Below are 56,564 nucleotides of genomic sequence, written 5' to 3'. Positions count from 1 at the left end.
GAAACGGCGGACACCGATCGGTTCGCGCGGGGTGGCGCGGGCACCGATCGGGTGCGTTCGGCTGAGGGGGGACCGCTTGTGACGGAAGCCCGATCATACGACAGATGTCGTCTGCCTGCGAATCAGCCCAGAGTCAGCTGGCCGAAGCGTCTGCCTCCTGCGCGCGCTCAGGCGCCCGCGCCAGCTCCCGCTTCGAGGTGCTCGGGCAGTTGGTGGCCCATCCGGTCGCGCTTCGTGTCGAGGTACCCGGCGTTCTGCGCCGAGATGCCGACGACGAGCGGCACGAGGGAGTCGACGGTGATGCCGTGCTCCTCGAGCTGGCGGCGCTTCTCCGGGTTGTTCGACAGCAGCCGGACCCGGGTGATGCCGAGGTCGGCGAGGATGCCCGCGGCGCCGCCGTAAGCACGGGAGTCGGCGGGCAGGCCGAGCGCGAGGTTGGCGTCGAGGGTGTCGAGACCGTCCTCTTGCAGGCGGTAGGCCTTGAGCTTGTTGATGAGGCCGATGCCACGGCCCTCCTGCCCGCGCAGGTAGATGACCACGCCGCCCTCGGCCGCGATCGTGTCGAGCGCGGCGTCGAGCTGGGGGCCGCACTCGCACTTCAGCGAGCCGAAGGCCTCACCGGTCAGGCACTCGGAGTGCACCCGGACGAGTGCGCCGTCGGTGGGCATCGAGCCGTCCGGCAGGGTGCCGATGATCGCGACGTGCTCCGCGCTCGTCACGAGGTCGCGGTAGGCGCGCATCTGGAAGGTGCCGTGGGTGGTCGGCACGTTCGTCGACACCTCGAACTTGACCGGGCTCCCCGGCGTGGGGGAGGTCAGCGCATCGGTCATGGGGTGCTCCGGTCGTTCGTGGGCCCGTCGTTCCCGAGCCCGGGTGTCGCGTGCTGCTGCTGCTGGCGGTCGTGCTGGTGCTGGTTCTGGTGCTGCGGACGGTGCGGTCGGGCTCGGACCAGCAGGTCGGGGCCGAGGCTGGTGGTCGATAGTACGTCCAACCGCCGACGGTCGGAGATGCTTCCCACGCCCAGGTCGTCGAGGGCGACCCGGGGTCCGCCGAGCAGCACCGGGGCGATGTACACCAGGTACTCGTCGACGAGTCCGGCGGCGATGAGCGCCGAGGCGACCGTGGGACCACCTTCGACGAACACCGAGTGCACGCCGTGCCCGCGCAGGGCGCCGAGTGAGGTGGCCAGGTCGTGTCCGGGCAGGGTGACGAACCCGCGCGGGTGCCGACGGACGGCGGCGTCGGCAGGCACCGGGCGGTCACCGAGCACCACGGCGAGGGGCTGGTCGGCGAGCAGTTCGCCGGCGTCCCCGCGCGCGGTCAGGCTCGGGTCGTCGGCCAGGACGGTGCCGGTGCCGACGAGGATCGCGTCGTGGGCGGCGCGCTGTTCGTGGACGTGCTGGCGTGCGGCGGCGCCGGTGATCCACTTGCTCGTGCCGTCGGCAGCGGCGGCGCGCCCGTCGAGGCTGGACGCCCACTTGACGGTGACCCACGGTCGGCCGAGCCGGACCGAGAGCAGCCAGCGTTCGAGGAACGCCTCGGCCTGGTCGGCCAGGACGCCGGAGACGACCTGGACCCCGGCGGCACGGAGACGGTCGGCGCCGCCGTGCACGTCGGCTCCGGGATCGTCGATCGCGTACACGACCCGGGCGATCCCGGCGTTGAGCAGAGCCACGGCGCACGGGCCGGTGCGGCCGACGTGGTTGCAGGGTTCGAGGGTGACGACCGCCGTCGCGCCGCGCAGCAGTGCCGGGTCGACCTTGGCCATCGCGTCGACCTCGGCGTGCGGTGTGCCGGCGCCCTTGTGCCACCCCTCGGCGAGGACCTCACCGGTGGGGGAGAGGATCACGGCGCCGACGCGGGCGTGGTCGCCGACGACGGGCCCGAGGGCCGCGAGTTCGAGCCCGCGGCGCATCGCCCGGACCTCGGTGGGTCGTGCCGTGTCGCTCACGGGCCGAGCCTACCGGCGGTGGTTGGGTGACACGTCACCACGGTTGTGAGCGCGTTCAGGCGACGGGCCAGGGGAGCTCGGAGGCTGGGGTGCCGTCGGCGCGTCGCAGTGCGGTCCACGCCGCGGTCGGGCCGCCGTCCCGGTCCGGCACCCGTGCTGCGCCGAGGCCCGTGAACGAGAACCCGGCCGCACGGGCGACCGCTGCCGACGCTGCGTTGCCCTCGTAACACTCCCAGTAGACGTCCGGCGCGCCCTGCTCGAACGCCCAGTCGACGACGAGCCGGACGGCGTCGTGCATGAGTCCGGCACCGCGCGCGGACGGTGCGAGCCAGAACCCGAGGTCACGGCCGGCGGTGCGGTAGCTGATGATGCCCGCGAGCCACGTCGAACCGGCCGGTCGGATCGCCCAGGTGTACTCGCGGTCCGATGCCCACCCCGGTCCGACCAGGGCGTCGACGAAGGTCCGGGCGTCCTGCTCGCGGTACGGCGTCGGCACCGTCGTCCACCGGACGATCTCCGGGTCCTGGCAGGCCTCGGTGATCGCCGCGGTGTCGGCGCGGGTGGGCAGGTCGAGCCGGACCCGCGCCGACTCGAGGGTGACGGGCTGCACGGTCAGCCGCGCGACCGCGGGACGAACCCGATGCGGTCGTAGACGCGGGCCAGGGTCTCCTGGGCGATCGACTCGGCGCGGTCGGCGCCGACGGCGAGCAGCCGGTCGAGCTCCGCCGGGTCGTCGAGCAGTTCGAGCGTGCGGGCGCGGACCGGTTCGAGCTCGGCCACGACGGCGTCGGCGACCTCGCCCTTCAGGTCGCCGTAGCCCTTTCCGGCGAACGACTCCTCGAGCGCAGTGATCGAGGTGCCGGTGAACGCCGACAGGATCGTCAGCAGGTTCGTCACACCGGGCTTCGTCTGGCGGTCGGCCCGGATCTCACGCTCGGCGTCGGTGACGGCCGACTTGATCTTCTTCGCGGTGCGCTTCGGGTCGTCGAGCAGACGGATGAGGCCGTTGTCCGACGCTGCGGACTTGCTCATCTTGCTGGTCGGGTCCTGCAGGTCGTAGATGCGCGCGGTCTCGGTCAGGATGCGTGCCTCGGGCGTGACGAAGGTGTCGCCGAACCGCGAGTTGAAGCGTCCGGCCAGGTCGCGCGTGAGTTCGACGTGCTGGCGCTGGTCGTCCCCGACCGGCACGACCTTGGTGTCGTAGAGCAGGATGTCCGCGGCCATCAGGATCGGGTAGGTGAAGAGCCCGACCGACGCGGCCTCGGCGCCCTGGCGTGCCGACTTGTCCTTGAACTGGGTCATCCGGCTCGCCTCGCCGAAGCCGGTCAGGGTGTTCAGCACCCAGGCGAGTTCGGCGTGCGCGGGCACGTGCGACTGCACGAACAGCGTCGCCTTGGACGGGTCGATGCCCGACGCGATGTACTGCGCAGCGGTGGCCCGGGTGTTCGCGCGGAGCTCGGCCGGGTCCTGCGGCGAGGTGATGGCGTGCATGTCGACGACGCAGTAGATGGCGTCGTAGTCGTCGAGCAGGGTCCTCCACTGCATGAGCGCCCCGACGTAGTTGCCGAGGTGCAGCGATCCGGCGGACGGCTGGATGCCCGAGAAGATGCGGGTCTTGGTCATGGTGGTGCTCCGGTGCGTCAGGTGAAGCGAGAGAAGAGGGGTCAGAGTTCGTAGTCGACGACCACGGGGGCGTGGTCGGACCATCGCTGGTCGTACGCCGCGGCGCGGTCGACCGTGTACTCCGTGACCTTGGCGGCCAGGTCGGGCGTCGCCATCTGGTAGTCGATGCGCCAGCCGGTGTCGTTGTCGAAGGCCTGACCGCGCCACGACCACCACGTGTACGGGCCGTCGACGTCGCCGGCCTGGGCACGACCCACGTCGACCCATCCGAGGCCGGGACCCGTGGAACCGTCGGCACCCTCGACCGGTTCGCCGTCGGCGCCGAAGAACCGCGAGAAGTAGGCGCGCTCGCGCGGCAGGAAGCCGGCTCGCTTGACGTTGCCCTTCCAGTTCTTGATGTCGCGCTCGTCGTGCCCGACGTTCAGGTCACCGACGACGACGGCGAGCGGGTTGTGCGCCCGGAGTGCGGGCAGCCGCTCGGTCATGGCGTCGAGGAACTTCCACTTCTCGTCCTGCTTCGGGGTGTCGACCTCGCCCGAGTGCACGTAGGTGGAGACGACGGTGACGGTCGTCCCGCCGATCTCGTAGTCGGCCTCGAGCCAGCGGCCGGCCGAGTCGAAGTCGTCCGGGCCGAGCGCGACGCGGTGGATCTGGGCGGAGTGTCGGGATGCGATCGCGACGCCGGCCCGACCCTTCGCGGTCGCCGGGTCGTGCACGATGTCCCACTCGTCGCCGAGCAGCGCCGCCAGGTCGTCGCTCGACGCGCGCACCTCCTGCAGGGCCAGCACGTCGACGTCGCGGGTGGCGAGCCAGTCGCCCATGCCCTTGCGGAAGGCGGCGCGGACGCCGTTCACGTTGACGGATGCGAGGCGCAGGCGTGTCATGCAGAACACCTTATCGGCGGGTGCCGACAGCCCTGGACGCCCCCACGGACGCACGGGAGGCACGGTGCCAGCTGGCACCGTGCCTCCCGTCCGTCTGGTGGTCGCGTGCAGGACGCGACCTGCGCGATCAGGCCGCGTCGTGGTCCGTCTTGAGGAACTCGACCAGGCTGTCCGCGGTGGTCTCGGCGTCGTCGCCCGAGACGGTGAGGGTGACCTCGTCGCCGTTCTCGATACCGAGCCCGAGCAGGGCGAGGATGCTGCCGGCGTTCCCGGACTTGTCGCCCTTGGCGATCGTGACCTGGTGCCCCGACGCCGTCACGGTCTGGACGAAGAGGGATGCGGGGCGAGCGTGCAGGCCGGATGCGCTGGCGACGGTCACGGTGCGGGTGGCTTCGGACATCGATGTACTCCTGTCGATGGGTGGTTGGCTCATGCTAGCGAGCACTGGGTGGGCGGGGACGGGGCGCGGTCAGGGTCGGCCGGGCCAGAAGACCTCGGTGCCGGCGGCCTCGACCTCGCGGACCAGGTCGAGGTTGACGGCGGGGTCGGTGATGATCGTGTCGATCGCTGCGAGCGGGGCGACGCGACCGAACTCCTCGCGGCCGAACTTGGTGTGGTCGGCGAGCAGGATGCTCCGTCGGGCGGACTTGATCATCGCGCTCTTCACGGCGGCCTCGGCCATGTTGTGGGTCGTCAGGCCGCGCTCCGGCGTGATGCCGTTGATGCTGATGAAGGCGACGTCGACGCTGACCATGCCGATGAGCTGGTGCGTCCAGGTACCGACGCCGGCCAGGGAGTCGCTGCGGATGTTGCCGCCGAGCAGGTGCAGGTCGATGCCCGGGCGGTTCGCGACGGCGGTGGCGACGGGGAGCGAGTGCGTGACGACGGTCAGCCCGCGGTCGGTCGGCAGCAGCTCGGCCAGGCAGATGGTCGAGGTGCCGGCGTCGATCATGATCGAGCCGTTCTCGGGCAGTTCGGCCAGGGCGGCCTCGGCGATGACCATCTTCTCGGTCTGGTTGATGCCGCCACGGTCGCCGACGCCGGGGTGCAGGGTGATCCGCTCGACGGGGATCGCACCGCCGTGCGCACGACGGACGAGGCCGCGGCGTTCCAGGCTCGTCAGGTCGCGGCGGATGGTCTCGGGCGTGACGGCGAGCGACTCGGCCAGGTCCTTGACGTCCACCCGGCCCTGCGCGCGCGCCTGCTCGACGATGCGCTGGTGGCGTTCTGGTGCGTACATCGGACCTCGTCGTCTCGGGTCGGAACGGAACGGACATGCTCGGGCACGACATCCGCGATGTCGTCCCCTGCGTTCGATCCGCCAGACGCAAACGGGCATCTGTTTCTGCATTTTTATCCCCGGATGTGTTTGTTTGTCAACGCGAAGCGGGGTAGTGTGCTGATCAGCCGCACGGGCGTGGTCTGTTCCCGTGTCGTGTGCACCGAACGATCCACCCCACCGCAAGCGCGTGTGAGATGAAGGAGTCTCGAATGTCCGAACTGCTCGGCACCGGCGTCGGCCGTGGCGTTGCCCACGGCCCCGTGCTCCGGATGGCTGACCCGCTCGGCGAACCGTCGAAGGACGCCCTGGTGGGCTCGGCGGACGACGCGAAGCAGGCCGTGCACGACGCACTGGCCGCCGTGGCGGACGACCTCAACAAGCGCGGACAGCTCGCCGGTGGCGACGCCCAGGCCGTGCTCGAGGCCCAGGCGCTCATGGCGCAGGACCCGACGCTCCTCGACGACGTGCACACCCGCATCGACGGTGGCACCAACGCCGAGCGCGCCGTGTACGAGGCGTTCGCCCAGTTCCGCGACCTGCTCGTCGGCATGGGCGGCTACATGGGGGAGCGCGCGGCCGACCTCGACGACGTCGCCCAGCGCATCATCGCCAAGCTCCGCGGCGTGCACGCCCCCGGCGTCCCCGAGTCGGACACCCCCTTCGTCCTCGTCGCCCGCGACCTCGCCCCGGCGGACACCGCGCTGCTCGACCTCGAGAAGGTCCTGGCGCTCGTCACCCGTGACGGTGGCCCGACCTCGCACACCGCGATCCTCGCCCGTGCCAAGGGCATCACCGCCATCGTCGGCGTGACCGGTGCCGACGACCTGGCCGACGGCCAGTCCGTCGTCGTGGACGCCATCGCCGGCACGGTCGTCACCGACCCCGACGCCGCACTGGTCGCGGACGTCGAGCGTCGCATCGCCGACCGCCTCGCCGCCGCAGCGGCACCGCTCACCGCCGGTGCCCTCGCCGACGGCCACGTCGTGCCCCTGCTCGCGAACCTCGGCAGCCCCGCCGACGCCGCCGGCGCCGTTGCTCTCGGTGCGGAGGGCGTGGGGCTCTTCCGCACCGAGTTCCTCTTCCTCGACTCGCCGAAGGCCCCCACGGTCGACGAGCAGACGGAGTCGTACCGCCAGCTCCTCGCGGCGTTCCCCGGCAAGAAGGTCGTCGTGCGCGCGCTCGACGCCGGCGCCGACAAGCCCCTGCCGTTCCTCACCGACAAGGACGAGGAGAACCCGGCCCTCGGGCGCCGCGGTCTCCGTGCACTGCGGAACCACCCCGAGGTCCTGCGCGACCAGCTCACCGCGCTCGCCCAGGCCGACGCCGCGACCGAGGCCGACCTGTGGGTCATGGCCCCGATGGTCGCCGACGCCGAGGAGACCGAGTACTTCGTCACCCTGGCCCGCGAACTCGGCATCCGCACCGCGGGTGTCATGGCCGAGGTGCCGTCGCTCGCGCTGATGGCCGAGCAGGTGTTCCAGAACGCCGACTTCGTGTCGATCGGCACGAACGACCTGACCCAGTACACGATGGCCGCCGACCGCATGCTCGGCACTGTCGCGTCGTACCAGGACCCGTGGCACCCCGCCGTCCTGCGCCTCGTCGCGCAGCTCGGTTCCGCGGGCGCCACCGCCGGCAAGGCCGTCGGGATCTGCGGTGAGGCAGCAGCCGACCCGCTGCTCGCCGTCGTCCTGGTCGGTCTCGGCGCCACGACCCTCTCCATGACCCCCGCGGCCCTGGCCGACGTGCGCGCCGAACTCGGTCGCTACACGCTCGAACAGGCCCGCGAGATGGCGACGGCGGCACTCGCCGCGAGCACGGCGGCGGCCGCGAAGTCCGCTGCCGCGTCCGCGGTGCACGCCGCCTGACCCATCACCCCCAGCACCACCCCTCCCAGCACCACGCAGCAGCTCCACCACACAGAAAGTCACCGCACATGACAACGTCGTCCGTTGCAGCGCCCGACGCACCCGCGAAGTCGCGGGGCGGCGCACGCGTCGCCGTTCAGAAGTTCGGCACGTTCCTCTCCGGCATGGTCATGCCCAACATCGCGATCTTCATCGCGTGGGGCATCATCACGGCCTTCTTCATCGAGACCGGTTGGACGCCGGTCGGCATCCTCGGCGGGTTCGGTGAGACCGACGGTGTCGCCAACATCGGCCTCGTCAGCCCGATCCTGACCTACCTCATCCCGCTCGCGATCGCCTTCCAGGGTGGCCGCATGGTCTACGAGACCCGCGGGGCCGTCGTCGGCTCGATCATGGCAATGGGGGTCATCCTCGGCGCCAACGGCACGATCATGATCCTCGGTGCGATGATCTGCGGCCCTCTGGGAGCTTGGCTCATCAAGCAGGTGGACAAGATCTGGGACGGCAAGATCAAGCCCGGCTTCGAGATGCTCGTCAACAACTACGCTGCGGGCATCCTCGGGTTCATCCTGGCGATGGTCGGCTTCTTCGTGCTCGCCCCGATCTTCAAGGCGATCGCGAACGGCCTGGGTGCTGCGGTGGACTTCCTCGTCCAGCACTCGCTCCTGCCGCTCGCCAGCGTCATCATCGAGCCGGCGAAGGTCTTCTTCCTGAACAACGCCATCAACCACGGCGTGCTCGACCAGCTCGGTGCGGCGCAGGTCGACGACTCCGGCAAGTCGATCCTGTTCCTGCTCGAGGCGAACCCCGGCCCGGGTCTCGGCATCCTGCTCGCCTTCACCTTCTTCGGTGTCGGCATCGCCCGCTCGACCGCTCCCGGCGCGATCATCATCCAGTTCCTCGGTGGCATCCACGAGATCTACTTCCCGTACGTGCTGCAGAAGCCGGTCCTGTTCATCGCGGTCATCCTCGGTGGTGCCACGGGTGTCGCCACCAACGTCGCGTTCAAGTCCGGCCTGGTCGCCCCGGCGTCGCCCGGCTCGATCTTCGCGGTGCTCGGTGCGACGTCGAAGGACAGCTTCGTCGGCGTCATCCTGTCGGTCATCCTGTCCGCCGCGGTCACCTTCGCGGTCGCGTCGTTCTTCCTCCTCGCCAGCCGCAAGCGCGACCTCGCGTCCGGCAACGGTGGCGACATGAGTGCCGCGATGGCGAAGCTCCAGGCAAACAAGGGCCGCGACGTCAACGCGGCAACCGCCGGCCTGCTCGGCAACAACTCCCCGGCCAACGAGGAAGAGGCCGAGGCCTCCCTCGGCGGCGTCGGCTCGGCCAGCACGGCGACGGCGACGAAGGTCCAGAACCTGGTCTTCGCCTGCGACGCCGGCATGGGCTCGAGTGCGATGGGCGCCAGCGTCCTGCGCAACAAGATCAAGAAGGCGGGCATCGAAGGGGTCACGGTCTCCAACAAGGCGATCGCGAACCTGTCCGGTGACGAGGACCTGATCATCACGCAGGAAGAACTGACGGACCGCGCGAAGCAGAAGAACCCGAACGCGCAGCACGTGTCGGTCGGCAACTTCATGAACGCTCCGCAGTACGACCAGGTCGTCGAGCAGCTGAAGAACCAGTAACGCCACAACCAGTAACGAAGTGCAGTATCGGAGGGGACGGGGCTGACCCGTCCCCTCCATCTCGTCCTCAACACAAGGAGAACCCCCGATGCCCGTCCTGCAGGAGAGCCAGATCCGCATCCACACCGAGGACACCGCGCCGACCAAGTCGGAAGCGATGAAGGAGGCGGCCGAGATCCTCGAGGCTGCGGGCGCGGTCACGGCCGACTACTACCCGGCCATGCTCGAGCGTGAGAAGAGCGTGTCCACCTACATGGGCAACTTCCTCGCCATCCCGCACGGCACCAACGACGCGAAGGACGCCATCAAGTCGTCCGCCCTGTCGTTCATCCGCTACGCCAGCCCGATCGACTGGGACGGCAACCCCGTGCGCTTCGTCGTCGGCATCGCCGGTGTGAACAACGAGCACCTCGACATCCTGTCGAAGATCGCGATCGTGTTCTCCGACGAGGACGAGGTCCAGAAGCTCACCGACGCGGCCGACACCGCCGCGATCCTCGCGATCCTCGGCGAGGTCAACGAGTGAGCACCAGCACCGCCGTCCACTTCGGCGCCGGCAACATCGGCCGCGGCTTCGTCGGGCTCCTGCTCCACGAGGCCGGGTACGAGGTCGTCTTCGCCGACGTAGCCGCCCCGCTCATCGACGCCCTGGCCGCAGCCGACTCGTACACCGTGCACGAGGTCGGGGCCGGCACCCAGGACCACGAGGTCACGAACTTCCGCGCGCTGAACAGCGCCCAGGACGAGGACGGCGTGGTCGCCGAGATCGCGAAGGCCGCGATCGTCACGTGCGCCGTCGGCCCGAACGTCCTGAAGTTCATCGCCCCGGTCATCGCCCGCGCGCTCGTCGCCCGTGACGCGGACGCCGCACCGATCGCCGTCATGGCGTGCGAGAACGCACTGAACGCCACGGACCGCCTGCGCGAGTTCATCGTCGCCGCCCTGCCCGAGGACGGCCGCGATGCCGCCCTGGCCAAGGCCGTCTTCGCGAACACCGCCGTCGACCGCATCGTGCCTGCGCAGCCCGAGGGCGGCGGACTCGACGTCACCGTGGAGACCTACTTCGAGTGGGCCATCGACCGCACGCCGTTCGGTGGGAACGAGCCGGAGATCCCCGGCGCGCACTACGTCGACGGCCTCGCGGCGTCGATCGAGCGCAAGCTCTTCACCGTCAACACCGGGCACGCCACCGTCGCGTACCACGGCTTCGTCGCCGGGGCCGACAAGATCTCGGACGCCATCGCGATCCCCGCCGTGCGCTCCGAGCTCGAGTCCGTGCTCGCCGAGACGAGCGACCTGCTCATCCGCCGGCACGAGCTCGACCCCGAGGTGCACCGCGCGTACGTGCAGGCGATCATCGGCCGGTTCGAGAACCCGCACCTGCCCGACACGGTGACCCGCGTCGGCCGTCAGCCGCTCCGCAAGCTGTCGCGCGACGAGCGGTTCGTCTCGCCCGCCGCCGCGCTGGCCGAGGACGGCACGGAGCCGACGGCGCTCCTCGACGCGATGGCCGCGGCGCTCCGCTTCGACGTCGCCGACGACGAGCAGAGCGTCGAACTGCAGGCGCTGCTGGCGTCGGACGCATCCGACGCGGACGTCGCCACGCAGATCGCCGGTCTCGCTGCGGAGCACCCGCTGCACGCCGCGTTCACCGAGCGGATCCGGTCCGCGCGCGCCTGACGACGTCAGCACGGACGAACGGGAGGCCCGTCACCAGCTGGTGACGGGCCTCCCGTTCGTCCACCGGTCGCGGCTACCAGCCCAGGGCCGTGAGCAGACCGGACACCGTCGTGATCGTGGTGTCGCTGATCGCTCCCACCTGGACCCGACCGGGACGGCCGAGAGCGCGGTCGGCGCGCAGCACGAGGACCGCCGAGACCCCGGTGTCGCTCAGCCGACGGGTGTCCACCGGATCGTGCGCCGCGCCGCGGCCCACGAGCACCACGACCGATCGCCCGATGAGGGTCGGGTCCGGAGCATCGGCGATGGACGCGAGCGCTGCCCGGACGTCCGCCGCGCCGTCGGCGGTGGCCCGCCCGACCACGACGAGGGAGTTCTCCGGCGTCGCCGCGAGCACGGCGGCAGGGCCGACGTGCGCCCCCATGTCGTGCACCGTCACGCGTGAGGTGGCCGGTTGCAGGGTGGGGAGTCGTGCGGCGAGCTCGCCACCGGAGTGGTCCGTCGCCTGGACCACCACGCCGAGACGTCCGCCGACCGCGTCGGCGAGGAGTGCCGCGACGGTCGTCGTCCCGGTGCCGCCGGCGACCCCGGCGACGAGCACGGTCCGGGCGCGCTGCGCGGCTGCCCGCCGCGAGCCGGGCATGGGCGGCAGCGGTGCCGAGGTCGGGGGTGTGGTGCTCACGCGCCGTCCTCCACGAGGAGCTGGGCGTCGATCGACGCTGCGAAGGCCTGGACGATCGCCACACCGACCTCGCCCGTCGGCCCCCACGGAATCCAGGCCTCGGTCCACCAGACGGGCGCGGCGCGTGTCGCCCACGGGGCGAGTCGTGCGATCTCGGCAGCGTTCTCGACACGCTCGGGCATCTGGACACTCAGGACGGCCCGCCCGCGGTCGTCGACGATCTCGGTGACCACGCGGTCGAGCGTTCGCACCCGCAGATCCGGCGCGATCTGCGCTCCGGCCTCGACCAGTGCGAGCGACGAGGGAGCAGCAGCGGACAGGATGTTCACCTCACGGGGCATCGACGGCTCCCTTCGGGTCGAGCACGGTCGTCTGACCGGCGGGGTCGGCCTGCGCCGGGGCGACGGTCGTCGCCGTGGGGAAGTGGGCGACCTGCACGATGCGCGGGGGCGTCCCGCGTCGGACGAGACGCCCGCGGCCGGGCGGGAACTGCTCCGCGTAGACCTTCGGGAACACCTGCCCCTCCGACCGTTCGCCGCTCAGCACGAGCCCGGCCGCACCCGAGTCGCGGATCGACTGGATCACGGTGTCGTACATCGCGCGTGCGGCACCGGCGACGGGCCGCGTGAGCACGACGTGGAGTCCGAGGTCACGTGCCGACGGCAGGTACGGCATGAGGGGCGCGAGCGGGTCGGTGCCCGCCGAGGCGACGATGTCGTAGTCGTCGACGAGCACCACGATGCGGGGCCGCGGTCCGGTGGACGTGCCGGCGGCGCGCTGCTCGAGCTCCGCGGCGATGGCCGCGGCGAGCCCCCGGGCGTCCCGGCCGTTCGCCGCGTGCCCGCCGAGGAAGTCGTCCGGCGTGCCGGCCGCAGCGCTGCCGCGGACGTCCATGAAGGCGAGGACGAGTTCGTCCGGCGTCGAACGGTCCATGAACCCGGCCGCCAGGCCCCGGAGGAGCGCGGTCTTGCCGCTGGCCGTGTCGCCGAACACCAGCAGGTGCTGGTCGACGGCGGGGTCGAAGGCCACGAAGTCCATCGTGTCCTGGCGGAGCGCGAACGGGACCGTCGTCGGGGTGTCGAGCGGGTCCGGGAGCTCGGCCGGGTCGAACGACTCCGGCAGCAGGCGGATCGGCGCGGCAGCCGGACCGCCCCAGCTGTCGGCGACCCGCTGGGCGAGGGCGCCGAGCTCGTCGCCGACCACACCGTCCTCCACGTCGTCGAGCACCGGCAGGGCCACCTGGCCGAACAACTCGCCGTCGGTGAGGACACGACCGGGCTCGCCGGACTTCAGGGTCGCCGCGGCGGCGCGGGCGATCGTGGAGTCTGCCGGGTCGTTGAGGCGCAGTTCGAACCGCTGCCCGATCAGTGGCTGGCTCGCGAGCCGGAGTTCGTTCCACCGGGTGAGCCCGAGGACGACGTGGATGCCGAAGCTGCCGCCGCGCTGGAGCAGGTCGGCGAAGGCGTCCTCGAGCTCCTCGAACTCGGTGCGCATCACGCCGAACCCGTCGACGAGGAGCACCACGTCCGCCGATCCCAGTTCGGGGACACGGCCGGCGGCGTGCCGGGTGCGGAGCATCGCGAGAGAGTCGATGCCGTGATCGCGGAACACCCGTTCGCGCAGACGGATCATCGCCTGCAGCTCCTCGACCAGCCGGAGCAGGCGGTTCCGGTCGGCACGCGTGGCGACACCGCCGACGTGCGGGAAGCCCTCGATTCGACCGAGGCCGCCGCCGGCGAGGTCCATCCCGTAGACGCTGACCTGCCGGGGCGTGGTGGTCAGCGCGATCGATGCGGCCAGCGTGCGGAGGAACGTGGTACGGCCGGATCCGGGCGCTCCGATGACAGCGACGTGTCCGCCGCCCCGCGTGAGGTCCAGCATCCACGGCCGCTGTCGCTGCCGCGCGGGGTCGTCGAGCAGGCCGATCGGCACCGTGACCCCGGTCGGGTCGGAGAAGGCGTTGGGGTCGAGGACGGCGCCGAGTGCGAGACGCGTCGGCAGCGGCGGCAGCCACACCGGCGTGGTGTTGCGGTCGCCGCGGTCGAGGCGTTCGACGGCCTCGTCGACGACGCTCCGCCCGACGTCGGGTGCCTCGAGCGTGACCTCACCGGGTTCGTCGTCCTCGGCGGCCAGCGTGTTGTAGACGGGCAGCTCGAACGGCTCGGGGCCGGTGTCCGCGGACGCCGTGGTGACGGCCGACGCGGGAGCGGCGTCCTCGACCGGGCCGGACACGTAGCCGGATCGGAACCGCGTGTACACGCTCGTGTCCACCTTGAGGTAGCCGTAGCCGGGCACGGCGGGCAGGTGGAACGCGTCGCCCGTGTCGAGCACGACCTGGCTCTCGGCTTCGGAGAACGTGCGCAGGCCGAGCCGGTAGGACAGGTACGTGTCGAGGCCGCGGAGCTTGCCGGCTTCGATGCGCTGGCTCGACAGCAGCAGGTGCACGCCGATCGATCGTCCGATGCGCCCGATCATGAGGAGCAGGTCGACGAACTCCGGTTCCGCGGTGAGCAGCTCGCCGAACTCGTCGATGACGAGCACGAGGTGCGGCATCGGCGGCAGGTCCGGTCGCTGGGTGCGGAGTTCCCGGTAGTGCGTGATGGAGGGCGCCGATCCGGCGTCGCGCAGCATCTCCTGACGCCGTCGGACCTCGCCGGCGATCGACGCCCGGGCACGCCGGGTGAGCTGTGGGTCGTCGGCGAGGTTGTCGATGAGACCCGCGACGTGCGGGAGGCGGGCGAACGGGGCGAACGCGGCACCGCCCTTGTAGTCGACGAGGATCATCGCGAGGTCCTCCGGCGGGTGCGACACCGCGAGGCCGAGCACGAGGGTGCGGAGCATCTCACTCTTGCCGGATCCGGTCGCGCCGATGCAGATGCCGTGCGGCCCCATGCCGAGCTGCGCCGACTCCTTGAGGTCGAGCAGCAGCGGAGCGCCGAAGTCGTCGACACCGATCGGCACACGCAGGAAGTCCCGCGGGGCTCGGGGCCGCCAGGTGCGGTCCGGGTCGATCGTGGCGACGTCGTCGACCCCGAGCAGGTCCGAGACGCCGATGGCGGCCGACGACTCGGCACGCTGCTCGGTGTCGGCGGACAGTCGGAGGGGTGCGAGCGCTCGCGCGACGGCGGTGACGAGGGGCGGGGCGACGGGGTCGCAGACGGCGAGCTGGACCGGAGCGGGCTCACCTTCCTCGACGTCGCGGGCGTCGACGATCTCGAGGAGCGTCGTGCGTGCACTGGATCCGGCGCCCGTGCCACGGTCGGCACCCGGGGCGTCCGACCTCGCGGTCACCCGCACCCGGACGTCCGACGGTTCGTGCAGCCGGTCGGCGACGAGGTGCACGACCGTGATCCGGAGGTCCTCCGGCCGGGTCTCGCCCTCGGGGAGCGCGAGCGGAACGGCGACGGCGCCGTGCTCGTCCGCGAACACCACCAGGCGCGGCAGGTCGCTGCGCTTGGCCGAGTCACCGGACCGCCGGTACATCGCGGCGGTCCGGGCGCGTTCGCCCAGCTCGCCGGCGAGGGTGCGTGCGAGCGCCGGGACGTCCTCGGCGACCCGGCGCGCGCGCAGCGGCCCGTCGAAGGTGCGGTCCATCCGTGCGTGCGGGAGCAGGTCGAACCAGTCCCAGTCATCGGCGCGCGCCGCCGGGAACGCCGCGGCGAGGTGCAGGTCGTCCGGGGCGTGCAGCGCTGCGAGCTGCACGACGAGTGCCCGTGCGACCTCCAGCACGGCGTCGCGGTCGCCGACGACCGAGACGTCCCCGGCGCCGTCGAGTCGGACTGCGATGGGCATGGCGTGCACGGTGCCGTAGTGTTCGGCGACCTGCTCGAGCTCGGCGAGCATGAGCGGGTCGAGCGGCTGCACCGGGTTCTGGTCGGGCGGCACGGCGAGGTCGAGCCACCCTACGTCACCTGATCCGACGCGGACGCGCAGGAAGTCGCCGTGCGTGCGCCGCCGTTCCCAGAGGCGTGCCGGGTCACCGACGAGACGGGGGAGGGTGTCGGGCGAGGGGTCGACGTGCTCGGCCCGTTCCCGGACGGCGGTCGTGCGCGTCCGCAGGTCGCCGCGCAGTTCCTCGAGGTAGTCGAGGTACCGCTCGCGCTGCGTCCGCCGGTTCCGGACGGCGTTGCCCCGCTGGGTGAAGGCCATGCCGAGGCCGCCGACGAGGGCGACCACGAAGACCAGGGCGGCGACGACCATGAGCACCGGGTTGTTGCCCCGGAGCACGACCATCATCACGACCGACGAGATCGCACCGACGACCGGCAGCAGCGACTGCAGCGGGAGGCCGCCACTCGGCCCCTCCGGGAGCTGCGGTGGCGGGGCGAGTTGCTCGGCCTCGGGACGGACGAGCGGGGTGGAGACCCGGGCGGGCCGGTGCACGACACGGTTCACCGGGCGACCTCCGGGGGCGTGCGGCTGGCGCTACGGTCGACCGCCGCGTCGACGAGGGCTGCCGTCAGGTGGATGAGGGCGATCCGCGAGGCCGTGGGGCGTTCGCCACCCCCGGTGACGCTCGGGTCGCCCGGGATCGGGTGGACGGCGTGCCCGGGCCACCGGACGGCCGTGCGTGCGGCCCGGAGGCCAGCCCCCGTGGCATCGACCGGGACGACCAGGACGCGCGTGTCCGGCGCGTGCCGCCGGACGGCGTCGGCGTGGGCGACGCCCTCCTCGATGGCGGGGCGGTCCGGGCCGGTGACGAGGGCGACGACGTGGGCATCGGCAGCCACGGCACCGAGGTCGACGAACGGGCTCCTGGACCCCCAGTCCCCGACGACGACGTCGAAGAACCGCGCGATCGGTTCGACGGCGTCCGTCCACTCGGCGGGTGCGGCCTGTCGGCTCGGGAGGCGCGGGTCGCCGATCCGCAGCACGTGCAGTCCGGACGGGGTCACCGCCAGACCGTCGGTCGCGTCCCAGGACGTCCGGGCGGCGTCACGGCGCTCGGACCGCGGCGTCGGGTCCGTCCGGTCGGCGCCGGCGTGGGTGGCGAACGAGCGCAGCCCGGCGGCACCGTCCACGCCGAGCACCCGTCCGGAGCGACGACGGGCGAGCACGGTCGCCACGGCTGCCGCGGTCACGGAACAGCCGGTGCCGCCCCGGAGCGAGGCGAACGCGATGCGCCGACTGGTGGGAACGGCCTGCCGGATGGCCCGGTGCGCATCGTCGAGCTCGCGTGCACCACCGGCCACGCTGCCGAAGAACGCCCGCCCGAGCGCGGGGACGACGTCGTCGAGGAGCCGCATGGTCAGAACGTCTCCAGGAGTGCGGCGAAGAGGCCGAAGGTGCCGAGCAGCAGCGGCAGTGCCACGACGACCGAGATCGTCTCGAGGACGTTGCCGAGCGACCGCAGGCGGGCTCGCTGGTGTGCGGCCGGCCGGACCCCGGCGAGCAGGGCTCCGAGCACCCCGAGGCCTGCGAGCGCGCCGAGCACCTGGAACGGTGCGGTGGTGGCGTGACCGAGGAGCCCGAGCACCGCGGCGACCACGACGGCGCTCCAGAGCAGCACGCCCTGCAGCGTCAGCGGGAAGGCGCGCGTGCGGAGTGCGGCGACGACGACCACCGCGGCGCCGAGCCCGGCGGCCCAGGGGTCGCGGTCGGAGACGAGTGCGGCGCCGGCGAGGGCGATGGGGGCGGCCACCGCGGCGGTCGTCCAGTCGAGTGCTCGGTACGCGTCCTCGAGCGCCGTGACGACGCGGCCGCGAGCGACGGGCTCGCCGCCGCTCACCCGGTCGTCGAGGCCGGTCAGTCCGGCGGAGGACATCGCGACCGAGGGCAGGAGTCCGCAGACGGCGATGGCTGCGATCCCGACCACGCCCCAGCCGGCGGCCTGCGGGGCCGGAGTGAGCCAGGTGAGCATGCCGAGCAGCGGGAGCACGACGCCGACGACGGCCGCGACGCCGATCGTCCGCGTGCGCTGTCCGACGCCGAGTCCGAGGCCGAGCGCGATCCACGCCCAGACGAGCACCAGGGCGGCGACCATCGCGGGTTGGTCGCCGTCCCGCCCGACGACCGGTCCGACGGCCAGCCCGATCGGCAGCGCGAGCCCGGTGGCCGCGGCGGTGAGGGCGATGCCGGTCCAGCGGGCCCCGGCACGACCCGCGACGAGCGCCGCGATCGCCAGGACCACGCCGCTGCCGACGAGCACGGACGGCAACAGTGCGGGGGAGACGGTCCCGCCGTCGAACGCGGCTCGGACCGAGGCAACGGTGAACGCGGCGACCACGAGGGTGCCCGCGACCGAGGCGGTGGCCCCGACGGCGGCCGCGGCGACGGACCAGCGTGCGGCGGTGCCCCAGCCGTCGCGACGACGGCCGAGCGAGTCCGCGACGGCGTCGGTGACGTCCGAGACCTCGGGCGGCGGTGGTGCGTCGGCGCGACGGACGAGGTGCAGGACCTCGCCGTCGACGATCTCCTGTGTGGCGGCGTCCGCTGCCAGGGACACCTCTTCACCGGTGACGCGCACGAGGGCGACGGGTTGCGCGCTGTCCGCGATCGGTTCGTCGAGGATGTCGACCAGCCGCGGCAGCAGTCCGGCGAACGGCTCGTCGGAGGCGACGACGACGTCTGCACGGCGGCCGACACCGACGACGGTCACGCGGGTGAAGTCGCTCAACTGGTCTCCTGCTGGGATTGCGTGGTCGGCACCGGTCGCGGTGTCTGCTGCGCCTGTTGCTGGGCGGCCTGCTGCGCCAGCGCGTTCGTGACGAAGGAGTACCCGAGGCACCCAACCCCCACGACCGCGGCGAGCACCACGCTGCCGATGAACCGCTTGACGTTGTCGTTCACCAACCGGCGGTCGGCGAGGCGCCCGAGCACGAACGCCTGCCGGAGTCGTCGGCGGTGCGTCGAGACGCTCTCCAGCAGGATCGAGTCACTGTTCCGCGGCACGCTGCACCTGCTCCCTCGTCCGGTCGTCCATCCCGACGGCGTCGGCCACGCCGTCGGGCCCGATGTGGTCGATGACGTCGGCCAGCTCGTCGACCGGGTTGCGGTCCTGCCGCCGCCCGAAGGGCAGCACGAGCGCCGGGATCCGAGGGCGTCCGGCGATGACGGCGCCGAAGCGGTCGCGCATCGCCTCGACGTCGAGGTCGAGCTGCCGGACCGCCGGCGCACCGAGGAGCATCGCGACCGGCAGCGGGGGCGGGGACAGCCGCGGCGCCTGCGCGAGGTCCGCGCGGCCCGGGCGCCGGAGCACCAGGGCGAAGAGCGGCAGCTGCGTCGTGGCGAGCCGCCCGAGCACCTGCGGGACGGCGGCGACCCGCATCTCGGAGACGGTGTCCCCGAGTGCGCCGACCGCGAGCAGCCCGGTGGTGAGCTCCTCGACGCCGTGCTCGGTGCGCTGCGTGGCGATCGTCACCGCGAGGGGCGCGTCGGGCGACCCGACGGCGAGGAACCGCGTGGAGTCGGGCATCCGCGAGCGAGCGGCCTCGGTGAGCGTGTGCCGGTCCCACGCGTGACCCGCGGGTTCGTGCGTCCCCCAGCCGGTCGGTGCCGCCCCGGCGAACTCCGTCGCGAAGAGTTCGGTGGTGGCCCCGAGGACGGTCTCGTCCGCGGCCCGGTGCCGGACGGACACCGAGACGACGAGGTGTTCCGCCGTCGGCGTCCAGGGGCGCAGGTACCCGACGGCGACGTCCTGCACCGAGGTCGGCGGGCCGGTCCGGAGCGCGTCCGTGAAGTCGTCGAGTCGTCCGCCGTCGAGTCCGTTCCGCAGGCCGTCGTCGCCGCGGACGACCCACGCCCCGCCGCAGTCGAGCAACGCCTGGCGGAAGGCCTCGGTCACGACGGACAGGCCGTCGGTCACCAGGATCGGGCGGGCGCCCTCGCCTGCCGCGGTGGCGAGCAGGTCGGCCTGGGCACGTCCGAGCCGCACGATCCCCGCGCGGGTCTCGTAGCGGATGCTGCCGTCGCCCGCCGAGTCGACGAGCGGGTGCTTCGCGACCGGGCGGTCGTCCCCGGCGGTGTCGCGTCGGAGCGGGTTCACGTCGCGGCTCCGACGCGGTCGACCACGAACGCGTGGTCCCCGATCCGGACCGTCGAGCCGGCGGGCACGGGCAGGTCCACTCCGGGGACGAGGTCCTCGAACGAGGCGTCCGGACGGACCACCGAGGTGCCGTTGGTCGAACCGAGGTCGCGGAGCACGACGACTCCGCCGGCCTGCACGAGGGCGACGTGCGTCTTCGAGAGCGTGCGCGACAGGTCCGGCACCGCGACCGTCGCGATGCCGGGCTCCGCCTCGGGGTTCCGGCCGATCACGCAGGTTCCGCCGAACCAGTGCACGGCGCCGGAGTCGAACCGCAGGACGACCGCGTCGGGCGGTACCGAGTCATCGGCCACCGGTGCGGTCGGCGCGGGCACCGCCGCGAACCCGGCCGCGGGGGTGGGACCGAACCCCGCACGACGGGTGGCGTCGAGACCAGCCTGCACCGCGCCTCCAGACAGCGGCGTCGACCCCGGACGGACACCCGCCGACGCGGCGGCACCGAAGGCGGTGCCGAGCGCGGGCACCGCGGGGTCGAGCGGCTCTCGTCCACGTTGCAGCGACGCGGTCAGCGTGCCCGTCGCCGCGGCCCACGGGCCGGCTCCGGGCGCACGCCCGTGCCGACGGCCACCGAGTCGGGCGAGCTGTCGGACGGGCCCGGCGGGCAGCGCGTCGTCGACGTCGACGACGCGCGTACCGAGGAGCAGCCCGCCCGGCCCGCGGCCCGTCCTGGAGGCACGCATCACCACGATCGCGGTCGTCACGACGAGCCCGGCGACCGCGCCGGCGACGGCGGTGCCCACGGGGGCGGAGGAGGGGACCGCGGTGTGGGCGAGGAAGAGGAGGGCGGTGCCGGCGGCACCACCGAGCAGGCAGACGACGACGTCCACCAGCCGGGCGAGGAGGACAGCACCGGCCGAGCCTGTGGCGACGCCCTGCAGGGCGTCGTACTCGGCGGAGCCGACCGTGCGCCCGAGGAGGGCGCCGCAGTCGGTGCAGAAGCGCTGGCCCTGGCTCGTCGCGACCCCGCAGCGACCACAGGTCAGCACGGGCACCACGGACTCGACCACGATCGACGACATGCCCCACCTCCCCTCGGCAGGAACGATCATGTCAGAACCCGGGGGTGACGCGCGCGGCGGACGTGGTCTACGCTGCGGGTATTCGCTGTCACCCGTTCGGGGTGGGGGAACGACGGAGAGGATGCGCGATGAAGTTCGCGATGGGGGCTCAGGTCCTGACCAACCTGACCAAGCAGACGTCCGGTGCTTCCGGTGACCTGGGGACGCTCGTCCGCAAGTTGGCCGACTCGGCCGAGCCGCTGCAGGGTCGCTTCAACGGTGCCGGTCGAGCGGCCTTCGACCGTTTCAAGGCCGAGACCGACACCATCGCCAACGAGCTGAACGGTGCGCTCGCCAGCGTGCTGCAGGGCATCTCGGGCATGGACCGTTCGTTCCAGGAAGGCGACCAGGACATGGCGCAGTCCACGAGTTCGCTCGAGGGCAGCTCGAACTTCGACGCGGCCCGCTTCAGCGGCCGCGCCTGACGGATCTTCGGGGAGAGGGAGAGAACACCATGAGCGGTGGCAACCAGGCAGATCGTCGCGACTACGACGTCGCGGCCTCGCAGAACGCACAGGACAACTTCAACGCCGTTGCGGCGCAGCTCGAGTCGCTCATCGCGCAGCGTGACTCGGACGTGAAGGCAGCCATGGCCGACTACCAGGCCGACGGCGTCTCGGACGAGTACCACGCCAAGGAACAGCGGTGGAACACCGTCGCCGGCGAGGTCAAGCAGATCATCGCGACGCTGCGTGCGTCGCTGCAGTCGAACGACGAGTCGGCGCAGTCGGCCATCAGCAAGGCGAAGTCGGCCGTCGGCAACATCGGCTGACGTGGTCGACGGATGGCGGGTCGACCCCGCCGGGGTCGAAGCTGTGCTGACGGACGTGTCGACCAAGACCACGACGATGAACAACGCTCTGGGCGGATCCGCGGACGGATCGATCCAGGGCGTCGGAGCAGTCGTGCAGGACGCCGCGACGGCAGCACAGTCACAGGTGATCGGTGAGGCGCTCGCCGGGTTCTTCGAGCACCGGCAGGCCACACTGACGGGGATCCAGAACCGGATCCAGGCGTCGCTGTACGGCGCTGCCGGCGCGACACGTGCCATCGTCGACGGCGACGACGAGATGGGTGCTGCCACGGCACAGGCGAACGCCGTCACGGCGTCCACCAACGGCGACTTCCGCGCGTTCGACGGGATGTTCGACCGGTGACCGGCGTCGTCAAGACGGGAGCCATCCCGTACACGGACGTCCAGCTCGAGGCGATCACGAGCGGCGCCGCTTCGCTGCGGACCGTCGCGTCAGCCGTCCGCGACGGCACGGCCGACATCGTCACCGCCTGGAGCGGCATCTCCGGTTCCTACGAGGGCCCGAGCGATCAGGAACTCTTCGCGGTCATGACGCCCATCGGGCCCCAGGGCACGACGTTCGGCGACGACCTGGACGCCGCGGCGAAGGCGCTCGACACGTTCGTCACCGAGGTCATACCGATCGTCGCTGCGCTCAAGGCGTACGTCACGCGTGCCGAGCAGCTGCACCGCGACGTCGACGCGTTCACCCCGAAGACCGCGACGACCGAGTACGGCAACAACGCGACCGTCGAGTCCTGGGACCAGGACGAGACCCTGACCGACGAGAACAACGCGATCATCAACGGCGTCGCCGCCCAGGTGGTGGCGTACCAGGCTGCCGAGCGCACTTGCGCGAACACCATCCGCGGGCTGTCCGGCCTGCAACCGCTGCACGCGATGAGCGGCAGTGGTTCGGACGACGCCCTCGCCTACGGGTACGACAAACTGCCCGCCGGCACGAAGCTGCCGTGGGGGACCGCGTCGGAGCGGAAGGAATCGTGCTCCGAGAAGACCGTCGACTTCCTGCCGAACATGCTCACGGGCGTGGCCGTCGACGGCATCTGGGGCACCGTGAAGGGACTCGGCACCCTCGTCGGTCTGGACGGCACGGGCTTCCACCTGGAGACCGCGGCGACGTCGTGGAGCGGAGTCCTCGCCCTCACCGGCTTCAACACGAAGACCATGCAGAAGGACCCCGACCTCCAGCGCGAGGCGTGGACCCAGCTGGGGAAGGCCACCGTCGGTTGGGACGAATGGGGCAGGGACCCCGGTCGCGCCGCCGGACAGGCGCTGTGGGGGATCGGCTCGATCGTCGTCCCGATCGTCGGGCAGGCGGGCAAGCTCGGCGCCGTCGGCAAGGTCGGCGAAGTCGCGGGGGCCGTCGGCAAGGCGGGGAAGTACCTCGATCTCGTCGATGCCGGCGCGTGGGTCTCGAAGGGCCTGACCAAGGTGCTGCCGAGGCTCGATGAGCTCAAGACGATCATGACCAAGGGTGTCGGTGACGACGCGGTCGGGTCGACCGGGCGCCTCGCCGACTTCAAGACCGGGCTCGGTGACTACCTGCACGGACGGCACGGCGAAACCGACGTCGAGGTGCCGCCGGCTCGGACCGAGGCGGACGCGGACGTGCGGGCGGGGAGCGACGCGAACGCGCGGGCCGACGGCGGCGACGCGACGGTGCACGCGCCGGAGCGGGAGCCGGCGCTCGTGGGGGCCGGTGGGCGCGGGGAGCACGGTGAGACGACGACAGGCGACGGCGGTTCGACGTCGGGGTCGCACGGCGGGGCAGGGCACGGGGGCGATTCGGCCGGGCACGGTGGGTCGGGCCACGGCACGGATGCCGATCACGGCGCCGGTGATGGTCGGCCGGACGGCGACGGGCACGACGGGTCCGGGACTCCGCCCCCGCACCACTACGACCGTTCGACGGACCCGGTGTTCTCCGACGATCCCAGTGGTCCCGGCTGGGAGCGTGACGAGTCGGCCCGGGGCGATGCCGAGCGGCCCGGCTACGGCCAGCCGCACCTCCACTTCGACGAGCTCGGTGAGAACTACCGAGCTCCTGACGACCCGACGTACAAGGGCGCGGGGATGAGCGACGAAGTGCGCGCTCTCGTCGACGACTGGGGCAATCCGAACGGCCTGTACGGCAAGGACGCCGACGGCAACTACCTCACGCGGGACGGCTGGGAAGACCGGTACATCGACTGGAACGAGAAGTGGCAGTCGTACGCGCCGGAGTACCCGGGCAACGCAGGAGCTGTTGCCGGCCATCGCGTGGACTGGACGGATCCGCAGTTGTTCGTGCAGCAGTACGGGTCGCAGTTGGACCGGCTCGGTGCGGACAAGGGCGAATTCCTCTCGTTCCCCGGGACGTCATTCGAAGAGCGAGCGTTGCCGCCGTCCAACCTCAGCGACAAGTACTCGACGTTCGACTTTGATGCCGCTGCATTCGAAGGAAAGGGACTGAAGATCGAGGTGAGCGAGATCGCTCCGGCTTTCGGGCACCCTGGCGGTGGACTTCAGGTGCGGTTCTTCAAGCCGGGAGATCCGATTGAGTTCGTTTCCGTCACCGACCTCAAGAGATTGGGAATCCTGAGTTGACCGACAGTGAACCAGGCGAGTTCGCCGACCTCCAGTACCTCGAGGACGTCCTGCTGCGTGCCGGAAACGACCTCGTCACGTGTGAACCGCGAAGGGTGCAGTTCGGCGATCACGAGACACTGCAGCGGTACTCGGTGTCAGGCACGTCGGTCGAGGAGTGGCGTGGAGACCGGGGGCGTGGCGCCCTGACCGGCACACGGTTCGGGTCGGCCACGGACGCGGAATTGTGGATCGTCGCGGACGCGAGTGGGTACATTCGCGAAGCTCGTGGCCTGCCGATCGCACATTGGCTTCCCGACCAAGAGCACGAACTCCCCGAAGGGTTCACTATGGAGCAAAACGGCGCCGGTGTTCTCCTCACCTGGAGCGCATCGGGAACGGAACACCGAGTCCGTTTCGGCGGCGCTCTCCCGGAGGCCCATGCGGTGCAGTTCTCGGCCGTGGCACGGGTGCCGCTGAACCAGATCGAAGAGTGCGCGCTCCAGCTCGACGCCCGCTCGGCGTTCGCGGCCGCGGCGTCCGCTGCTTCGCGCTGAACGACTCCGTCGTGCCGCTGATCCATCGGACTACGCCGCAATACCGTGCCTCGAGGTGCTCGTGGTCCTCTTGCGCAGTGCTGGGCATGAGCGGGTCGTCACCGAGCCGACGCTCGTGGAGTTCGGCGATCACGAGACGTTGGAGCGTTACGTCGTGCAGGACTCGGAAGTCCTGGGATGGCGAGGCGACCGAGGCTCGGGAGACTGGACAGATGTCGTGTTCAGAGACGGAGACGGTGACGATGCTGCGCGTCGAATCGCGTCCTCTGCTGCTGGTGTCACCCGAGATCGAGCTGACCTCGAACGCGCCCACTGGCTGCATCGATCACCCCCAGGAGCTTCCCGCTGGCACGACGTCGACGGTCGAGTCCACGTTGAACGTGCTCCGGTGGACGGCGCAGGGCGCCCCGCACCGTGCCTGGTTCGGGAGGGGTCGTTTCGTTGCCGTTCGCAACGGTGGCGCGTGTTCCCGTGGACCGCATCGAGCAGTGCGCGCTCGAGACCGATTCCCGGCGAGCATTCGCCGAGCCTTCGCTTCCCGATTGACTCCGGTCTCTCGGCACGAGGCGCGGCCGTCCGTTCAGTCCTGAACGACGATCCTCTGCAGCGCGCCGCTGACGAGCAGATCGCGGATCGTCTCCGCACCCTCCGCGATCGAGAAGCGGACCGCGCCGCCGGGCTGCCCGAACCAGGGGAGTGTGATCTGGGCGTGAACGAGGACGTTCTCCGTCGTCACGTACGGGTGGACGGTCGACGGGAGCGACAGCGCGGTCGGCGGAAGCGCTCGCGATTCGAACGAGGCGGCGTACGGGTTGAGCAGCCATCCGTCGGGCCCACCGACTCGGTCCACGGGGATTCCTGGGGGCAGCTGGATGAGGACCTGTCCGCCGCTGGACCGGATCTGGTCGGCCAGTTCGGGAAGGTAGCGCTCAGACGAGTCTCTGAGCCTCCCGAGTTCTCTGCGTGAGATCGTCCTGGGCGCCGGCATCGGGCGGCGGAGGAACGCACGGAGCACCTCCGCTGCGCCGTCCTCGTCCCCTGCGCGTCCGATCACTCGCGCTTGGCCGTAATCCACGCACTGCAACTCGAAGCCAGTCCCGGACGGCTCGATACGGAGCGCGCCTTCGAGCGGCGGTTCGTCGAGCACGTCACCGGGGAGCGCGACGAACTGTGAGGTGAAACCGGAGCGGTCGAGGTTTGCGCGGAGCGAAGAGAAGGCCACCCGACCAGCGTATCGACGGCCGAGCGTCGCTTTCGGCCGGTTCGGGATTGTCGGGCCGATACCGTGGGCCGGGATGCTCCGGGTCCTCGACGCCCTCGAGCAGCGGCCGGAGAAGGTAGGACGAACCATGGACGGCGTCGACGCGACGCGTGAGCTCGCCGTGGCCGAAGTTGCTGGCATTCGTTGCTGCTGGATGCGGCGGCCTTCGAACGAGGCCGACATGCCGAGCATCTACGTGATGGATGGCGGTTGGCGTGTCTCGATGACGAACGAGCGCGCCACCGAGGAGTCCGTTAAGGACTACTCAGATCGTGAGGAGGCCATCGGTGACTTCGTCAAGAGGGTGCACGGATTCGTCGAGTACCAGAGCGACGGCTCCCGACGATGTCCAGGTGGCGGTCGTCGCCAGCACGTGGACGTTCTCGTGGCAGGACCGCAGCGACGAACACTTTGTCCGCGCGTTCGGTGTGCCTAGGCGAGTACCGCCTACCGACTTTGTCGGGTGCGTGAGCTGGCGCTTGAACAATTGATGGACGTGGTGACCTCGCCGAGCCCGACGCGTCACCTCCGGGAGCTCAGAGCCTTGCTCCGGGTATCAGACGGGGCGACCTCGTCCTCTTCGAGTTCGGCGAGCTGGAGGCGACGTTCCGGATAGCCGTCGCCGGCTCTGGGTTCGCGTTCGAGATCTGCTGCGGGAAGGGGCTTGGCGGAACCCTGTCTCGTGGTTCCCCGGACTGGCGAGTGTCCCGGACGGCATCGACGTCCTCGGGACCAACTCCAGGACGGTGCTCCGCTGGGAGACCGAAGGCGAGGAACACGTCGTTCAGGTGCTCCTTGACGACAGCACAACGCTCGTTTGCCAGCTCGCGTGGGTGCGGCGCTGTTCCCTGCCCGAAGTGATCGCGATCGTCACCTCCGATGACCCGGGCCATCGCACCGGCAGTCTTCCGTCCGATGTGTCTCGAGGTCGGCTGGCGGCACTACGAGGACGAGTCCATTGCGCTGGAGATGTACCTTGGCGCTGCTGCGGGACCTCAACGACCTCATCGCCAGCAGAGCCGTCCGCTGATGCACCGAGAGTACGAGGAGCACTGACACCGATGCACCAGATCGACGCGCTCCGACACCTCGCCGACGCGGAAGCGGCCGGTGCCGGCTTGAACTGGCTGCGAGCACCGCACAACGACGTGAACGTATCGTCCCTTCACGAGGCGGACGGCCGCTGGGTGGTCTCGACCACGAACGAGCGTGCGACGGAGGAGAGCGTGCACGAGTACGCGGACCGCGCGGCCGCGATCGAGGACTTCGTGTCGCGCATCGACGCGTCCGTCAGCCTCGTCGAGTGGCAGACGGGACGCACCGGCACCACGTGACCAGCGGCTCCTCGTGCGGACAGCCGTGCGGCGTAGCGTCCATCGCATGACGAAGCACTGGGTGGCACCGCGGTTCGGCGGCAGCGAGGTCCTCGAGTACGTCGGCACCGAGGTGCCGGCGCCCGGCCCCGGCGAGGTCACCATCACCGTCCGCGCCGCCGGCATGAACCCCGCAGACACCAAGCACACCCGCCAGGGCGACCCCGCGGACCTGCCCATCGCCGTCGGCTACGAGGTCGCCGGCGTCCTGTCCGCCGTCGGCCCCGACACCGAGATCGCGTCGGGTGGGGGAACGGTCGGCGACGAGGTCCTCGCGTTCCGCGTCAGCGGCGGCTGGGCCGAGTCGGTCACGGTGCCCGCGGCCGACGTCTTCGCGAAGCCCGCTTCGCTCGGCTTCCCGGAGGCCGCCAACCTGCTCCTCGCCGGCTCGACCGCCGCCGACATGCTCCGCGTCACCCGCGCCGAGGGGCGCGACACCGTCCTGGTGCACGGCGCATCGGGCGCGGTCGGCGTCAGCCTGCTCCAGCAGCTACGGCTGCTCGGCACCCGCGTCATCGGCACCGCATCGGAGCGTGGTGCGGACGTCGTGCGACGCTTCGGTGGCGAGTGGGTCCAGTACGGTGACGGCCTGGAGGCGCGTGTCCGTGACCTCGCACCCTCCGGGATCGACGTGGCACTGGACTGCGTCGGCACCGACGAGGCCGTCGACGTCTCGCTCGCGTTGGTCGCGGACCGGTCACGGATCGTGACGATCGCCGCGCAGGCGCGGGCTGCATCGGACGGCATCGCCGCGGTGGGCGGCGCGCAGCCGGCCGGCAAGGCGTTCCGGGATTCGGTGCGGCAGCGGCTCATCGACCTCGCCGGTGCCGGACAGCTCGAGGTCCCGGTGGCGCGGACCTTCCCGCTGGCCGAGGCGAAGGCGGCGGCGGAGCTGCTCGAGTCCGGGCACCCCGGGGGCAAGCTCGCGCTCCTGCCCTGACCGCATCGTCGGACAGGAGTCGTTCCCGCGGATGACGCTCGCCGGCTCGGGGGAGTGCCACACTCTGTGTGGACCGACAGCCGCGCCGGAAGGAACCGACCGATGAGCGACCAGTACCCGCCCCGTGACCCGTACGGCCAGCAGCAGGGCCCGTACGGACAGCAGCCGTGGGGGCAGCAGCCTCCGGGGCAGTACGGGCAGCCCGGTCCGGGTCGGCCGAGTGGTGGGAGGTCCGAGCCGCCGCTCTGGGCACCCTGGTACGGCATCCCCTTCCCCCAGGCCTTCCGGCGGTTCTGGAAGAAGTACGTGCGCTTCGACGGTCGGGCCAGTCAGTCGGAGTACTGGTTCTGGGCGCTCTGGTACCTCATCGGTTCGGCTGCCGCCGGCATCATCGGCAGCGGGTTCGACGTGCTGCCGTTCGTCGACGACGGCTCAGACGGACTCGGCAGTCTCTGGAGCCTGGCCTGCGCGCTCGGTTTCATCGCGTTGACCGTGCGGCGGCTGCACGACGTCAACCTCAGTGGCCTGCTCGCCCTGTTGTTCATCATCCCGCCGATCGGCATCCTGTTCTCGTTGATCATCGGCCTGATGTCGTCGAACCCGCAGGGGCAGCAGTACGACCGTCCGCTCCAGGGGTGACGCGCGGTACCGGTTCTGACCGCCGCTCAGGAGTTCTGGTTGACTCGACCGTGAACATCAGCCAACACTCGAGGGGGACCACGTGAGCGACCAGTACCCGCAGGATCCGAACAACCAGCCGAACGCCCAGTTCGGCGGCGCACCGCAGTACGGCCAGCAGCCGCCGACCGGACCGAACGGCGAACCGCCGCTCTGGGCACCGTGGTACGGGATCTCGTTCGGCAAGGCCGTCGGCCGCTTCTTCAAGAAGTACGCCACGTTCAGCGGTCGTGCCAGCCGGAGCGAGTTCTGGTGGTGGTACCTCGCCAACGCGATCGTCGGCATCGTCCTCGGCATCCTGTACGCCATCGGTTTCGCGACCTCCGAGCGCTCGACCGTGTCGATGTCGTCCTCGACGTCGACCAGCGTCCAGTCCACCGTCACCGAGCCGTCCGCGCTCTTCGTCATCTCGGGCATCCTGTTCCTGCTCTGGGGACTCGCGATCATCATCCCGACGCTCGCCCTCGGCTGGCGCCGACTGCACGACGCGAACCTCCCCGGTGCGCTGTGGATCATCGCGATCTTCGTCGGCATCGTCGGCATCGTCTTCGGCCTGCTGCCCTCGAACCCGCAGGGCGCGCGGTACGACCGCCCCGTCTCGAGCCGATGAGCAACGACGGGACGCCCCAGTGGGGCCAGCCCGGCGGCGATCAGCAGCAGGGACAGCCGGGGTTCGGCGAGCAGCCCGGGTACGGGCAGCAGCCCGGCTACGGCGAGCAGCCTGGGTACGGGCAGCAGCCTGGCTACGGGCAGCAGCCTGGGTACGGGCAGCAGCCTGGCTACGGGCAGCAGCCTGGGTACGGGCAGCAGCCTGGCTACGGGCAGCAGCCCGGCTACGGACAGCAGCCGTACCAGCAGTACGCCCAGCCGTACGTCGGTGGGTACCCGCAACTGGCGGAGCCGATACCGGTCGGCCCGGACGGCGTTCCGCCGCTGTGGGCCCCCTGGTACGGCATCGGGTTCCTCGACGCGTTCCTCCGGTTCTTCAAGAAGTACGCCCGCTTCGATGGCCGTGCCGGTCGCAGTGAGTACTGGTACTGGTTCCTTGCCAACGCCATCGTCACGATCGTGCTCTACGGGGGCTTCATCGCCCTGCTGATCGCCACCAGCCCGACCACAACCGTCGTGGACGACTACGGGTACTCGCGCGACGTGTCGGGGGCGCCTTCGCCGTTCGCCTTCGTGCTGCTCGGGCTCTTCGGACTGTGGTGGCTCGCCACCCTCGTGCCGAATCTGGCACTCGCGTGGCGCCGGCTTCACGACGCGAACCTGCCGGGCCCGCTCTGGCTCGTGTCGCTCATCGCGAGCCCCGCAGCCATCGTGTTCGGCTGCCTGCCGTCGAACCCGGCCGGTGCGCGGTACGACCGCCCCGACCTCCGGTAGCTCCACGAACGAGAACAGCCCGCCCCACGCATCGAGCGCGGGGCGGGCTGTTCGTGTGTCGGTGGGTTCAGACGACCCGGAGGCGGACGAGCGCGCCGTCGACCACCAGGTCACGGACGGTGGCCGACGGGTCGGCGATCTGGAAGCGCAGGGCGCCGCCCGGCTGCTCGAACCAGGGCTGGACGAAGCGGACGTTCACCAGGAACGGCCGATCGACGACGTACCGGTGGGTCTCCGGCGACGAGGTCACGTGCGGGGGCAGTGACCGGCTGGGCAGCGGGGTGTCGAGCGGGTGCAGCAGGTAGCCGTCCGGGCCCCCGATGCGGTCGACGGGGACACCGGCCGGGATCTGGATGGTCAGCCCCTGCTCGCCGGCCTGTGCGACCTGCTGCGCGAGCTGCGGGTAGGTCGACGCTGCGCGGTCGCGGAGCCCCTCGAGCTCATGACGAGGGATGTCGCGCGGCTCCGGGAACGGACGGTTCAGGAAGCGGCGCAGCATCTCGACCGCGTCGTCCTCGCCCGTGGCCTGCGCGAGACGACGAGCCGTTCCGTAGTCGACGACCTCGAGCGCGTAGCCGGAGGCGTCGGTCTGGACGATGCGGAGCGCCCCCTCGACCGGCGGTTCGTGCAGGGTCTCGCCGGGGAGCTGCACGTACCGGGTCGTGTAGCCGAGCTGGTCGAGGATGGGGCGGGTGTCCGCGAACGTCATGGTCGGGAGCCTATCGGTCGACGTGGTGCTGGGCCTTGGACGGAGCCGGGACTACGCGCGGCCGCGCATGATCGCCTGCTTGACCTCGGAGATCGCCTTCGTCACCTGGATGCCACGGGGGCACGCGTCGGTGCAGTTGAAGGTCGTGCGGCAGCGCCAGACGCCTTCCTTGTCGTTGAGGATGTCGAGACGGACGTTCGCGGCGTCGTCGCGGGAGTCGAAGATGAACCGGTGTGCGTTCACGATCGCAGCGGGGCCGAAGTACTGCCCATCGGTCCAGAACACCGGGCAGGACGACGTGCACGCGGCGCAGAGGATGCACTTCGTGGTGTCGTCGAAGCGGGCGCGATCGGCGACGGACTGCACGCGCTCCTTGCCGGGCGTCGGGGCCGACGAGGACTGCAGGAAGGGCTGCACCTCGCGGTAGCTCTGGAAGAAGGGCTCCATGTCGACGACGAGGTCCTTCTCGAGCGGCAGGCCCTTGATCGCCTCGACGTAGATCGGCTTCGAGACGTCGAGGTCCTTGATCAGGGTCTTGCACGCCAGGCGGTTGCGACCGTTGATGCGCATCGCGTCGGACCCGCAGACGCCGTGTGCGCACGAGCGGCGGAAGGTCAGGGACCCGTCCTGCTCCCACTTGATCTTGTGCAGGGCGTCGAGGATGCGGTCGGTCGGCAGCATCATGACGTCGAAGTCCTGCCAGCGCGGCTCGTCGTCGACGTCGGGATCGAAGCGACGGACGATGACCGTGACGGAGAAGGATCCGGGAGGGGCGTCCTGCACGGTGTCGGTGCGGGGTGCGTCGGAGACCAGGGTGTCGGTCATCTCAGTACTTCCTCTCCATCGGCTGGTACCGCGTGATGACGACGGGCTTCCAGTCGAGCGTGATGTGGTCGTCGGCGAGTGACGAGTGCGGGTCGCCCGTCAGGTACGCCATGGTGTGCTGCATGTAGTTCTCGTCGTCGCGCTTCGGGTAGTCGTCGCGCATGTGGCCGCCGCGGCTCTCCTTGCGGTTGCGCGCGGAGTAGACGACGACCTCGGCCAGGTCGAGCAGGAACCCGAGCTCGACGGCCTCGAGCAGGTCGGTGTTGAACCGCTTGCCCTTGTCCTGCACGGAGACCTGCATGAAGCGGTTGCGGAGCGTGTGCAGGGTCTCGGTGACGCGGGCGAGCGACTCGTCCGTGCGGAACACCTGCGCGTTCTTGTCCATCTCCTCCTGCAGTTCCTTGCGGAGGGCGGAGACGCGCTCGGTGCCGGTCGAGGCACGGAGCTGGTCGAGCATGCCGCGGACGCCGGCCGCCGGGTCTTCCGGCAGCGGGAGGAACTCGGCGGTCTGGACCCACTCGGCGGCGTTGTTGCCCGAGCGCTTGCCGAAGACGTTGATGTCGAGCAGCGAGTTGGTGCCGAGACGGTTGGAGCCGTGCACGGAGACGCAGGCGCACTCGCCGGCGGCGTACAGACCGGGGACGACGGTGGTGTTGTCGTACAGGACCTCGGCCTTGACGTTCGTCGGGATCCCGCCCATCGCGTAGTGCGCGGTCGGCATGACGGGCACCGGCTCGACGACCGGGTCGACGCCGAGGTACGTGCGGGCGAACTCGGTGATGTCCGGCAGCTTCGTCTCGAGGACCTCGGCGCCCAGGTGCGTGCAGTCGAGCAGCACGTAGTCCTTGTTCGGTCCGGCACCCCGGCCCTCGGCGACTTCCTGCACCATGCAGCGCGCGACGATGTCACGCGGAGCGAGGTCCTTGATGGTGGGGGCGTACCGCTCCATGAAGCGCTCACCCGAGGCGTTCCGGAGGATCGCACCCTCGCCGCGGGCGCCCTCGGTCAGCAGGATGCCGAGCCCGGCGAGTCCGGTCGGGTGGAACTGGAAGAACTCCATGTCCTCGAGCGGCAGGCCCTTGCGCCACACGATGCCGACGCCGTCGCCGGTCAGGGTGTGCGCGTTCGAGGTGGTCTTGTACATCTTGCCGAAGCCGCCGGTCGCGAAGATCATCGCCTTGGCGTGGAAGACGTGCAGCTCACCGGTCGCGAGCTCGAACGCGACGACGCCGGCCGGCTGCTGGCGGGTGACACCGTCGTCACCGACGACGTCGACCATGATGAGGTCGAGCGCGTAGAACTCGTTGTAGAACTCGACGCCGAGCTTCACGCAGTTCTGGAACAGCGTCTGCAGGATCATGTGCCCGGTGCGGTCGGCGGCGTAGCAGGCCCGGCGGACCGGGGACTTGCCGTGGTCGCGGGTGTGGCCACCGAAACGGCGCTGGTCGATCTTGCCCTCGGGCGTGCGGTTGAACGGCAGGCCCATGTTCTCGAGGTCGATGACGGCGTCGATCGCCTCCTTCGCGAGGATCTCGGCGGCGTCCTGGTCGACCAGGTAGTCGCCGCCCTTGATCGTGTCGAAGGTGTGCCACTCCCACGAGTCCTCTTCGACGTTCGCGAGGGCCGCGGCCATCCCGCCCTGCGCCGCACCGGTGTGCGACCGGGTGGGGTAGAGCTTCGAGATGACGGCCGTCTTCGCCTTCGGGCCGGCTTCGATCGCGGCTCGCATACCCGCGCCTCCGGCGCCGATGATGACGATGTCGAATTGGTGGTGGTGGACGGTGGTCTCGGTCACAGGGGTCTTTCCGTAGACGGTGGGAACGCGGGCAGCAACGGTGGTGGTGCTACTGCGCCGGGCAGAAGGACGGCAGGTCGGCGGCAGCGGCGCCGGCGGGGCACGGGTCGAAGGTCCAGCAGACGAGGAGCCCGAGGACGATCAGCACGACGCAGGCGGCCAGGATCGCGACGAGGAGCGTCTTGCGGATGCCCGGCTTCGACACGTAGTCGTTGACGATCGTGCGCATGCCGTTCGAGCCGTGGATGAGCGCGAGGACCAGCATGAGCGAGTCCCAGACCTTCCAGAAGGGGTTGGCCCACTTGCCGGCGACGAAGGCGAAGTCGATCTGCTTGACGCCCTCGCCGGCCACCATGTTGACGAAGAGGTGGCCGAAGATCAGCACGACGAGCAGCACGCCCGAGGCGCGCATGTAGATCCAGCCCCACTTCTCCCAGTTGGTGGTGCTGCGGGCGGCCGCGGCCGAGCGGGGAGGTTCGACGATCTGCGTGGTCATGTTCGTGCCCCTCAGTTGAAGTCCGCGACGAGGTTCATGAGCTGGCGGGGCAGGAAGCCCGCGATCGCCACCGCCCACAGGACCATGACGATCCAGAACATGGCCCGCTGGTACTTCGGGCCCTTCGACCAGAAGTCGATCAGGATGATCCGCAGGCCGTTGAAGGCGTGGAAGACGATGGCCATGACGAGCGCGATCTCGCCGAGGTTCATGATCGGGGTCTTGTACGTGCCGATGACCGCGTTGTACGCCTCGGGTGAGAGCCGCACGAGCGCCGTGTCGAGGATGTGCACGAGCAGGAAGAAGTAGATCGCGACACCGGTGATGCGGTGGAGGACCCACGACCACATCCCGATCGAACCGCGGTAGAGCGTGCCCTGTGGCGTCCGAGAAGCCCGTGGAGCTTCAATCGAGACGTCGGGCACCGCGGTCGCCGTACCCCCGCCGGTGTGCTCAGCCATGAGCTCGTCCTTCCATAGGACGGGCTCGCCCGATCGGCGAGCCCTTGCCGTTCGTGTTCGTGTGGAACACGACCCATCCTATGCGCGGGCGCTGACCTTCTCGTCCCGACCTGCCCGGAGGCCCCGTCCGACGGGCGGCGCGCCGATGGTGCGGGCCGTGTCGTGGTGGTCGAGGAGCTGGTCGCCGACGGCCTCCCAGGTGGTGCCCTCGACCCGGAGCCGACCGGCGGAACCCATCCGCTCCGCGAGCGCACGGTCGTGGTGCAGCCGCAGGACCGCGTGCCGCAGTGCTTGAGGAGCGTCGGCGTCGTACAGCTCGCCGTCGAGCCCGGGGGCGACCAGGTCGAGGGGGCCGCCGGACGCCGGCGCGATCACCGGCAGGCCGGAGGCGTGGGCCTCCTGCAGGGTCTGCCCGAAGGTCTCGGCCGGACCGGTGTGCACGAACAGGTCGAGCGCCGCGTACGCGTCGGCGAGTGCGTCGCCGCGCAGGGGGCCGGTGAAGGTGACGTCGAGGTGCCGGAGCCGACGTTCGAGCATCGCCCGCGACGGACCCCCTCCGGCCACGACGACCCGGATGCCGGGGACGCCGCCGAGTTCGGCGAGCCGCTCGACCTGCTTCTCCGGGGCCAGTCGTCCGACGTACCCGACGATGGTCTCGCCGTTCGGGGCCAGGCGGCGGCGGAGTGCCCGCACGTGCCCGGTCGACCGGCGCGCGGGGTGGAACAGCTCGGTGTCGACGCCGCGACCCCAGCGGGCGACGCGGGGCACGCCGTCCTCGGCGAGCATCGTGGCCGTCGCGCTCGACGGGGCGAGCGTCAGCGAGGCGCCGGCGTGGATGCGTCCGAGGATCTTCCGCACCAACGGGACGGTCGCGGTCAGGCCGTTGCGGCGGGCGAACCCGGCCACGTCGGTCTGGAAGACGGCGACGGAGGGGATGCCGAGCCTCCCGGCTGCCGTGATCGCGCGCCCACCCAGCAGGAACGGACTGGCGGCGTGGAGCACGTCGGCGCCGGAGGCGGCGAGGATCGTGTCGAGCACCGGGTGGGGGAGTGCCACCGGGAACTGGCGGTAGGCGACGGCGGGGATGCGGTGGACGTCGAAGGAGCGGTAGCGCTCGACGGCGCTGCGCGACCGGAACTGCGCCAGGCCGGGGGTGTCCGGGGCGATCACGACCGCGCGGTGACCCCGTCGTTCCAGGTGGTCGAGGACCGCCAGGACACTGGTGGTCACGCCGTTGAGGGTGGGCAGGAAGCTCTCGGTCACGACGGCGACGGTCCGGGGGGACGTGCCGCGCTCCACGCTGCGTGCGCTCATGGTGCTGCCCATGCTCCGGGCGTGACGTGACCCGGCGGGGCCGACGACGTGAACGGGACGCGCGCGCCGGGTGAACAACGCGACGGCCGACGCTGCGGGAGCCCGCATGCGGGAATCGTGCGGAGACCACCCAGGATCCACCCGGTGGGACCGGTACGGTGAGCGCGTGGCTGACGCTCTCGAAGACTTCTACGCGATCATCCCCGCAGGGGGCATTGGATCGCGCCTGTGGCCGTTGTCGCGCGCGGACGCACCCAAGTTCCTGCACGACCTGACGGGTTCCGGCACCTCGCTGCTGCGGCAGACCTGGGACCGCCTGGCGCCGCTCGCCGGCGACCAGCGGATCATGGTGGTCACCGGCCGTGCGCACCGGGTCGCGGTGGAGTCGCAGCTGCCAGGCGTCGAGGACCACAACGTGGTGCTCGAGAGCGAACCGAAGGACTCCACGGCCGCCATCGGCCTGGCCGCGGCGATCCTGGTGCGCCGCGAGCCCGACGTCGTCATCGGCTCGTTCGCCGCCGACCACGTCATCGGGGACGCCCGCGGCTTCCGTCGTTCGGTGCGCGAGGCCGTCGCCGTCGCCCGCGCCGGCTACGTCACCACGATCGGCATCACCCCGACGGAACCCGCGATCGGCTTCGGCTACATCAACGCCGACACCGCCGGGCTCGACATCGAGGGTGCTCCGACCGCACACGCGGTGAAGTCATTCGTCGAGAAGCCGGACCTCGACACCGCCCGCTCCTACGTCGAGCAGGGCAACTACCTCTGGAACGCCGGCATGTTCATCGCCCGCGCCGACGTGCTGCTCGCCGAGATCGGCCGGACGAAGCCCGAACTGCTCGCGGGCATCAACGAACTCGCTGACGCCTGGGACACCTCGGCACGCGGCGCCGTGGTCGACGCCGTCTGGCCGATGCTCGAGAAGATCGCGATCGACTACACGGTCGCCGAGCCCGCCGCCGCCGCCGGGCGCATGGCGGTCGTCCCCGGTGACTTCGACTGGGACGACGTGGGCGACTTCGCCTCGCTCGCCAAACTGCAGTCCGGCGGCCGGCCGAACAACCTCGCGGTGCTCGGGGACGGCGCCCGCATCCTGGCGGACTCGTCGAGCGGCATCGTGATCTCGCACAGCCAGCGGCTCATCTCGCTCATCGGCGTCGAGGACATCGTCGTCGTCGACACCCCGGACGCGCTGCTCGTCACCACGAGCGCGAACGCACAGCGGGTGAAGGGCGTCGTGGATGCCCTGAAGATCAGCGGCCGCGGCGACGTCCTGTAGCGCTCCATCAACAAACCCCTCGAACTGGGGGTGAATGAGTGGCCCCGCGTTACGGGCGCGTTTCGGCGGGGTCGCGATCCCGTAACCGATCCGCAGGACCCCCGCAACGGGTCCTGTACCGACCCGACGGTCGTGTACTGTCGCCACGATCGCCCGGAACGCACGTGGTCCGGGCACGCTCCCCGGAGGAACCAACCCGTGACATCTCGTACCCGACAGGTCGTCCTCAGCGGCCTCGCGCTCGCCGGCACCGTCGCCGTCCTGGCCGGCTGCGCCTCGGCGCCGTCCACCACCGACTCGGCGAAGAAGACCGACTTCCGCCCCTGCATGGTCTCCGACGCCGGTGGGTTCGACGACAAGTCGTTCAACCAGCTCGGCTACGAGGGCATGAAGGACGCCGCCAAGGACCTCGGTGCCACCTACAAGGAGGCCGAGTCGAAGGACGCCACCGTCTACGACTCGAACATCGAGCAGCTCATCGGCCAGAACTGCAACCTCGTCGTGACCGTCGGCTTCAACCTGGCCGACGCCACGAAGAAGCAGGCCGCTGCGAACCCCGACACCGACTTCGCGATCATCGACGACAACTCGATCGACGCGAAGAACGTCAAGCCGATCACGTTCGACACCTCGCAGGCGGCGTTCCTCGCCGGCTACGCAGCGGCGTCCTACTCGAAGACCGGCGTCGTCGGCACCTTCGGTGGCATGCAGATCCCGACCGTCACCATCTTCATGGACGGCTTCGCGGACGGCGTGAAGTACTACAACGAGCAGAAGGACAAGGACGTCAAGGTCGTCGGCTGGAACGTCGACACCGGCAAGGGCTCCTTCACCGGTGGCTTCGAGGCCGGCACGCAGGCCAAGTCGGTCGCGCAGACGCTCCTCGACCAGGACGCCGACGTGATCCTCCCCGTCGGTGGCCCGATCTACCAGTCCGCTGCCGAGGCCATCAAGGACGCCGACAACGGCTCCGTCCTGATCGGTGCGGACAGCGACCTCTACGAGGCCGACCCCCGCTACAAGGACATCGCCTTCACCTCGGTCGAGAAGGGCATGCGCCCGGCCGTGAAGGACGTCGTCGAGCAGGCGGCTGACGACAAGTTCTCGAAGGACCCGTACGTGGGCACCCTCGAGAACGACGGCGTCGGCATCGCGCCGTTCCACGACTTCGAGTCCAAGGTCGACAAGGGCCTGCAGGGCGAGCTCGACGACGTGAAGGCCGGCATCATCGACGGCTCGATCAAGGTCAAGACCCAGTCCTGACCCGGTGAACGCGGGCGGGGGAGCATCCCTCGCCCGCGTTCTCGTGCGCCCGGGTGGCGCACACCACATCGTGCGCCCGGCGGCGCACACCACATCGTGCGCCCGGCGGCGCACACCACATCGTGCGCCCGGCGGCGCACACCACATCGTGCATCCGCGGGCTGCACGCGACACCGTGCGCCCGCGTGGCGCGCGCGAGACAGAAATAGACTCCCGAACATGAAGCTCGAACTCCGCGGCATCACCAAGCGGTTCGGCGCCCTGGTCGCCAACGACCACATCTCGCTCACCGTCGAGCCGGGTGAGGTCCACTGCCTCCTGGGTGAGAACGGCGCCGGCAAGTCCACCCTGATGAACGTCCTGTACGGCCTGTACGACGCCGACGAGGGCGAGATCCTGCTCGACGACGTGGTGCAGGACTTCGACGGCCCCGGTGACGCCATGCGCGCCGGCATCGGCATGGTGCACCAGCACTTCATGCTCGTGCCCGTGTTCACCGTCGCCGAGAACGTCATGCTGGGGCAGGAGCAGACCACCTTCGGCGGGCGGCTCGACCTGGCCGGTGCCCGCAAGCGCGTGCAGGAGATCTCCGACCGCTTCGGGTTCGACGTCGACCCCGACGCCAAGGTCGAGGACCTGCCCGTCGGCGTGCAGCAGCGCGTCGAGATCATCAAGGCGCTGTCCCGCGACGCCTCCGTGCTGGTGTTCGACGAGCCGACGGCCGTCCTCACCCCGCAGGAGACCGACGAGCTGATGGGCATCATGCGCCAGCTCCGCGAAGCCGGCACCGCGATCGTCTTCATCACCCACAAGCTCCGCGAGGTGCGCGAGGTCGCCGACCGCATCACGGTCATCCGTCTCGGCAAGGTCGTCGGCGAGGCATCGCCGACCGCCACGAACAACGAGTTGGCCGCGCTGATGGTCGGCCGTGCCGTCTCGCTCGTGGTCGACAAGGCTCCTGCGACCGGTGGCGCCGACGCCCTGGTCGTCGAGAACCTGACCGTGACCGACCCGTCCGGCATCGTGCTCGTCGACGACGTCTCCTTCACGGTGCGCCGCGGCGAGGTCCTGGCGATCGCCGGGGTGCAGGGCAACGGGCAGACCGAGCTCACCGAGGCGATCATCGGCCTCGAGCCCGCCCACGCCGGCCGCATCACCCTCGACGGCAAGGAACTCACCGGGCGGAGCGTCAAGCAGGTGCTCGACGCCGGCGTCGGCTTCGTCCCCGAGGACCGCAAGGAGGACGGCCTGGTCGGCGAGTTCACGATCGCCGAGAACCTGATGCTCGACCGGGCCGACCACGCCGAGTTCGTCCGCGCCGGCACGATCCGCTCGGCCGAGCGCGACGCGTTCGCCGACGAGAAGATCGCCGAGTTCGACATCCGGACGCCGGGTCGCACCACCGCGGCCGGTCGGCTGTCCGGTGGCAACCAGCAGAAGATCGTCCTGGCGCGCGAACTGAGCCGTGAGCTGCGGCTGTTCGTCGCCGCGCAGCCCACGCGCGGCATCGACGTCGGCTCCATCGAGTTCGTCCACAAGCGCATCGTCGCCACCCGCGACACCGGTGTGCCGGTCATCGTCGTCTCCACCGAGCTCGACGAGGTCGTGGCCCTGGCCGACCGGATCGCCGTGATGTACCGCGGCGGCATCGTCGGCATCGTCCCCGCGACCACCCCCCGTGACGTCCTCGGCCTCATGATGGCCGGGGAGATCCCAGAAGGAACGGAGCTGGCCGCATGACCGGTTCGGCCGGCGAGATCCAAGCCACACCCACGACCGGAACGGAGCTGGCAGCGTGACCACCCCACCGCCAGACAACACGCAGCAGCCGACCCCGGCTGCGCACGGCACCGCGGACGCCCCGCTCACCGACGACCGTCTGCAGGAGGTCGAGTCGACCCCGCACCTGATGACGGACTCGGCGGAGGACACCGAGCGCCGCAACGGCGCCGGTGGTGACCGCTGGCAGGCCGCCCTGCAGGGGATCCTGAACGGCTCCGTGCTCGTCACGGTGCTCGCCGTCGTCCTCGCGCTGGTCGCCTGCGGCATCCTCATCGCGGTGACGGACGAGAACGTCCGTGCGACCGCCGGCTACTTCTTCGCCCGCCCGACGGACATGCTCCAGGCGATCGGCACCGCGGTCGGCGGCGCCTACGCCTCGCTGTTCCAGGGCTCGGTGTTCAACTTCGGCGCGGACTCGTTCCAGCAGGCGATCGGGCCGCTCACGCGCTCCGTCGACTACTCGGTGCCGCTCATCGCCGCCGGGCTCGGGATCGCGCTGTCGTTCCGCGCCGGGCTGTTCAACATCGGCGGCCAGGGTCAGATCCTGATGGGCGCCGCTGCCGCCGGCTGGGTCGGGTTCTCGTTCGACGGCCCCGCCGCGATCCACATCCCGCTCACGATCATCGCCGGCATCGTCGGCGGCGCGGTCTGGGGCGGCATCGTCGGGGTGCTCAAGGCCCGGACGGGTGCGAACGAGGTGGTCGTCACGATCATGCTCAACTACGTCGCGCTCTACCTGGTCAGCTACCTGCTCCGCACCCCGGGCCTGCTGCAGGCCCCGGGCAGCAGCAACCCGATCTCGCCCGCCACGAAGGACAGCGCGCTCCTGCCGCAGCTCTTCGGTGTGCGGTACGGCGTGGACCTCGGGTTCATCGTCGCGATCATCGCGGTCGTCGTCGTCTGGTGGCTCGTCAACAAGTCCTCGCTCGGCTTCCGCTTCCGCACGATCGGTGAGAACCCCCGTGCCGCCCGCGTGGCCGGCATGAGCGTCCCGTCGCTGACCATCTGGGTCATGGTCATCTCCGGTGCCCTGGTCGGCATCGCCGGCGCCTACCAGGTGCAGGGTGCCGTCACCACGGGCTTCACCTCGGGCATCGACGCCGGCATCGGCTTCGACGCCATCACCGTGGCCCTGCTCGGCCGCTCCAAGCCGTGGGGTGTCTTCTGGGCGGCGATCCTGTTCGGCGTGCTGAAGAACGGTGGCTACGCCATGCAGGCCGCCAACGGCATCCCGATCGACATCGTCGGCGTCATCCAGGCCCTCATCGTCCTCTTCATCGCGGCGCCGCCGCTCGTCCGCGCGATCTTCCGGATCCCGCAGCCGGGTGCACGCAAGCGCACGAAGACGAGCAAGAACAGCAAGAAGGCGGTCGCCGCATGAGCACCCTCAGCCCCACCGCGGCCGCGCCGCGCATGCCCCTGGACGACCGCCCAGTCGAGACGACCCGCAGCTGGAAGCTCCCGATCGGGTACGGCGTGTTCACGCTGCTCGCGCTCGTGCTGTTCGGCTTCGGACACCGTCCCGGAACGGCGACGCTCCGCCTGGCGTCGAAGGGCGACTTCTTCGCGCTGCCGAACCTCCCGCTGCCGGCGACGGCCACCGGGATCGTCGTGACCGTGCTGCTCGCGCTCGCCACGGTGTACGCGATCGTCGAGACCCGTGCCTCGCGTCGTGTGCCGCTCTGGGTGACCTCGGTGTTCGCGATCGTCTTCGTGGTCGGCTTCCTCGCATGGGCGGTCGCCGGCGACTCGATCACCATCCCCGGCATGCTCTTCGGTGCGCTCGGCCTCGCGGTCCCGCTCGTCTTCGGTGCACTCGGCGGCGTCATCTCGGAGCGGGTCGGCGTGGTGAACATCGCGATCGAGGGCCAGTTCCTCGCGGGTGCGTTCACCTCGGCGCTCATCGCCTCGCTCACCGGGTCGCCCTGGGTCGGTCTCGTCGGTGCCCTCGTCGCGGGTGTGCTCGTGTCGTTCGTCCTCGCGGCGTTCAGCATCAAGTACCTGGTCGACCAGGTCATCGTCGGTGTCGTCATCAACGCCTTCATCTCGGGCCTGACCGGCTTCCTGTACTCGCAGGTGCTGTCCCCGAACCAGCAGACGCTCAACATCGGCATCCGGTTCCCGAAGTTCGAGGTCCCGGTGCTCCACCAGATCCCGATCATCGGACCGATCTTCTTCGAGCAGTCGGTCGTCGTCTACCTGGCCTACGTCGCCGTGGCGGTCGTCACCTTCGGCCTGTTCAAGACCCGCTGGGGTCTGCGACTCCGCGCCGTCGGCGAGCACCCGCAGGCCGCCGACACGGTGGGCATCAACGTCACGAGCACCCGGTTCTGGAACGTCTCGCTCGCCGGTGCGATCGCGGGCCTCGGCGGTGCGTACTTCACGCTCGACGCCACCGGCGGGTTCACGAAGGACATGACAGCGGGCGCGGGCTACATCGCCCTGGCCGCCGTGATCTTCGGCCGCTGGGACCCGATCAAGGCCACGCTCGCCGCCCTGCTGTTCGGCTTCGCGTCGAACCTGCAGAACACCCTCAGCGCGGTCGGCTCGCCCGTGCCGAGCGAGTTCCTGCTGATGCTGCCGTACGTGGTGACGATCTTCGCCGTGGCCGGCCTGGTCGGGCAGTCGCGCGGCCCAGCCGCGTCCGGCAAGCCCTACATCAAGAGCTGACGGCCTGGAGGCACGGCACATGACCGACACACACGCTGCAGGTGACCAGGCGGTCACCGCCACCGACCCGACGGACGCCGCCACGGGCCTCCCGGCCGACGACGTGGACTGGGGCGTCCTGCGGGACGCCGCCACGGCCGCGATGCGGCGCGCCTACGCGCCGTACTCGTCGTTCCCGGTGGGCGCCGCGGCGCTCACCGACGACGGCCGGATCGTCTCCGGCTGCAACATCGAGAACGCGAGCTACGGGGTGACGCTCTGCGCGGAGTGCTCCCTCGTGTCGCAGCTGCACATGACCGGCGGCGGCAAGCTCGTCGCGTTCACGTGCGTCGACGGTGACGGGGCGACCCTGATGCCGTGCGGCCGCTGCCGCCAGCTGCTGTTCGAGCACTCGACCGAGGGCATGCTCCTCGAGACGCTCTCCGGCATCCGCACCATCGACGAGGTCCTGCCGGACGCCTTCGGGCCGCGGACCCTCGCCACCTACCAGCAGGAGCACTGACATGGCCGTCGAGCCGTTCGACACCGTCGACCTCATCCGCACGAAGCGCTCCGGCGAGGTCCTGAGCACCGCCGAGGTCGACTGGCTCGTCGACGCGTACACCCGCGGCTACGTCGAGGACCCGCAGATGGCCGCGATGGCGATGGCGATCTTCCTGAACGGGATGGAGCGGCGTGAGATCAAGGACCTCACGCTCGCGATGATCGCGTCGGGGGAGCGGATGTCGTTCTCGTCGCTCGGCAAGACGACGGTCGACAAGCACTCCACCGGCGGGGTCGGCGACAAGATCACCCTGCCGCTCGCGCCCCTGGTGGCGTCGTTCGGCGTCGCGGTGCCGCAGCTGTCCGGCCGTGGGCTCGGCCACACCGGTGGCACGCTCGACAAGCTCGAGTCGATCCCCGGGTGGCAGGCGTCCATCTCGAACGACCGGATGATGCAGGTGCTGCAGGACGTCGGCGCGGTCATCTGCGCCGCCGGGTCCGGCCTGGCCCCCGCGGACAAGAAGCTCTACGCGCTCCGCGACATCACCGGCACGGTCGAGTGCATCCCGCTCATCGCGTCGAGCATCATGTCGAAGAAGATCGCCGAGGGCACCGGTGCGCTCGTGCTCGACGTCAAGTTCGGGTCCGGCGCGTTCATGCCGACCTACGAGGCGTCCAGGGAGCTCGCGCAGACCATGGTCGACCTCGGCAACGACGCCGGGGTCGCGACCTCGGCACTGCTGACCGACATGGAGGTCCCGCTCGGGCTGACGATCGGCAACGCGCTCGAGGTGCGGGAGTCGGTCGAGGTGCTCGCCGGCGGCGGCCCCGCCGACGTCGTCGAGCTGACCGTGGCGCTCGCGACCGAGATGCTCACCCTGGCCGGACTGCCCGACGCCGACCCGGCCGCGGCGCTCGCGGACGGCCGCGCCATGGACACCTGGCGTCGGATGATCGAGGCGCAGGGCGGGGACCCGTCCGCCACGTTGCCCGCGGCCCGCGAACAGCACGTCGTCACCGCGCCGACGTCGGGGGTCCTCACGCAGCAGGACGCGCTGCCGTTCGGCGTCTCGGCCTGGCGGCTCGGGGCCGGTCGTGCCCGCGCCCAGGACCCGGTGCAGGCAGGCGCGGGCATCGAGCTCCACGTCAAGCCGGGGGACACCGTGGCCGAGGGCCAGCCGCTCTGGACGCTGCACTCCGACGACGCGTCGCGGATCCCGCGCGCGCTGGAGTCGCTCGAGGGCGCGTGGACCATCGGCCCGGCGGGCTCCGCTGCCGCGGCACGGGGGCCGATCGTGCGCGAGCGCATCGGGTCCTGAACCCGGCCACCCGACCGACCGGAGGCTCCCTGCACACCTGTGGGGAGCCTCCAGTGTCTTCCGTCGTGGCTTGTGCACAGGTGCCTGCGCGGCGGCGGTGACCACCGATAGCCTGGGGGCATGAGCGCCGACGCCCCGACCTACCGCCTGCCCGACGCCGGGGCGGTCATCAACGACCTGCCGAAGGTCTCGCTGCACGACCACCTCGACGGCGGCCTGCGTCCCGCGACCATCATCGAGCTCGCGGCCTCGGCGGGTGTGTCGCTCCCCACCACCGACCCGGCCGAGCTGGGGCAGTGGTTCGCCGACCAGTCGAACTCCGGCTCCCTGGTCGAGTACCTGAAGACGTTCGACGTCACCACGTCGGTGATGCAGACCGCACCGCAGCTCACCCGGATCGCCCGCGAGTTCGTCGAGGACCTGGTCGCCGACGGCGTCGTCTACGGCGAGGTCCGCTGGGCGCCGGAGCAGCACCTGCAGGGCGGACTGACCCTCGACCAGACGGTCGAGGCAGTGCAGGCCGGCATCGAGGAAGCCGTCGACGCCGCCGGTGGGCGCATCCGCGTCGGCCAGCTCGTCACTGCGATGCGGCACGCCGACCGGTCGCTCGAGATCGCGGAGCTCGCCGTCCGGCACCGCGACGCCGGGGTCGTCGGCTTCGACATCGCCGGTGCCGAAGCCGGGTTCCCCGCCTCGAACCACCGCGCCGCCTTCGACTACCTGGCGTCCGAACTGTTCCCCGTCACCGTCCACGCGGGCGAGGCCGACGGGCTCGCATCCATCCGCTCCGCGCTCGTCGACGGCCGGGCGCTCCGCCTCGGGCACGGCGTCCGCATCTTCGAGGACGTCGCCCTGTCCGACGCCGGGGACGGCTCGACGCTGGCCTCCCTGGGCGAGGTCGCCTCGTGGGTCCGTGACCGCGAGATCCCGCTCGAGGTCTCGCCGTCGTCCAACCTGCAGACCGGGGCGATCGCCGCGTGGGGCGACGACCTCGCCGACCACCCGTTCGACGTGCTCTACCAGCTCGGCTTCCGCGTCACGGTGAACACCGACAACCGCCTGATGAGCGGCACCTCGCTGTCGAAGGAACTCGCGCTGCTCTCCGGCACGTTCGGCTACGACCTCGACGACCTGGCCGCGTTCCAGATCAACGCCGCGCTCGGGTCGTTCCTGCCGCTCGAGGACCGCGAGGAGATCATCGCCACCATCACGGCCGGGTACCAGGAGGCCTGACGCATGGGACTGCCACCGCTGCCGGACACCGCCGTCCTCCTCGGTGCGGACGCGCCCGCGTGGCGTGACGCGATGCGCCTGGTCGGCGGTGCGCTCGTCGCGTCGGGCGCCACCACCGACGAGTACACCGACGCCATGATCGGCATGGTCGAGGAGCACGGGCCGTACATCGTCATCTCGCCGGGGCTCGCGTTCGCGCACGCCCGGCCGGGTGGTGCGGTCGTGCGGGACGGACTCGCGATCGTGACGCTCGCGACGCCGGTGGCGTTCGGCCACCCGCACAACGACCCCGTCAGCGTGGTGCTCGGGCTCGCGGTGGCCGAGGTCGGCACCCACCTGGAGTCGATCGGCGAGATCGCGAACCTGTTCAACGACGCCACCGTCACCGGACGGATCGCGGCGGCGACCACCGCGGACGAGGTCCGCGCGATCATGGGGGTCTCCGCGTGAAGATCGTGACCATCTGCGGCGCCGGCATCGGCTCGAGCGGCATCCTCAAGGTGAACGCCGAGAAGGCGCTCGACGCCCTCGGGCTGTCGGCGTCGGTCGTCGCGGCGGACGTCGCGTCCGTGCGGGACGTCTCCGACGACGCCAACGTGATCCTGACGAGTCAGGAGTTCGTCGAGGCGATTGGCGACACCTACGCCGAGGTCATCGTCATCGCGAACCACTTCGACCAGGGTGAGATCACGGCGGCGGTGGACCGGGCGCTCGGCGAGCACTGAGCGCGTAGTCCGCCCTTTAGAGTTGGGGCATGAGCACCGAGAACCCGCTGAACGACCCCGCTGCCGACCCGTTCGAGGTCGCGCGGGCCGCCGCCGCCGCCATCGCCGAACAGTCCGGCATCGAGCGGCACGACATCGCCCTGACCCTCGGGTCGGGCTGGGGCAAGGCCGCCGACATCATCGGTGAGACCGTGTCCGAGATCCCGGCCGAGCAGGTCCCCGGGTTCAGCGCCTCGGCCGTCCCCGGACACTCCGGCACCATCCGGTCGATCCGCCTCGCCGACGGCCGCCACGCGCTCGTCATCGGTGCCCGCACCCACTACTACGAGGGCCACGGGGTCCGTCGGGTCGTGCACAGCGTCCGCACGGCCGCGGCGACCGGTGCCTCGATCATGGTGCTGACCAACGGCGCCGGCGGCATCAAGGAGCACTGGACCCCGGGCACCCCGGTGCTCATCAGCGACCACATCAACCTGACCGCGGACAGCCCGCTCGAGGGCGCGACGTTCATCGACCTGACCGACCTGTACTCGGCGCGGCTGCGCGAGCTGGCCCGGACGGTCGACCCGTCGCTCGACGAGGGCGTGTACACGCAGTTCCGCGGCCCGCACTACGAGACCCCGGCCGAGGTCCAGATGGCGAAGACCATCGGCGGACACATCGTCGGCATGTCGACCGCGCTCGAGGCCATCGCGGCCCGTCAGGCCGGCATGGAGGTCCTCGGGTTCTCGCTCATCACGAACCTCGCCGCGGGCATCCAGAAGACCCCGTTGTCGCACACCGAGGTGCTCGAGGCCGGCAAGCAGGCCGAGCCGGTGATCGCCGACCTGCTCGCACGCGTGGTCGCCGCACTCGGGCAGCCGGCGTCGTGAAGCTCGACCTCGACCAGGTGCTCGGCACCGCGCGGGCGTGGCTGGCGCAGGACCCCGACCCGGAGACCCGCGACGAGCTGGCCGCCGCGATCGACGCGGCCGCCGACGGTGACGGTCCCGCTGTCCGGGCGCTCGCCGAGCGGTTCGACGGCCGGCTGCAGTTCGGCACCGCCGGCCTCCGTGCCGAGCTCGGCTGGGGCCCACTGCGGATGAACCGGGTCGTCGTGACCCAGGCCGCTGCGGGGCTCGCACGGTTCCTCATCGACACCGGGCGCTCGCGCAGCGTCGTGATCGGGTACGACGGCCGGGTGAACTCGGACGTCTTCGCACGTGACTCGGCCGAGGTCATGCGCGGCCTCGGGCTCGAGGTCACCCTGCTGTCCTCGGCCCTGCCGACGCCGGTGCTCGCGTTCGCCGTCCGGCACCTGGACGTCGGTGCTGGCGTCATGGTCACCGCGAGCCACAACCCGCCGCGGGACAACGGGTACAAGGTCTACCTCGGTCAGGACGACGACGGCTCGCAGATCGTGCCGCCCGTCGACGGTGAGATCGCGGCCGCCATCGACGCCGTGGCCGCGGGCTCCGTCACCGACCTGCCGCGCGGCACGGACTACACCGTCGCGACGTCGGCCCTGGTCGACGCCTACGTGGCCGCCACGGCCGCGATCGTGCCCGCTCCGGCACTCGGGGTCGAGGAGCAGCCGAAGGTCGTCTACACGGCCATGCACGGCGTCGGGTGGGAGACCGCTCGCGCGGTGTTCGCCGCGGCCGGGTTCGCCGAGCCGGCGGTCGTGCCGGAGCAGATCGATCCGGACGGTGCGTTCCCGACGGTGTCGTTCCCGAACCCCGAGGAGCCGGGTGCGATGGACCTGGCGATCGCCCGTGGTCTCGCCGTCGGCGCCGACCTGGTGATCGCGAACGACCCCGACGCCGACCGGCTCGCGCTCGCGATCCCGACGGCCACGGACGCCGGTGCGCCGTCGTACCGCCGGCTGTCAGGCAACGAGGTCGGCTGGCTGCTCGGGTGGCGTGCCGCTGCACGGGCGTCCGAGTCGGGCGCGACCGGCACGCTCGCCGCGTCGATCGTCTCGTCGCCGGCGTTGGCCCGGGTGGCTGCGCGCCACGGGCTGGAGTACCGCGACACCCTGACCGGCTTCAAGTGGGTCTCGCGGGTGCCCGAGCTGCTGTTCGGCTACGAAGAGGCCCTGGGCTACCTGGTCGACCCGTCGGTCGTGCGCGACAAGGACGGCATCTCGGCTGCGCTCGAACTGCTGTCCCTCGCCGACGAGCTCGCCGCATCCGGCTCGACCATCGCCGACCACCTCGAGGCCTTCGCCGCCGAGTTCGGAGCGTTCGCCTCGGGCCAGGTCGCGACCCGTGTCGACGACCTGTCGCGCATCGGCGAGATCATGGCCTCGCTCCGTGCCACGCCGCCGACGACGCTCGGTGGGCTCGACGTGCACACGGTGACGGACTACGCCGACGGGGTGGCGGGCTTCCCGCCCTCGGACATCCTGCGCTACGACCTGTCCGGTGACGCCCGGGTGATCGTCCGCCCGAGCGGCACCGAGCCCAAGGTGAAGGTCTACATCGACACGGTCGCGGAGACCCCCGCCGAGGCCCAGCGCCTGGTCGACGCCCTCGCCGCCGCGGTGCGCCCCCTGGTGTCGTAGGGCGCGGTCCGCTCCGCTCGTTCGTGTTGCGCCCCGTTGCGGGCATCGCGCCCCGACTCTTCGGGGCGCGATGCCCGCAACGGGGTGCGCTGCTCCGTGGCCTGTCCACAGATCGCGCAAACCCTGCTCGCGATGGACCGTGCGTCACGATCATCGGAGCATGGAACACGAACCCATCTCGACCGTCGGCCTCGCGCAGGACCCCGGCCGCGCCTCGGCGATCCGTCGTGCAGCGGAAGTCGGCGCCCTCGTCCGGGTGCACCGTGGCAAGTACGTCGGGTCAGGTGAGTGGGCGTCGATGACGGGACGCGAACGACATCGCATGCTCGTCCGGAGTGTGCTCGCGGGCGGGAGGGGCTCCGTCGTGGTGTCACACCGGTCAGCGGTCGCGATGCTCGGACTTCCGTGGATAGGGGCGTTCGGCGAGCGTGTCACGGTGACCGACCCGTCGCGGGACCGGGGCCAGGTCAAACAGAGCATCCAGCGCATCGGCAGCGCCGGCAGGCGACCGTCCTCCGTCGAGGTCGACCGTGTGCCCGTCACGACGTTGACCGAGACCGCGGTCGACGTCGCCCTTCGCGAACACCCGTGGCGTGCCATCGTCGTGCTCGACGCGGTCCTGCGGCGCGGCGTCGAGCGGACGACGATCCTCGAAGTGCTCGGGAGTCGCCGTGCTCGCGGGCATCGACGCGCGCGAGAACTGATCGAGCACGCGGATCCGCTCGCCGAGTCACCGGGGGAGAGCATCACACGGTGGGGTGCGCACGTGCTCGGCGCTCCGGACCCGGTACTGCAGCAGGAGTTCCGGCACGACGGCCTGCTCCGCGACCGGGTGGACCTGTGGTTCGCGGAACCCGGGGTGATAGTCGAGTTCGACGGCCGGGTGAAGTACGACGACCCGCGACGAGGGCGGACAGCGGCGGACGCCCTGGTCGACGAGAAGCGCCGGGAGGACCGTCTCCGTCGCCGTCGTGAGGTCAACGGCTTCGCACGGGTGATGTGGGCGGACGCGATGCCCGCGGGGCAGCTCCCGCGGATCCTGCACGATGCCGGGGTGCCGCTCGGTCCGGACTGGGGTACGGCTTGGCGTCATGCTGCGATCCGCGCCCTCTGACGGTCATCGCGCCCCGAAGAGTCGGGGCGCGATGACCACAGCGGGGCGCCAACCGAGCTGCGAGACGGAACCCCGCGCTACGCGAGCTCGAGCAGCACGTGACCGGACGAGACCGTCTGGCCGACCGGGGCGTTCAGCCCGGTGACGACGCCGTCCTTGTGGGCCTGCACGGGCTGCTCCATCTTCATGGCCTCGAGCACGACGAGCAGGTCGCCCTTCACCACGGTGTCACCCTCGGCGACCGCGAGCTTCACCACGGTGGCCTGCATCGGCGACGCGACGGACGACCCGGACTTCGCCAGACCCCCGCGGACGGCCGACGAGCGGCGCTTCGGGGGAGCGGTGGGGCCGGCCGGACGACGACCGGCGACGCCGCCGGCAGCACCGCCACCGACGATCGACGGCATGGTGACCTCGATGCGCTTGCCCTGCACCTCGACCACGACGCTGTCGCGCGCAGCCGGGGCCGGCAGTTCCTCGGGGGAGCCGCTCCACGCCGGGATGTCGTTGACGAAGTCGGTCTCGATCCACTGCGTGTAGATGCTGAACGGCTCGTCGTCGGCCGTCGCGAACGCCGGGTCGGACACCACGGCACGGTGGAAGGGGAGCACGGTCGGCAGGCCGGTGACCTCGAACTCGGCGAGTGCACGACGCGAACGCTCCAGCGCCTCGGCACGGGTGGCGCCGGTGACGATCAGCTTCGCGAGCATCGAGTCGAACGAGCCGGACACGACGTCACCGGAGACGACACCCGAGTCGACACGGACGCCGGGGCCGGACGGTGCGTTGAAGGCGTGCACCGGGCCGGGCGCGGGGAAGAAGTTGCGACCCGGGTCCTCGCCGTTGATGCGGAACTCGAACGAGTGTCCCCGCGGCGTGGGGTCCGAGTAGTCGAGCACGCCACCCTCGGCGATGCGGAACTGCTCGCGCACCAGGTCGATGCCGGTGACCTCTTCGGAGACGCAGTGCTCGACCTGCAGGCGAGTGTTCACCTCGAGGAACGACACGGTGCCGTCGGCACCGATGAGGAACTCGCAGGTGCCGGCGCCGACGTAGCCGACCTCGCGCAGGATCGCCTTGGACGACTCGTACAGTGCGGTCTGCTGCTCGGACGTCAGGTAGGGCGCCGGGGCTTCCTCGACGAGCTTCTGGTGGCGTCGCTGCAGCGAGCAGTCGCGGGTGGAGACCACGACGACGTTGCCGTGCTCGTCCGCCAGGCACTGGGTCTCGACGTGGCGCGGCTTGTCCAGGTACTTCTCGACGAAGCACTCGCCCCGACCGAACGCGGCGATCGCCTCACGCGTGGCGGACTCGAAGAGCTCCTCGACCGAGGCACGGTCGCGGACGACCTTCAGACCACGACCGCCACCGCCGAACGCCGCCTTGATCGCGACGGGCAGACCGACCTGGTCGACGAAGTCGAAGACCTCCGAGACGTCCTGCACGGGCTCGATGGTGCCGGGGGCGAGCGGTGCGCCGACTTTCTCGGCGACGTGGCGCGCGGAGACCTTGTCGCCGAGGCGTTCGATCGACTCCGGCGACGGGCCGATCCAGACGAGCCCGGCATCGATGACGGCGCGGGCGAAGTCGGCGTTCTCGGCGAGGAACCCGTAGCCCGGGTGCACGGCGTCCGCGCCGGAGCGGCGGGCGACCGAGATGATCTTGTCGATGACGAGGTACGTGTCGGCGCTCGTGGTGCCGTTCAGCGCGTAGGCCTCGTCGGCGAGGCGGGCGTGCAGGGCATCGCGGTCCTGGTCGGCGTAGACCGCGACCGATGCCTTGCCCGCGTCGCGGGCCGCGCGGATGATGCGGACGGCGATCTCGCCGCGGTTCGCGATGAGGACCTTGCTGATACGGGGCATGACACAGCAGCGTATTCGTGCGGCGGGAGTGCGTTTTGACTGGCACCCACAAAGAACCACCCGGAACAGGTGTGGATGTCTACAGTGCGCCGCGTCTAATGAGCCCAGAGATCGTGCCAGGCGATACCGAAGCCCCGGAGGAGCATCGACCGCAGCACCGGCAGCGACATCCCGATCACGGCGGACGGTGCCCCGTCGATCCGCGTGATGTACGCCGCGGCCCGACCGTCGATGGTGAAGGCACCCGCCACCTCGAGCGGCTCGCCCGTCGCGACGTACGCGTCGATCTCGTCGACGGACACGTCGTCGGCGAAGGTCAGCACCGCGCTGTCGACCGCGACCACGCGGTCGCCGGCGGCGGCCAGCGCCGACCCGCCGGGCGGGACGTCACCCAGCTGCGGGACGCCGGCGGCGGACGTGACCAGGGACCGGACGGGAGGCACGGTGCGGGCCGGTGCCGCGCCTCCAGGCCGTCCCGTGGCCGGTTCCGGGTTCCGGTGCCGGTCGTCGCGTCGTCGATCGATCACGCAGTGTCCGCTCCACAAGGTCCCGCCGCCGGCGGCGAGCATCTGCCGCCAGCGCTCCCGGGCGACCGCGGGGTCGTGCGGCTTGCCGTACAGCTGTCCGTCGACCTCGAACGCGGAGTCGCCGCCGAACACCACTCCGTCGACCGGTGACCCGGCGACCACGGAGTCGGCGACTGCGGACGCCTTCGCGACGGCGAGGAGCGAGACGAGCTCCGGACCGGTCAGGTCGCGGCCGAGGGATGCCGCTGCTGCGGCGCCGACGGCGTCCTCGTCGACCCCGGGGGACACGAGCACGGGTTCGATCCCGGACTGGGCGAGCAGTGCTCGGCGGGCGGGGGATGTACTCGCGAGGTACAGACGCATGGGACCATCTCACCATGGGTGAATCCGTCGGCACGCTGCTCGAACTCGACGTCACCGGGATCGCCCACGGCGGCATCTCGGTGGCACGGCACGAAGGACGGGTGGTCTTCGTCTCGGACGCGATCCCCGGGGAGCGCGTCGTCGCCCGGGTGACCGAGGACCGCAAGAAGTCGTTCTGGCGCGCCGACACGGTCAGCGTCATCACGCCGAGCGAGCACCGCGTCGACCACGTCTGGCCCGAGGCCGCGCTCGAGCGTGACCCCGAGACGCGCCCGGGTGGTGCCGAGTTCGGTCACATCGCCCTCGCACACCAGCGCACGCTCAAGCACGACGTCCTCGTCGACTCGTTCGCGCGGTTCGCGCGGATGGACCTCGCCGAGGTGCTCGGCCACGACGTCGTCGTCGAGGCCGCGCCCGGCGACGACGCGGCGAACGGCCTCGGCTGGCGCACGCGCGTCCGGCTGCACGTCGACGAGCAGGGCACCGCCGGCCCGTTCGCGGCCCGCTCCCACTCCGTCATCCCGGTGACCGGCCTGCCGCTCGCGACCGCCGTCGTGCAGCAGAGCGCCCCGCTCGGCCGTGGTGCGCTGCCGGGGTCCTCGGTCATCGACGTCCTCGCACCGAGTGGCTCCGAGGGCGCGCGGCTCGTCATCGACGACCAGAAGCCCACCGTGGTGACCGAGGTCGTGGGGGAGCGCACGTTCCAGGTCGACGACAACGGGTTCTGGCAGGTGCACCGCGCCGCGGCGACCGTGCTCACCGAGGCCGTGCAGGACCTGGTCGACCGTGACCGACTCGACCCCGAGGGCACCCACCTGGACCTGTACGGCGGTGTCGGCCTGCTCGCCGCCGCCCTCGGCGACCTGGTCGGCCCGAAGGCGCGCATCACGAGCGTCGAGAGCGCCGCCCGTGCCACCGAGCACGCGCAGGAGAACCTGTCCGAATGGCTCGGCGCCCGCGCCGAGACCGGCCGCGTGGACCGCTGGCTGACGAACACGGTGGCCAACGCCTCGCGCGCCGAGAAGGACCGCTTCCGCGCCGGCACGGTCGTGCTCGACCCGCCCCGCGCCGGCGCCGGACGTGACGTGGTCGTGCAGATCGCCGCGCTCCAGCCGGAGCAGGTCGTCTACGTGGCGTGCGACCCGGTGGCGCTGGCCCGCGACGTCGCGACGTTCGCCGACCTCGGCTACCGGCTCGAAGCACTGCGGGCCTTCGACCTGTTCCCGCACACGCACCACTTGGAAGCCGTCGCACGCCTGGTCCCCAGGCGCTGAGGTCCGGGGGTCGCTCGACCGCGGTCCTTGCGTGTCGGGGTGTCCACCAATCGGCGGACCGGCCAGCGTGGCGCAGCGGAGAAGCCCCGCACCTGAGTCCGGGCTGGGTATCCTGGGTCGTTGATGGCACTCCGGTTTCAGGGGCCGGCGTCGCGCATCGGAACGAGAGGCCACTGTGGCAGCAGGAACGACAACCACCAGCACCGAGACGTCGGGGGCGGCCACCAGGCCGGTCCGGGTCGCGATCGTCGACGACCACGAGTCCGTCCGACTCGGGATCCAGGCGGCGTGCCAGAACGAGGGGTTCGAGGTGGTGCTCACCGCCGCCAGCGTCCCCGAGTACGTCCAGAACCTCGACGGGCGAGAGGTCGACGTCGTCGTCCTCGACCTGTCCCTCGGTGACGGTTCGACCGTGACCGAGAACGTCAAGGGCGTGCAGGGGACGGGATCGGCGGTGCTCGTGCACTCCATCGCGGACCGTGTCGCCAACGTGCGTGAGGCGCTCGCAGCAGGGGCTGCCGGCGTCATCCCGAAGTCCTCGGCCACCAAGACGGTGATGGCGGCGGTCGCCACCGTCGCACGCGGTGACGTGCTCAACAACCTCGAGTGGGCGAGTGCCATCGACGCCGACCGTGACTTCGCGAAGGCGCAGCTCGGCCGTCGCGAGCGCGAGATCCTGCACCTCTACGCCTCGGGTCTCCCGCTCAAGCTCGCCGCCCAGCAGCTCGGCATCGGCTACTCGACGGCCCGTGAGTACCTCGACCGGATCCGTGTGAAGTACGTCGAGGTCGGTCGCCCGGCCCCGACGAAGGTCGACCTGCTGCGTCGAGCCGTCGAGGACGGGATCCTCCCCGGGCTCGACTCGGGCATCGACCCCGACGGCGACGGTCGCTGACACGGATGGCGACCGCGGCTGAGTCGGCGCGGACGGTCGTCGAACCGGCGCCGTTCGGCGCCGATCCGGCGCGCAGCGTCCGTGCCTCGATCACGCAGGCGTCGGTCGAGCGCGCGTTCGCGATCCTCCTCGCGATGGCGGCGATCGGCCTCGGCATCGTCGACGCACCCGCGGTCCTGCAGCAGCTGCCGTACCTCGACCCGTTCTGGGGGCCGACGCTGATGCTCGCCCTCGCGGCGTCGTTCGTGTTCATCGGGGTCTCGGCCTTCGTGCAGCGGGTCGCGCAGCTGGCGCAGATCGTCTGCGCGCTGCTGTTCCTCGTCGTGCTCGTGACGTGGACGGCGACCGTGCAGGAGCCCATCCCGTCGGCGCAGCAGCCGTGGCCGTGGTGGTTCTGCACGGTCGGCTGCACGGCGGCGGCGATGGGCTTCGCCACGTGGCGTGCGACGGTCTACACGGCGCTCGTGCCGGCGGTCTACGTCGTCATCCGGCTCAGCCCGCTCGGCGGCGACGTCGGGGTCCTCGCGGTCCTGCTCGACGGCGTGTACACGGCGCTGCTCAGCGGTGCGGTGCTCGTCATCGCGGTGGTGCTGCGGCGTGCGGCCACGTCGGTCGACACGGCGCAGTCCACGGCGGTGCGGCGGTACTCGCTCGCCATCCGGGAACACGCGACCGAGGTCGAGCGGGTGCAGGTGGACGCCATCGTGCACGACAGCGTGCTCACGACGTTGCTCTCCGCCGCCCGTGCCGACACGCTCGAGGCCAAGACCCTCGCCGCGCGGATGGCCCGGAACGCGATCGACCACCTCGAGGCCGCCGCCACCGACGGTCCCGGTGACGTCGCGCCGGTCGCCCTCGGGGAACTCCGGGCACGCATCCGCGAGGGGGTCGGTGCGTTGCCCGCTCCGGTCCGCCTCGTCCCGACGCCGACCGGGTCGGTCCGCCTGCCCGCGTCGGTCGCCGACGCGCTGGCCTCGGCGGCGCTGCAGGCCGCGGTGAACAGCGTGCAGCACGCCGGCGACGCTGACGTCTCCCGCTGGGTCCGCATCGAGCAGCAGGGCCAAGGGGTGCTCGTCGAGGTCGGTGACGAGGGCCGCGGGTTCGACGTCGCGGCCATCCCCGCCGAACGGCTCGGTGTCCGCCGCTCCATCGTGGAGCGGGTCGCGACCGTCGACGGTCGCGCCGAGGTGCACACCGCCCCGGGCGAGGGCACCCGCATCGTGCTGACGTGGTCGCCGGCCGCGAGGACGACCGCATGAAGGTCTCCCTGCCGGCGAGCATCGCCCTCGGCCTGGCGTCGCTGTTCTCCCTCTACCACCTGGTCCTCGCCGCGGCCACGTTGCCGCGCGTCGACCA

Annotated in this window: 55 protein-coding genes and 1 pseudogene (1 of these 56 cut by a window edge); 32 read left to right on the top strand and 24 right to left on the bottom strand. The window is 71.0% G+C overall.

The features are described from left to right. Positions 1-167: 167 nt before the first annotated feature. The 7 genes and pseudogenes from ribA to DEJ29_RS12040 all read right to left on the bottom strand — a co-directional run. Positions 168-797 (bottom strand): annotated as a pseudogene (gene ribA / locus DEJ29_RS12070) (GTP cyclohydrolase II); the annotation flags it as partial. Between the two features lie 29 nt (positions 798-826). Then, complete coding sequence (gene ribD, locus DEJ29_RS12065; protein ID WP_502866895.1) at positions 827-1,915, bottom strand: bifunctional diaminohydroxyphosphoribosylaminopyrimidine deaminase/5-amino-6-(5-phosphoribosylamino)uracil reductase RibD; 1,089 nt, start codon at positions 1,913-1,915, stop codon at positions 827-829. Between the two features lie 91 nt (positions 1,916-2,006). Continuing rightward, a complete protein-coding gene (locus DEJ29_RS12060; RefSeq protein ID WP_071406390.1) occupies positions 2,007-2,561 on the bottom strand; it encodes a GNAT family N-acetyltransferase in 555 nt (184 codons plus the stop codon). Positions 2,562-2,563: 2 nt separating this feature from the next. Continuing rightward, positions 2,564-3,574: a tryptophan--tRNA ligase gene (trpS, locus tag DEJ29_RS12055; RefSeq protein WP_110863350.1), complete on the bottom strand. Its 1,011-nt coding sequence runs from the start codon at positions 3,572-3,574 to the stop codon at positions 2,564-2,566. Between the two features lie 41 nt (positions 3,575-3,615). After that, positions 3,616-4,458 (bottom strand): exodeoxyribonuclease III, encoded by an 843-nt coding sequence (locus DEJ29_RS12050; protein ID WP_071406392.1) that lies wholly within the window; start codon positions 4,456-4,458, stop codon positions 3,616-3,618. 127 nt (positions 4,459-4,585) lie between these two features. Beyond that, the gene (locus DEJ29_RS12045; protein ID WP_022905912.1) at positions 4,586-4,858 is read right to left on the bottom strand and encodes an HPr family phosphocarrier protein; all 273 of its coding nucleotides are present in this window, start codon (positions 4,856-4,858) and stop codon (positions 4,586-4,588) included. A gap of 69 nt (positions 4,859-4,927) precedes the next feature. Then, positions 4,928-5,698: a DeoR/GlpR family DNA-binding transcription regulator gene (locus DEJ29_RS12040; RefSeq protein ID WP_071406394.1), complete on the bottom strand. Its 771-nt coding sequence runs from the start codon at positions 5,696-5,698 to the stop codon at positions 4,928-4,930. Between the two features lie 251 nt (positions 5,699-5,949). Between DEJ29_RS12040 and ptsP the strand changes: the two genes are divergently transcribed. The 4 genes from ptsP to DEJ29_RS12020 all read left to right on the top strand — a co-directional run bounded on the left by ptsP (position 5,950) and on the right by DEJ29_RS12020 (position 10,916). After that, on the top strand, positions 5,950-7,608 hold the full coding sequence (gene ptsP, locus DEJ29_RS12035) for a phosphoenolpyruvate--protein phosphotransferase (protein ID WP_071406395.1): 1,659 nt from the start codon (positions 5,950-5,952) through the stop codon (positions 7,606-7,608). A 68-nt stretch (positions 7,609-7,676) separates the two neighbouring features. Then, positions 7,677-9,236, top strand: coding sequence for a PTS mannitol transporter subunit IIBC (locus DEJ29_RS12030; protein WP_111095351.1), 1,560 nt, complete (start codon positions 7,677-7,679; stop codon positions 9,234-9,236). 88 nt (positions 9,237-9,324) lie between these two features. Next, positions 9,325-9,762, top strand: coding sequence for a PTS mannitol transporter subunit IIA (locus DEJ29_RS12025; protein WP_017888729.1), 438 nt, complete (start codon positions 9,325-9,327; stop codon positions 9,760-9,762). Beyond that, a complete protein-coding gene (locus tag DEJ29_RS12020) occupies positions 9,759-10,916 on the top strand; it encodes a mannitol-1-phosphate 5-dehydrogenase (RefSeq protein ID WP_111095352.1) in 1,158 nt (385 codons plus the stop codon). The genes DEJ29_RS12025 and DEJ29_RS12020 overlap by 4 nt, the downstream gene beginning before the upstream one ends. A 73-nt stretch (positions 10,917-10,989) precedes the next feature. On the opposite strand, the gene DEJ29_RS12015 is transcribed toward DEJ29_RS12020, so the two are convergent. The 8 genes from DEJ29_RS12015 to DEJ29_RS11980 are packed head-to-tail and all read right to left on the bottom strand — an operon-like array spanning position 10,990 to position 20,691. Beyond that, a complete protein-coding gene (locus tag DEJ29_RS12015) occupies positions 10,990-11,598 on the bottom strand; it encodes a hypothetical protein (RefSeq protein ID WP_111095353.1) in 609 nt (202 codons plus the stop codon). Further along, positions 11,595-11,939 (bottom strand): hypothetical protein, encoded by a 345-nt coding sequence (locus DEJ29_RS12010; protein WP_111095354.1) that lies wholly within the window; start codon positions 11,937-11,939, stop codon positions 11,595-11,597. Before DEJ29_RS12010 ends, DEJ29_RS12015 begins: the two co-directional genes overlap by 4 nt. Then, entirely contained in the window at positions 11,929-15,993 is a 4,065-nt protein-coding gene (gene eccCa / locus DEJ29_RS12005; protein ID WP_111095355.1) for a type VII secretion protein EccCa, read from the bottom strand. The genes DEJ29_RS12010 and eccCa overlap by 11 nt, the downstream gene beginning before the upstream one ends. Beyond that, a complete protein-coding gene (locus DEJ29_RS12000) occupies positions 15,990-16,844 on the bottom strand; it encodes a hypothetical protein (protein ID WP_111095356.1) in 855 nt (284 codons plus the stop codon). Before DEJ29_RS12000 ends, eccCa begins: the two co-directional genes overlap by 4 nt. Before the next feature lie 2 nt (positions 16,845-16,846). Then, a complete protein-coding gene (locus DEJ29_RS11995) occupies positions 16,847-18,214 on the bottom strand; it encodes an EsaB/YukD family protein (RefSeq protein WP_181438225.1) in 1,368 nt (455 codons plus the stop codon). Beyond that, the gene (locus DEJ29_RS11990; RefSeq protein ID WP_111095358.1) at positions 18,211-18,489 is read right to left on the bottom strand and encodes a hypothetical protein; all 279 of its coding nucleotides are present in this window, start codon (positions 18,487-18,489) and stop codon (positions 18,211-18,213) included. The genes DEJ29_RS11995 and DEJ29_RS11990 overlap by 4 nt, the downstream gene beginning before the upstream one ends. Then, positions 18,473-19,582 carry a DUF6177 family protein gene (locus DEJ29_RS11985; protein ID WP_111095359.1) on the bottom strand — a complete coding sequence of 370 codons (1,110 nt, stop codon included), beginning with the start codon at positions 19,580-19,582 and terminating at the stop codon, positions 18,473-18,475. The genes DEJ29_RS11990 and DEJ29_RS11985 overlap by 17 nt, the downstream gene beginning before the upstream one ends. Continuing rightward, the gene (locus tag DEJ29_RS11980) at positions 19,579-20,691 is read right to left on the bottom strand and encodes an FHA domain-containing protein (protein WP_111095360.1); all 1,113 of its coding nucleotides are present in this window, start codon (positions 20,689-20,691) and stop codon (positions 19,579-19,581) included. The genes DEJ29_RS11985 and DEJ29_RS11980 overlap by 4 nt, the downstream gene beginning before the upstream one ends. Before the next feature lie 98 nt (positions 20,692-20,789). On the opposite strand from DEJ29_RS11980, the gene DEJ29_RS11975 reads away from it, so the two are divergent. Genes DEJ29_RS11975 through DEJ29_RS11955 form a run of 5 tightly spaced genes read left to right on the top strand, consistent with a single transcriptional unit; the run spans position 20,790 to position 24,636 of the window. After that, positions 20,790-21,125, top strand: coding sequence for a WXG100 family type VII secretion target (locus tag DEJ29_RS11975; protein ID WP_110861342.1), 336 nt, complete (start codon positions 20,790-20,792; stop codon positions 21,123-21,125). Between the two features lie 29 nt (positions 21,126-21,154). Then, positions 21,155-21,472 (top strand): pore-forming ESAT-6 family protein, encoded by a 318-nt coding sequence (locus DEJ29_RS11970; RefSeq protein ID WP_027466434.1) that lies wholly within the window; start codon positions 21,155-21,157, stop codon positions 21,470-21,472. 1 nt (position 21,473) lies between these two features. Continuing rightward, positions 21,474-21,857: a DUF6507 family protein gene (locus tag DEJ29_RS11965; protein WP_111095361.1), complete on the top strand. Its 384-nt coding sequence runs from the start codon at positions 21,474-21,476 to the stop codon at positions 21,855-21,857. Then, entirely contained in the window at positions 21,854-24,100 is a 2,247-nt protein-coding gene (locus DEJ29_RS11960; protein ID WP_111095362.1) for a TNT domain-containing protein, read from the top strand. The genes DEJ29_RS11965 and DEJ29_RS11960 overlap by 4 nt, the downstream gene beginning before the upstream one ends. Further along, positions 24,097-24,636, top strand: a complete 540-nt coding sequence (locus DEJ29_RS11955) for an Imm61 family immunity protein (protein WP_027466437.1) — start codon at positions 24,097-24,099, stop codon at positions 24,634-24,636. Before DEJ29_RS11960 ends, DEJ29_RS11955 begins: the two co-directional genes overlap by 4 nt. 580 nt (positions 24,637-25,216) lie before the next feature. Here the strand turns inward: DEJ29_RS11955 and DEJ29_RS11950 are convergent. Continuing rightward, a complete protein-coding gene (locus DEJ29_RS11950) occupies positions 25,217-25,858 on the bottom strand; it encodes a glycohydrolase toxin TNT-related protein (RefSeq protein WP_181438227.1) in 642 nt (213 codons plus the stop codon). Between the two features lie 73 nt (positions 25,859-25,931). Here DEJ29_RS11950 and DEJ29_RS11945 point away from each other — a divergent pair, with 73 nt between their 5' ends. The 6 genes from DEJ29_RS11945 (at position 25,932) to DEJ29_RS18335 (ending at position 30,271) form a co-directional block, all read left to right on the top strand. Beyond that, positions 25,932-26,333, top strand: a complete 402-nt coding sequence (locus DEJ29_RS11945) for a hypothetical protein (protein ID WP_181438228.1) — start codon at positions 25,932-25,934, stop codon at positions 26,331-26,333. A 625-nt stretch (positions 26,334-26,958) separates the two neighbouring features. After that, positions 26,959-27,231: a hypothetical protein gene (locus DEJ29_RS11940; RefSeq protein WP_111095364.1), complete on the top strand. Its 273-nt coding sequence runs from the start codon at positions 26,959-26,961 to the stop codon at positions 27,229-27,231. Between the two features lie 46 nt (positions 27,232-27,277). Next, a complete protein-coding gene (locus DEJ29_RS11935) occupies positions 27,278-28,210 on the top strand; it encodes an NADP-dependent oxidoreductase (protein WP_111095365.1) in 933 nt (310 codons plus the stop codon). Between the two features lie 102 nt (positions 28,211-28,312). Then, entirely contained in the window at positions 28,313-28,849 is a 537-nt protein-coding gene (locus DEJ29_RS11930; protein WP_111095366.1) for a DUF805 domain-containing protein, read from the top strand. 82 nt (positions 28,850-28,931) lie between these two features. Continuing rightward, complete coding sequence (locus tag DEJ29_RS11925) at positions 28,932-29,498, top strand: DUF805 domain-containing protein (RefSeq protein WP_111095367.1); 567 nt, start codon at positions 28,932-28,934, stop codon at positions 29,496-29,498. Beyond that, positions 29,495-30,271, top strand: a complete 777-nt coding sequence (locus DEJ29_RS18335; protein ID WP_111095368.1) for a DUF805 domain-containing protein — start codon at positions 29,495-29,497, stop codon at positions 30,269-30,271. The genes DEJ29_RS11925 and DEJ29_RS18335 overlap by 4 nt, the downstream gene beginning before the upstream one ends. A gap of 67 nt (positions 30,272-30,338) precedes the next feature. Here the strand turns inward: DEJ29_RS18335 and DEJ29_RS11915 are convergent, their stop codons facing one another. The 6 genes from DEJ29_RS11915 to DEJ29_RS11890 all read right to left on the bottom strand — a co-directional run bounded on the left by DEJ29_RS11915 (position 30,339) and on the right by DEJ29_RS11890 (position 35,871). Continuing rightward, the gene (locus tag DEJ29_RS11915; protein WP_071244287.1) at positions 30,339-30,980 is read right to left on the bottom strand and encodes a TNT domain-containing protein; all 642 of its coding nucleotides are present in this window, start codon (positions 30,978-30,980) and stop codon (positions 30,339-30,341) included. A 51-nt stretch (positions 30,981-31,031) separates the two neighbouring features. Next, complete coding sequence (locus DEJ29_RS11910) at positions 31,032-31,805, bottom strand: succinate dehydrogenase iron-sulfur subunit (protein WP_071244286.1); 774 nt, start codon at positions 31,803-31,805, stop codon at positions 31,032-31,034. Between the two features lies 1 nt (position 31,806). Continuing rightward, complete coding sequence (gene sdhA / locus DEJ29_RS11905) at positions 31,807-33,600, bottom strand: succinate dehydrogenase flavoprotein subunit (RefSeq protein WP_027466445.1); 1,794 nt, start codon at positions 33,598-33,600, stop codon at positions 31,807-31,809. 49 nt (positions 33,601-33,649) lie between these two features. Then, positions 33,650-34,096 (bottom strand): succinate dehydrogenase, hydrophobic membrane anchor protein, encoded by a 447-nt coding sequence (sdhD, locus tag DEJ29_RS11900; protein ID WP_071406401.1) that lies wholly within the window; start codon positions 34,094-34,096, stop codon positions 33,650-33,652. Between the two features lie 11 nt (positions 34,097-34,107). Beyond that, positions 34,108-34,557, bottom strand: coding sequence for a succinate dehydrogenase, cytochrome b556 subunit (gene sdhC, locus DEJ29_RS11895; protein ID WP_017888739.1), 450 nt, complete (start codon positions 34,555-34,557; stop codon positions 34,108-34,110). Positions 34,558-34,635: 78 nt separating this feature from the next. Further along, complete coding sequence (locus DEJ29_RS11890; protein WP_258375974.1) at positions 34,636-35,871, bottom strand: glycosyltransferase family 4 protein; 1,236 nt, start codon at positions 35,869-35,871, stop codon at positions 34,636-34,638. A gap of 166 nt (positions 35,872-36,037) precedes the next feature. Between DEJ29_RS11890 and DEJ29_RS11885 the strand changes: the two genes are divergently transcribed. The 13 genes from DEJ29_RS11885 (at position 36,038) to DEJ29_RS11825 (ending at position 50,287) form a co-directional block, all read left to right on the top strand. Further along, positions 36,038-37,153 carry a mannose-1-phosphate guanylyltransferase gene (locus tag DEJ29_RS11885; protein WP_027466449.1) on the top strand — a complete coding sequence of 372 codons (1,116 nt, stop codon included), beginning with the start codon at positions 36,038-36,040 and terminating at the stop codon, positions 37,151-37,153. A gap of 198 nt (positions 37,154-37,351) precedes the next feature. Continuing rightward, a complete protein-coding gene (locus DEJ29_RS11880) occupies positions 37,352-38,416 on the top strand; it encodes a BMP family lipoprotein (RefSeq protein WP_027466452.1) in 1,065 nt (354 codons plus the stop codon). 219 nt (positions 38,417-38,635) lie between these two features. Then, positions 38,636-40,156, top strand: coding sequence for an ABC transporter ATP-binding protein (locus tag DEJ29_RS11875; protein ID WP_071406403.1), 1,521 nt, complete (start codon positions 38,636-38,638; stop codon positions 40,154-40,156). 55 nt (positions 40,157-40,211) lie between these two features. Beyond that, positions 40,212-41,579: an ABC transporter permease gene (locus DEJ29_RS11870; RefSeq protein ID WP_181438229.1), complete on the top strand. Its 1,368-nt coding sequence runs from the start codon at positions 40,212-40,214 to the stop codon at positions 41,577-41,579. Further along, on the top strand, positions 41,576-42,868 hold the full coding sequence (locus DEJ29_RS11865) for an ABC transporter permease (RefSeq protein WP_084741425.1): 1,293 nt from the start codon (positions 41,576-41,578) through the stop codon (positions 42,866-42,868). Before DEJ29_RS11870 ends, DEJ29_RS11865 begins: the two co-directional genes overlap by 4 nt. A 19-nt stretch (positions 42,869-42,887) precedes the next feature. Then, positions 42,888-43,370 carry a cytidine deaminase gene (locus DEJ29_RS11860; protein ID WP_111095370.1) on the top strand — a complete coding sequence of 161 codons (483 nt, stop codon included), beginning with the start codon at positions 42,888-42,890 and terminating at the stop codon, positions 43,368-43,370. Between the two features lies 1 nt (position 43,371). Continuing rightward, positions 43,372-44,670, top strand: a complete 1,299-nt coding sequence (locus tag DEJ29_RS11855; protein WP_111095371.1) for a thymidine phosphorylase — start codon at positions 43,372-43,374, stop codon at positions 44,668-44,670. Positions 44,671-44,790: 120 nt separating this feature from the next. Continuing rightward, complete coding sequence (locus DEJ29_RS11850) at positions 44,791-45,903, top strand: adenosine deaminase (protein ID WP_111095372.1); 1,113 nt, start codon at positions 44,791-44,793, stop codon at positions 45,901-45,903. 3 nt (positions 45,904-45,906) lie between these two features. Continuing rightward, positions 45,907-46,353 carry a PTS sugar transporter subunit IIA gene (locus DEJ29_RS11845; protein ID WP_111095373.1) on the top strand — a complete coding sequence of 149 codons (447 nt, stop codon included), beginning with the start codon at positions 45,907-45,909 and terminating at the stop codon, positions 46,351-46,353. Continuing rightward, positions 46,350-46,628, top strand: coding sequence for a PTS sugar transporter subunit IIB (locus DEJ29_RS11840; RefSeq protein ID WP_027466460.1), 279 nt, complete (start codon positions 46,350-46,352; stop codon positions 46,626-46,628). The genes DEJ29_RS11845 and DEJ29_RS11840 overlap by 4 nt, the downstream gene beginning before the upstream one ends. Before the next feature lie 29 nt (positions 46,629-46,657). After that, positions 46,658-47,500, top strand: a complete 843-nt coding sequence (locus DEJ29_RS11835) for a purine-nucleoside phosphorylase (protein ID WP_071244261.1) — start codon at positions 46,658-46,660, stop codon at positions 47,498-47,500. Further along, on the top strand, positions 47,497-49,173 hold the full coding sequence (locus DEJ29_RS11830) for a phospho-sugar mutase (protein ID WP_111095374.1): 1,677 nt from the start codon (positions 47,497-47,499) through the stop codon (positions 49,171-49,173). The genes DEJ29_RS11835 and DEJ29_RS11830 overlap by 4 nt, the downstream gene beginning before the upstream one ends. Positions 49,174-49,333: 160 nt before the next feature. Then, positions 49,334-50,287, top strand: a complete 954-nt coding sequence (locus DEJ29_RS11825) for a hypothetical protein (protein WP_111095375.1) — start codon at positions 49,334-49,336, stop codon at positions 50,285-50,287. Positions 50,288-50,364: 77 nt separating this feature from the next. Here DEJ29_RS11825 and DEJ29_RS11820 read toward each other — a convergent pair whose 3' ends face one another. Further along, positions 50,365-52,149, bottom strand: a complete 1,785-nt coding sequence (locus tag DEJ29_RS11820) for an acetyl/propionyl/methylcrotonyl-CoA carboxylase subunit alpha (RefSeq protein ID WP_110863334.1) — start codon at positions 52,147-52,149, stop codon at positions 50,365-50,367. Between the two features lie 95 nt (positions 52,150-52,244). After that, positions 52,245-53,039 (bottom strand): Maf family protein, encoded by a 795-nt coding sequence (locus DEJ29_RS11815; RefSeq protein WP_111095376.1) that lies wholly within the window; start codon positions 53,037-53,039, stop codon positions 52,245-52,247. A gap of 14 nt (positions 53,040-53,053) precedes the next feature. On the opposite strand from DEJ29_RS11815, the gene DEJ29_RS11810 reads away from it, so the two are divergent. The 4 genes from DEJ29_RS11810 to DEJ29_RS11795 form a co-directional block, all read left to right on the top strand. Next, entirely contained in the window at positions 53,054-54,313 is a 1,260-nt protein-coding gene (locus DEJ29_RS11810) for a class I SAM-dependent RNA methyltransferase (protein ID WP_111095377.1), read from the top strand. Between the two features lie 175 nt (positions 54,314-54,488). Further along, positions 54,489-55,208, top strand: a complete 720-nt coding sequence (locus DEJ29_RS11805) for a response regulator transcription factor (protein ID WP_017888757.1) — start codon at positions 54,489-54,491, stop codon at positions 55,206-55,208. A gap of 5 nt (positions 55,209-55,213) precedes the next feature. Continuing rightward, positions 55,214-56,467 (top strand): sensor histidine kinase, encoded by a 1,254-nt coding sequence (locus DEJ29_RS11800; protein ID WP_110863330.1) that lies wholly within the window; start codon positions 55,214-55,216, stop codon positions 56,465-56,467. Next, positions 56,464-56,564: the 5' portion of a DUF8320 family protein gene (locus tag DEJ29_RS11795; RefSeq protein ID WP_071406459.1), read on the top strand. It continues 949 nt past the right edge of the window; 101 of the gene's 1,050 nt are visible here — the first part of the coding sequence; it begins with the start codon at positions 56,464-56,466; the stop codon falls past the right edge of the window. Before DEJ29_RS11800 ends, DEJ29_RS11795 begins: the two co-directional genes overlap by 4 nt.

The sequence above is a fragment of the Curtobacterium sp. MCPF17_021 genome, assembly GCF_003234605.2.
Classification (GTDB): Bacteria; Actinomycetota; Actinomycetes; order Actinomycetales; family Microbacteriaceae; genus Curtobacterium; species Curtobacterium flaccumfaciens.
Note: the sequence above shows the minus strand (reverse complement) of the source record. Positions and strands in the feature narration are given on the sequence as shown.

Coding starts and splice junctions, on each gene's coding strand:
- DEJ29_RS11815 (WP_111095376.1), bottom strand. CDS start 53,039: ATGCGTCTGTACCTCGCGAGTACATCCCCCGCCCGCCGAGCACTGCTC.
- DEJ29_RS11855 (WP_111095371.1), top strand. CDS start 43,372: ATGGCCGTCGAGCCGTTCGACACCGTCGACCTCATCCGCACGAAGCGC.
- DEJ29_RS11930 (WP_111095366.1), top strand. CDS start 28,313: ATGAGCGACCAGTACCCGCCCCGTGACCCGTACGGCCAGCAGCAGGGC.
- DEJ29_RS11970 (WP_027466434.1), top strand. CDS start 21,155: ATGAGCGGTGGCAACCAGGCAGATCGTCGCGACTACGACGTCGCGGCC.
- DEJ29_RS11820 (WP_110863334.1), bottom strand. CDS start 52,149: ATGCCCCGTATCAGCAAGGTCCTCATCGCGAACCGCGGCGAGATCGCC.
- DEJ29_RS12040 (WP_071406394.1), bottom strand. CDS start 5,698: ATGTACGCACCAGAACGCCACCAGCGCATCGTCGAGCAGGCGCGCGCG.
- trpS (WP_110863350.1), bottom strand. CDS start 3,574: ATGACCAAGACCCGCATCTTCTCGGGCATCCAGCCGTCCGCCGGATCG.
- DEJ29_RS11975 (WP_110861342.1), top strand. CDS start 20,790: ATGAAGTTCGCGATGGGGGCTCAGGTCCTGACCAACCTGACCAAGCAG.
- DEJ29_RS11850 (WP_111095372.1), top strand. CDS start 44,791: ATGAGCGCCGACGCCCCGACCTACCGCCTGCCCGACGCCGGGGCGGTC.
- DEJ29_RS11835 (WP_071244261.1), top strand. CDS start 46,658: ATGAGCACCGAGAACCCGCTGAACGACCCCGCTGCCGACCCGTTCGAG.
- ptsP (WP_071406395.1), top strand. CDS start 5,950: ATGTCCGAACTGCTCGGCACCGGCGTCGGCCGTGGCGTTGCCCACGGC.
- DEJ29_RS12050 (WP_071406392.1), bottom strand. CDS start 4,458: ATGACACGCCTGCGCCTCGCATCCGTCAACGTGAACGGCGTCCGCGCC.
- DEJ29_RS11935 (WP_111095365.1), top strand. CDS start 27,278: ATGACGAAGCACTGGGTGGCACCGCGGTTCGGCGGCAGCGAGGTCCTC.
- sdhC (WP_017888739.1), bottom strand. CDS start 34,557: ATGGCTGAGCACACCGGCGGGGGTACGGCGACCGCGGTGCCCGACGTC.
- ribD (WP_502866895.1), bottom strand. CDS start 1,915: ATGCGCCGCGGGCTCGAACTCGCGGCCCTCGGGCCCGTCGTCGGCGAC.
- DEJ29_RS11800 (WP_110863330.1), top strand. CDS start 55,214: ATGGCGACCGCGGCTGAGTCGGCGCGGACGGTCGTCGAACCGGCGCCG.
- DEJ29_RS12045 (WP_022905912.1), bottom strand. CDS start 4,858: ATGTCCGAAGCCACCCGCACCGTGACCGTCGCCAGCGCATCCGGCCTG.
- DEJ29_RS11865 (WP_084741425.1), top strand. CDS start 41,576: ATGAGCACCCTCAGCCCCACCGCGGCCGCGCCGCGCATGCCCCTGGAC.
- DEJ29_RS12010 (WP_111095354.1), bottom strand. CDS start 11,939: ATGCCCCGTGAGGTGAACATCCTGTCCGCTGCTGCTCCCTCGTCGCTC.
- DEJ29_RS11890 (WP_258375974.1), bottom strand. CDS start 35,871: ATGAGCGCACGCAGCGTGGAGCGCGGCACGTCCCCCCGGACCGTCGCC.
- DEJ29_RS11910 (WP_071244286.1), bottom strand. CDS start 31,805: ATGACCGACACCCTGGTCTCCGACGCACCCCGCACCGACACCGTGCAG.
- DEJ29_RS11945 (WP_181438228.1), top strand. CDS start 25,932: ATGCTCCGGGTCCTCGACGCCCTCGAGCAGCGGCCGGAGAAGGTAGGA.
- DEJ29_RS12000 (WP_111095356.1), bottom strand. CDS start 16,844: ATGCGGCTCCTCGACGACGTCGTCCCCGCGCTCGGGCGGGCGTTCTTC.
- sdhD (WP_071406401.1), bottom strand. CDS start 34,096: ATGACCACGCAGATCGTCGAACCTCCCCGCTCGGCCGCGGCCGCCCGC.
- DEJ29_RS12030 (WP_111095351.1), top strand. CDS start 7,677: ATGACAACGTCGTCCGTTGCAGCGCCCGACGCACCCGCGAAGTCGCGG.
- DEJ29_RS11940 (WP_111095364.1), top strand. CDS start 26,959: ATGCACCAGATCGACGCGCTCCGACACCTCGCCGACGCGGAAGCGGCC.
- DEJ29_RS11915 (WP_071244287.1), bottom strand. CDS start 30,980: ATGACGTTCGCGGACACCCGCCCCATCCTCGACCAGCTCGGCTACACG.
- DEJ29_RS18335 (WP_111095368.1), top strand. CDS start 29,495: ATGAGCAACGACGGGACGCCCCAGTGGGGCCAGCCCGGCGGCGATCAG.
- DEJ29_RS11980 (WP_111095360.1), bottom strand. CDS start 20,691: ATGATCGTTCCTGCCGAGGGGAGGTGGGGCATGTCGTCGATCGTGGTC.
- DEJ29_RS12025 (WP_017888729.1), top strand. CDS start 9,325: ATGCCCGTCCTGCAGGAGAGCCAGATCCGCATCCACACCGAGGACACC.
- DEJ29_RS11810 (WP_111095377.1), top strand. CDS start 53,054: ATGGGTGAATCCGTCGGCACGCTGCTCGAACTCGACGTCACCGGGATC.
- DEJ29_RS11875 (WP_071406403.1), top strand. CDS start 38,636: ATGAAGCTCGAACTCCGCGGCATCACCAAGCGGTTCGGCGCCCTGGTC.
- DEJ29_RS11825 (WP_111095375.1), top strand. CDS start 49,334: ATGGAACACGAACCCATCTCGACCGTCGGCCTCGCGCAGGACCCCGGC.
- DEJ29_RS11860 (WP_111095370.1), top strand. CDS start 42,888: ATGACCGACACACACGCTGCAGGTGACCAGGCGGTCACCGCCACCGAC.
- DEJ29_RS11845 (WP_111095373.1), top strand. CDS start 45,907: ATGGGACTGCCACCGCTGCCGGACACCGCCGTCCTCCTCGGTGCGGAC.